56 protein-coding genes (2 of these 56 only partly in view) are annotated in these 57,671 nt (G+C 30.9%); 46 read left to right on the plus strand and 10 right to left on the minus strand.

Annotation, left to right across the window (positions count from 1 at the left end; genetic code table 11):
- Window positions 1-547 carry the 5' portion of an ABC transporter ATP-binding protein gene (locus tag AC2DGP_RS02925; protein ID WP_484491535.1) on the minus strand. The gene continues 158 nt to the left of window position 1, outside the view, so 547 of the gene's 705 nt are visible here — the first part of the coding sequence; the start codon lies at window positions 545-547; its stop codon lies beyond the left edge, outside the window.
- Window positions 548-733: 186 nt separating this feature from the next.
- Between AC2DGP_RS02925 and sucC (AC2DGP_RS02930) the strand changes: the two genes are divergently transcribed.
- The 4 genes from sucC (AC2DGP_RS02930) (at window position 734) to AC2DGP_RS02945 (ending at window position 5,111) form a co-directional block, all read left to right on the plus strand.
- Entirely contained in the window at window positions 734-1,927 is a 1,194-nt protein-coding gene (gene sucC, locus AC2DGP_RS02930; RefSeq protein ID WP_484491536.1) for an ADP-forming succinate--CoA ligase subunit beta, read from the plus strand.
- 210 nt (window positions 1,928-2,137) lie between these two features.
- Window positions 2,138-3,331 carry an ADP-forming succinate--CoA ligase subunit beta gene (sucC, locus tag AC2DGP_RS02935; protein ID WP_484491537.1) on the plus strand — a complete coding sequence of 398 codons (1,194 nt, stop codon included), beginning with the start codon at window positions 2,138-2,140 and terminating at the stop codon, window positions 3,329-3,331.
- 139 nt (window positions 3,332-3,470) lie between these two features.
- Window positions 3,471-4,433 carry a D-2-hydroxyacid dehydrogenase gene (locus AC2DGP_RS02940; protein ID WP_484491538.1) on the plus strand — a complete coding sequence of 321 codons (963 nt, stop codon included), beginning with the start codon at window positions 3,471-3,473 and terminating at the stop codon, window positions 4,431-4,433.
- A 66-nt stretch (window positions 4,434-4,499) separates the two neighbouring features.
- The gene (locus AC2DGP_RS02945) at window positions 4,500-5,111 is read left to right on the plus strand and encodes a thioredoxin family protein (protein ID WP_484491539.1); all 612 of its coding nucleotides are present in this window, start codon (window positions 4,500-4,502) and stop codon (window positions 5,109-5,111) included.
- A gap of 72 nt (window positions 5,112-5,183) precedes the next feature.
- Here the strand turns inward: AC2DGP_RS02945 and nudK are convergent, their stop codons facing one another.
- The 4 genes from nudK to AC2DGP_RS02965 form a co-directional block, all read right to left on the minus strand.
- The gene (gene nudK / locus AC2DGP_RS02950; protein WP_484491540.1) at window positions 5,184-5,768 is read right to left on the minus strand and encodes a GDP-mannose pyrophosphatase NudK; all 585 of its coding nucleotides are present in this window, start codon (window positions 5,766-5,768) and stop codon (window positions 5,184-5,186) included.
- Window positions 5,761-5,922: a hypothetical protein gene (locus AC2DGP_RS02955; RefSeq protein WP_484491541.1), complete on the minus strand. Its 162-nt coding sequence runs from the start codon at window positions 5,920-5,922 to the stop codon at window positions 5,761-5,763. Before AC2DGP_RS02955 ends, nudK begins: the two co-directional genes overlap by 8 nt.
- Window positions 5,923-6,103: 181 nt before the next feature.
- Window positions 6,104-7,276: a hypothetical protein gene (locus AC2DGP_RS02960; RefSeq protein WP_484491542.1), complete on the minus strand. Its 1,173-nt coding sequence runs from the start codon at window positions 7,274-7,276 to the stop codon at window positions 6,104-6,106.
- Window positions 7,277-7,342: 66 nt separating this feature from the next.
- Window positions 7,343-8,542 (minus strand): hypothetical protein, encoded by a 1,200-nt coding sequence (locus AC2DGP_RS02965; protein WP_484491543.1) that lies wholly within the window; start codon window positions 8,540-8,542, stop codon window positions 7,343-7,345.
- 382 nt (window positions 8,543-8,924) lie between these two features.
- Between AC2DGP_RS02965 and AC2DGP_RS02970 the strand changes: the two genes are divergently transcribed.
- From AC2DGP_RS02970 to AC2DGP_RS02980, 3 genes are all read left to right on the plus strand, one after another.
- Window positions 8,925-9,641: a metallophosphoesterase family protein gene (locus AC2DGP_RS02970; protein WP_484491544.1), complete on the plus strand. Its 717-nt coding sequence runs from the start codon at window positions 8,925-8,927 to the stop codon at window positions 9,639-9,641.
- A gap of 105 nt (window positions 9,642-9,746) precedes the next feature.
- Window positions 9,747-10,925 (plus strand): hypothetical protein, encoded by a 1,179-nt coding sequence (locus AC2DGP_RS02975; RefSeq protein ID WP_484491545.1) that lies wholly within the window; start codon window positions 9,747-9,749, stop codon window positions 10,923-10,925.
- A gap of 1 nt (window position 10,926) precedes the next feature.
- A complete protein-coding gene (locus AC2DGP_RS02980; protein ID WP_484491546.1) occupies window positions 10,927-11,937 on the plus strand; it encodes a metal-dependent hydrolase in 1,011 nt (336 codons plus the stop codon).
- A 64-nt stretch (window positions 11,938-12,001) separates the two neighbouring features.
- Here the strand turns inward: AC2DGP_RS02980 and AC2DGP_RS02985 are convergent, their stop codons facing one another.
- Together AC2DGP_RS02985 and AC2DGP_RS02990 are read right to left on the minus strand one after the other, a co-directional pair.
- Complete coding sequence (locus AC2DGP_RS02985; protein WP_484491547.1) at window positions 12,002-12,775, minus strand: zinc ribbon domain-containing protein; 774 nt, start codon at window positions 12,773-12,775, stop codon at window positions 12,002-12,004.
- A 2-nt stretch (window positions 12,776-12,777) separates the two neighbouring features.
- On the minus strand, window positions 12,778-13,875 hold the full coding sequence (locus tag AC2DGP_RS02990) for a Nif3-like dinuclear metal center hexameric protein (protein ID WP_484491548.1): 1,098 nt from the start codon (window positions 13,873-13,875) through the stop codon (window positions 12,778-12,780).
- 112 nt (window positions 13,876-13,987) lie between these two features.
- On the opposite strand from AC2DGP_RS02990, the gene lpxK reads away from it, so the two are divergent.
- A complete protein-coding gene (gene lpxK / locus AC2DGP_RS02995) occupies window positions 13,988-15,025 on the plus strand; it encodes a tetraacyldisaccharide 4'-kinase (RefSeq protein ID WP_484491549.1) in 1,038 nt (345 codons plus the stop codon).
- On the opposite strand, the gene xerD is transcribed toward lpxK, so the two are convergent.
- Window positions 15,017-15,922: a site-specific tyrosine recombinase XerD gene (xerD, locus tag AC2DGP_RS03000; protein WP_484491550.1), complete on the minus strand. Its 906-nt coding sequence runs from the start codon at window positions 15,920-15,922 to the stop codon at window positions 15,017-15,019. The two genes, lpxK and xerD, sit on opposite strands and share 9 nt — an antisense overlap.
- A gap of 336 nt (window positions 15,923-16,258) precedes the next feature.
- Here xerD and AC2DGP_RS03005 point away from each other — a divergent pair, with 336 nt between their 5' ends.
- From AC2DGP_RS03005 to AC2DGP_RS03160, 32 genes are all read left to right on the plus strand, one after another.
- Window positions 16,259-16,969 (plus strand): RraA family protein, encoded by a 711-nt coding sequence (locus tag AC2DGP_RS03005; RefSeq protein ID WP_484491551.1) that lies wholly within the window; start codon window positions 16,259-16,261, stop codon window positions 16,967-16,969.
- A gap of 4 nt (window positions 16,970-16,973) precedes the next feature.
- Window positions 16,974-18,188 (plus strand): ATP-grasp domain-containing protein, encoded by a 1,215-nt coding sequence (locus tag AC2DGP_RS03010; protein WP_484491552.1) that lies wholly within the window; start codon window positions 16,974-16,976, stop codon window positions 18,186-18,188.
- Window positions 18,178-19,296 carry a pyridoxal phosphate-dependent aminotransferase gene (locus AC2DGP_RS03015; protein WP_484491553.1) on the plus strand — a complete coding sequence of 373 codons (1,119 nt, stop codon included), beginning with the start codon at window positions 18,178-18,180 and terminating at the stop codon, window positions 19,294-19,296. The genes AC2DGP_RS03010 and AC2DGP_RS03015 overlap by 11 nt, the downstream gene beginning before the upstream one ends.
- Complete coding sequence (locus tag AC2DGP_RS03020) at window positions 19,293-20,003, plus strand: amidohydrolase family protein (protein ID WP_484491554.1); 711 nt, start codon at window positions 19,293-19,295, stop codon at window positions 20,001-20,003. Before AC2DGP_RS03015 ends, AC2DGP_RS03020 begins: the two co-directional genes overlap by 4 nt.
- An 83-nt stretch (window positions 20,004-20,086) precedes the next feature.
- Entirely contained in the window at window positions 20,087-21,022 is a 936-nt protein-coding gene (locus AC2DGP_RS03025; protein WP_484491555.1) for a glycosyltransferase family 2 protein, read from the plus strand.
- Entirely contained in the window at window positions 21,009-22,136 is a 1,128-nt protein-coding gene (rffA, locus tag AC2DGP_RS03030) for a dTDP-4-amino-4,6-dideoxygalactose transaminase (protein WP_484491556.1), read from the plus strand. Before AC2DGP_RS03025 ends, rffA begins: the two co-directional genes overlap by 14 nt.
- On the plus strand, window positions 22,117-23,745 hold the full coding sequence (locus AC2DGP_RS03035; RefSeq protein ID WP_484491557.1) for a DUF6044 family protein: 1,629 nt from the start codon (window positions 22,117-22,119) through the stop codon (window positions 23,743-23,745). The genes rffA and AC2DGP_RS03035 overlap by 20 nt, the downstream gene beginning before the upstream one ends.
- Before the next feature lie 159 nt (window positions 23,746-23,904).
- Entirely contained in the window at window positions 23,905-24,318 is a 414-nt protein-coding gene (aroQ, locus tag AC2DGP_RS03040; RefSeq protein ID WP_484491558.1) for a type II 3-dehydroquinate dehydratase, read from the plus strand.
- A gap of 314 nt (window positions 24,319-24,632) precedes the next feature.
- Window positions 24,633-25,919 carry a hypothetical protein gene (locus AC2DGP_RS03045; protein WP_484491559.1) on the plus strand — a complete coding sequence of 429 codons (1,287 nt, stop codon included), beginning with the start codon at window positions 24,633-24,635 and terminating at the stop codon, window positions 25,917-25,919.
- Window positions 25,920-26,777, plus strand: a complete 858-nt coding sequence (locus AC2DGP_RS03050; protein WP_484491560.1) for an ABC transporter permease — start codon at window positions 25,920-25,922, stop codon at window positions 26,775-26,777.
- A gap of 1 nt (window position 26,778) precedes the next feature.
- Entirely contained in the window at window positions 26,779-28,077 is a 1,299-nt protein-coding gene (locus AC2DGP_RS03055; RefSeq protein ID WP_484491561.1) for an ABC transporter ATP-binding protein, read from the plus strand.
- Between the two features lie 67 nt (window positions 28,078-28,144).
- The gene (locus AC2DGP_RS03060; protein WP_484491562.1) at window positions 28,145-28,291 is read left to right on the plus strand and encodes a glycosyltransferase family A protein; all 147 of its coding nucleotides are present in this window, start codon (window positions 28,145-28,147) and stop codon (window positions 28,289-28,291) included.
- Window positions 28,292-28,569: 278 nt separating this feature from the next.
- On the plus strand, window positions 28,570-29,388 hold the full coding sequence (locus AC2DGP_RS03065) for a hypothetical protein (RefSeq protein WP_484491563.1): 819 nt from the start codon (window positions 28,570-28,572) through the stop codon (window positions 29,386-29,388).
- 8 nt (window positions 29,389-29,396) lie between these two features.
- A complete protein-coding gene (locus AC2DGP_RS03070; protein ID WP_484491564.1) occupies window positions 29,397-30,296 on the plus strand; it encodes a glycosyltransferase in 900 nt (299 codons plus the stop codon).
- Window positions 30,297-30,499: 203 nt separating this feature from the next.
- Window positions 30,500-31,426, plus strand: coding sequence for an NAD-dependent epimerase/dehydratase family protein (locus tag AC2DGP_RS03075; protein ID WP_484491565.1), 927 nt, complete (start codon window positions 30,500-30,502; stop codon window positions 31,424-31,426).
- Window positions 31,413-32,444 (plus strand): glycosyltransferase family A protein, encoded by a 1,032-nt coding sequence (locus tag AC2DGP_RS03080; RefSeq protein ID WP_484491566.1) that lies wholly within the window; start codon window positions 31,413-31,415, stop codon window positions 32,442-32,444. Before AC2DGP_RS03075 ends, AC2DGP_RS03080 begins: the two co-directional genes overlap by 14 nt.
- A gap of 10 nt (window positions 32,445-32,454) precedes the next feature.
- Window positions 32,455-33,591, plus strand: coding sequence for a glycosyltransferase family 4 protein (locus AC2DGP_RS03085; protein WP_484491567.1), 1,137 nt, complete (start codon window positions 32,455-32,457; stop codon window positions 33,589-33,591).
- A complete protein-coding gene (locus AC2DGP_RS03090) occupies window positions 33,588-34,589 on the plus strand; it encodes an N-acetylneuraminate synthase family protein (RefSeq protein ID WP_484491568.1) in 1,002 nt (333 codons plus the stop codon). Before AC2DGP_RS03085 ends, AC2DGP_RS03090 begins: the two co-directional genes overlap by 4 nt.
- A gap of 1 nt (window position 34,590) precedes the next feature.
- On the plus strand, window positions 34,591-35,751 hold the full coding sequence (gene neuC, locus AC2DGP_RS03095) for a UDP-N-acetylglucosamine 2-epimerase (protein ID WP_484491569.1): 1,161 nt from the start codon (window positions 34,591-34,593) through the stop codon (window positions 35,749-35,751).
- Window positions 35,751-36,449, plus strand: a complete 699-nt coding sequence (locus AC2DGP_RS03100) for an acylneuraminate cytidylyltransferase family protein (protein ID WP_484491570.1) — start codon at window positions 35,751-35,753, stop codon at window positions 36,447-36,449. The genes neuC and AC2DGP_RS03100 overlap by 1 nt, the downstream gene beginning before the upstream one ends.
- 65 nt (window positions 36,450-36,514) lie before the next feature.
- Window positions 36,515-37,915 (plus strand): glycosyltransferase family protein, encoded by a 1,401-nt coding sequence (locus AC2DGP_RS03105; protein ID WP_484491571.1) that lies wholly within the window; start codon window positions 36,515-36,517, stop codon window positions 37,913-37,915.
- Window positions 37,916-37,917: 2 nt separating this feature from the next.
- Window positions 37,918-39,063: a glycosyltransferase family 4 protein gene (locus AC2DGP_RS03110; protein WP_484491572.1), complete on the plus strand. Its 1,146-nt coding sequence runs from the start codon at window positions 37,918-37,920 to the stop codon at window positions 39,061-39,063.
- Complete coding sequence (locus tag AC2DGP_RS03115) at window positions 39,053-40,054, plus strand: glycosyltransferase family 2 protein (protein ID WP_484491573.1); 1,002 nt, start codon at window positions 39,053-39,055, stop codon at window positions 40,052-40,054. Before AC2DGP_RS03110 ends, AC2DGP_RS03115 begins: the two co-directional genes overlap by 11 nt.
- Window positions 40,051-41,163, plus strand: a complete 1,113-nt coding sequence (locus tag AC2DGP_RS03120) for a glycosyltransferase (RefSeq protein WP_484491574.1) — start codon at window positions 40,051-40,053, stop codon at window positions 41,161-41,163. The genes AC2DGP_RS03115 and AC2DGP_RS03120 overlap by 4 nt, the downstream gene beginning before the upstream one ends.
- Window positions 41,164-42,246, plus strand: a complete 1,083-nt coding sequence (locus tag AC2DGP_RS03125; protein ID WP_484491575.1) for a glycosyltransferase — start codon at window positions 41,164-41,166, stop codon at window positions 42,244-42,246.
- A 52-nt stretch (window positions 42,247-42,298) separates the two neighbouring features.
- On the plus strand, window positions 42,299-43,627 hold the full coding sequence (locus AC2DGP_RS03130) for an O-antigen ligase family protein (RefSeq protein ID WP_484491576.1): 1,329 nt from the start codon (window positions 42,299-42,301) through the stop codon (window positions 43,625-43,627).
- The gene (locus tag AC2DGP_RS03135) at window positions 43,617-44,630 is read left to right on the plus strand and encodes a glycosyltransferase family 4 protein (RefSeq protein ID WP_484491577.1); all 1,014 of its coding nucleotides are present in this window, start codon (window positions 43,617-43,619) and stop codon (window positions 44,628-44,630) included. Before AC2DGP_RS03130 ends, AC2DGP_RS03135 begins: the two co-directional genes overlap by 11 nt.
- Window positions 44,631-45,953, plus strand: coding sequence for a phenylacetate--CoA ligase family protein (locus AC2DGP_RS03140; protein WP_484491578.1), 1,323 nt, complete (start codon window positions 44,631-44,633; stop codon window positions 45,951-45,953).
- Window positions 45,940-47,157 (plus strand): glycosyltransferase family 4 protein, encoded by a 1,218-nt coding sequence (locus AC2DGP_RS03145; protein WP_484491579.1) that lies wholly within the window; start codon window positions 45,940-45,942, stop codon window positions 47,155-47,157. The genes AC2DGP_RS03140 and AC2DGP_RS03145 overlap by 14 nt, the downstream gene beginning before the upstream one ends.
- A 61-nt stretch (window positions 47,158-47,218) precedes the next feature.
- Window positions 47,219-48,628 carry a sugar transferase gene (locus AC2DGP_RS03150; RefSeq protein ID WP_484491580.1) on the plus strand — a complete coding sequence of 470 codons (1,410 nt, stop codon included), beginning with the start codon at window positions 47,219-47,221 and terminating at the stop codon, window positions 48,626-48,628.
- 86 nt (window positions 48,629-48,714) lie between these two features.
- Window positions 48,715-49,254, plus strand: a complete 540-nt coding sequence (locus AC2DGP_RS03155) for a 1-acyl-sn-glycerol-3-phosphate acyltransferase (protein ID WP_484491581.1) — start codon at window positions 48,715-48,717, stop codon at window positions 49,252-49,254.
- An 81-nt stretch (window positions 49,255-49,335) separates the two neighbouring features.
- A complete protein-coding gene (locus tag AC2DGP_RS03160; protein WP_484491582.1) occupies window positions 49,336-50,658 on the plus strand; it encodes a dicarboxylate/amino acid:cation symporter in 1,323 nt (440 codons plus the stop codon).
- 4 nt (window positions 50,659-50,662) lie between these two features.
- Here AC2DGP_RS03160 and AC2DGP_RS03165 read toward each other — a convergent pair whose 3' ends face one another.
- Both AC2DGP_RS03165 and AC2DGP_RS03170 read right to left on the minus strand, forming a co-directional pair.
- Entirely contained in the window at window positions 50,663-51,094 is a 432-nt protein-coding gene (locus AC2DGP_RS03165) for a thiol-disulfide oxidoreductase DCC family protein (protein ID WP_484491583.1), read from the minus strand.
- Between the two features lie 9 nt (window positions 51,095-51,103).
- Entirely contained in the window at window positions 51,104-52,063 is a 960-nt protein-coding gene (locus tag AC2DGP_RS03170) for a Gfo/Idh/MocA family protein (protein ID WP_484491584.1), read from the minus strand.
- Between the two features lie 172 nt (window positions 52,064-52,235).
- Between AC2DGP_RS03170 and AC2DGP_RS03175 the strand changes: the two genes are divergently transcribed.
- The 6 genes from AC2DGP_RS03175 to AC2DGP_RS03200 form a co-directional block, all read left to right on the plus strand.
- Window positions 52,236-52,877 (plus strand): protein-L-isoaspartate(D-aspartate) O-methyltransferase, encoded by a 642-nt coding sequence (locus AC2DGP_RS03175; protein ID WP_484491585.1) that lies wholly within the window; start codon window positions 52,236-52,238, stop codon window positions 52,875-52,877.
- A gap of 57 nt (window positions 52,878-52,934) precedes the next feature.
- A complete protein-coding gene (locus tag AC2DGP_RS03180; protein ID WP_484491586.1) occupies window positions 52,935-54,227 on the plus strand; it encodes an MFS transporter in 1,293 nt (430 codons plus the stop codon).
- 157 nt (window positions 54,228-54,384) lie between these two features.
- A complete protein-coding gene (locus tag AC2DGP_RS03185; protein ID WP_484491587.1) occupies window positions 54,385-54,915 on the plus strand; it encodes an ion channel in 531 nt (176 codons plus the stop codon).
- A 142-nt stretch (window positions 54,916-55,057) separates the two neighbouring features.
- Entirely contained in the window at window positions 55,058-55,744 is a 687-nt protein-coding gene (locus AC2DGP_RS03190) for a hypothetical protein (RefSeq protein WP_484491588.1), read from the plus strand.
- A 166-nt stretch (window positions 55,745-55,910) separates the two neighbouring features.
- Window positions 55,911-56,927 carry a S1C family serine protease gene (locus AC2DGP_RS03195; RefSeq protein ID WP_484491589.1) on the plus strand — a complete coding sequence of 339 codons (1,017 nt, stop codon included), beginning with the start codon at window positions 55,911-55,913 and terminating at the stop codon, window positions 56,925-56,927.
- A gap of 332 nt (window positions 56,928-57,259) precedes the next feature.
- Window positions 57,260-57,671, plus strand: the start of a protein-coding gene (locus AC2DGP_RS03200; RefSeq protein ID WP_484491590.1) for a sensor histidine kinase. Its footprint extends 539 nt past the window's final position; 412 of the gene's 951 nt are visible here — the first part of the coding sequence; it begins with the start codon at window positions 57,260-57,262; its stop codon lies beyond the right edge, outside the window.

Below are 57,671 nucleotides of genomic sequence, written 5' to 3' on the forward strand. Positions count from 1 at the left end.
ATAAATGATGAAGGTTTTCTGCAGATTTAGAATCTAAATTACCACTAGGTTCGTCAGCAAAAATGACAGCGGGGTCATTTATTAAAGCTCTGGCAACGGCAACACGTTGTTGTTCTCCACCAGATAATTCATTGGGTTTGTGTGTAGTTCGGTCTGACAATCCAAGGTAATCTAATAGCTTGAGTGCTTTTGTCTCAGTCTCCTTTTTACTTTTATTAGCTATAAAGGCAGGGATACAAACATTTTCTAAAGCGGTAAATTCAGGTAAAAGTTGGTGAAACTGAAAAATGAATCCAATGTTTTCATTTCTAAATTTAGACAACATACTATCGGACATACTTTGAAGAGACTTTCCGTTGATTTCAAGTTTGTAATCTAGTTTTTTAGTTGGTCTGTCTAAAGTCCCTAAAATTTGGAGTAGTGTAGTTTTTCCTGTTCCAGAGGGACCAATAATAGCAATCACTTCTGCTTTTTTTATATGAATGTCCACTCCTTTAAGAACTTCTAAATCTCCATAATATTTATGTAAGTTACTTGCTTTTATCATTTTTGGCTTGCTTAAAAGCACGAAAATATTAAAAATGCAGCAAAATGAGGTTCCTTTTTTAGCTTTCTTGTTAATTTAGACTGTCAAAAATTTTGGAATGGATAATAACGTCCTAAAAACACTGAAAAACATGGGATTTGGTCAAAGGATTCCTACATTTGTGTACACACTTTTAAACTAAAATAGATGAATTTACACGAATATCAAGCGAAAGAAATTTTAAAAGGATTTGGAGTAAAGGTTCCTATGGAGATTGTTGCCAATACTCCAGACGAGGCTTTAGCTGCAGCCAAAGAAATTAATAAAGAAAAAGGATGTACTGTATTTGCAGTAAAAGCACAAATTCACGCTGGAGGACGTGGTAAAGGAGGTGGTGTAAAAATTGCTAAATCTATCGAAGAAGTAAAAACATATGCTGAACAGATTTTAGGGATGATGTTGGTAACTCCTCAGACTTCTGCAGAAGGAAAGGAAGTTCATAAAGTATTGATTTCTGAAAATGTATATTATGATGGGCCTTCTAAGCCAGAAGAATTTTATATGTCTGTTTTGTTGAATAGAGGAACAGGTAAAAATATGATTATGTATTCTACTGAGGGAGGTATGGATATTGAAACAGTTGCTGAAGAAACTCCACACTTAATTTTTACGGAGGAAATTGACCCAGCAACAGGTGTTTTACCATTTCAAGCTAGAAAAGTTGCTTTTAACTTAGGGTTGTCTGGAGCTGCTTTTAAAGATATGACAAAATTTGTAACAGCTTTATACAATGCCTATGTTGGTTCTGATTCTTCATTATTTGAAATCAATCCTGTTTTTAAAACAGCGGATGATCAAATCTTGGCTGTTGATTCAAAAGTTACTTTAGATGAGAATGCTTTGTATCGTCATAAAGATTATATTGAATTAAGAGATGTAAAAGAAGAAAACCCAATTGAAGTAGAAGCGAAAGCTGTAGGATTAAACTATGTAGATTTAGATGGGAATGTTGGATGTATGGTAAACGGAGCTGGATTGGCAATGGGAACAATGGATTTAATCAAGCAAGCTGGTGGAGATCCTGCTAACTTCTTAGATGTAGGAGGTACAGCGGATGCTGCACGTGTAGAGGCTGCTTTTGGGATTATCTTGAAAGATCCTAACGTAAAAGCTATTTTGGTTAATATTTTTGGTGGTATCGTGCGTTGTGATCGTGTAGCACAGGGAGTAGTAGATGCTTATAAAAATATGGGAGATAAGATTAACGTTCCTATTATTTGCCGTTTGCAAGGTACAAATGCTAAAGAAGCTAAGGAGTTGATTGATAATAGCGGAATGGAAATTATATCTGCTACGGAGTTTCAAGAAGCTGCTGATAAAGTACAAGAAGTTTTGGCTTAGACTATAAAATTAAATTTTCAAGAACCGTTTTCATTTTTATGGAAGCGGTTTTTTGCTTTAAATAGGCATGTTTTTTTATGAAATCATAATTACTAATACGTTTTCGTATCTATTTGATATTTTTAAAATTGATTGATGTTTTTTTTGTATTTGTTTTATATTAATTAGTATTTTCGCGACGGATTTTTTTTACAAAAAATATAAATTAAGATGAACTTACACGAATATCAAGGAAAAGAAATATTGAATAGTTTTGGAGTAAGAATTCAACGTGGTATCGTTGCAAGTACTCCTGAAGAAGCTGTAGAAGCTGCAAAAGAATTAACAAAACAAACTGAGACTAGCTGGTATGTGGTAAAAGCACAAGTTCATGCAGGTGGTCGTGGTAAAGGTGGTGGAGTTAAATTGGCCAAAAACCTTGATGAGGTAAAAAGTATCTCTAACGATATTTTAGGGATGATGCTAGTAACACCTCAAACTTCTGCTGAAGGTAAATTAGTAAATCAAGTATTGATTGCTGAGGATGTTTACTACCCTGGTGAAGCAGAAACGGAAGAGTTTTATGTGTCTGTTTTGTTAAATAGAGCAACTGGACGTAATATGGTAATGTATTCAACGGAAGGTGGTATGGATATTGAAACTGTTGCAGAAGAGACGCCACACTTAATTTTTACAGAAGAGATTGATCCTGCAACAGGAGTATTGCCTTTTCAAGCTAGAAAAATTGCTTTCAATTTAGGTTTGAGTGGTAATGCATTCAAAGAAATGACAAAATTTGTTACGGCTTTATACAATGCTTATGTGTCTTCTGACTCTGCAATGTTCGAAATCAATCCTGTTTTAAAAACTTCAGATAATAAGATTTTAGCAGTTGATGCTAAAGTAACTTTAGATGAGAATGCTTTGTATCGTCATAAGGATTATCTAGAAATGAGAGATATCCGTGAGGAGAATCCTATCGAAGTAGAAGCGAAAGCTGTAGGATTGAATTATGTAGATTTAGATGGTAATGTTGGATGTATGGTAAACGGAGCTGGATTGGCAATGGGAACGATGGATTTAATCAAGCAAGCTGGTGGAGATCCTGCTAACTTCTTAGACGTAGGAGGTACAGCAGATGCTGCCCGTGTTGAAGCTGCTTTTGGAATTATCTTGAAAGACCCTAATGTTAAAGCTATTTTAGTTAACATTTTTGGAGGTATCGTACGTTGTGATCGTGTAGCACAAGGAGTTGTAGATGCTTACAAAAGTATGGGAGATAAAATCAATGTGCCAATCATTTGCCGTTTGCAAGGAACAAATGCTAAAGAGGCTAAGGAGTTGATTGATAATAGCGGAATGGAAATTATTTCTGCTACAGAATTTCAAGAAGCTGCTGATAAAGTACAAGAAGTATTGGCTTAGGCTTATATCATAAAGTTTAAAACCGTTTTCAATTTTTTGGAAACGGTTTTTTTGTGCAATAAATTTCGCTTAGTTTTTTATTATCGAAGAAAATGCATAAAAAAAATAGCTTAGTTTAGAATATAATTAAAATATTGGAATGAAAATAGTTGTATTAGATGGATATACCCTGAATCCAGGGGATCTTAGTTGGAATGAATTAAATAAACTAGGTGATGTTACTGTATATGATAGATTGGTTAATGAAACCAATGAAATAGTAAAAGCTATAGCTGATGCAGAAGTGGTTTTTACAAATAAAACGATTCTCTCGAAAGAAGTATTAGACAAGGTTAAGAATCTTCAGTATATAGGTGTTTTAGCTACAGGGTTTAATGTTGTAGATGTGGCAACCGCAAGCTTAAGAAATATAGTGGTTACAAATATTCCATCCTATGGAACAAAAGCTGTTGCTCAATTTGTAATGGGGTTGTTATTGGAGATGTGTCATCGGGTAGGAGACCATAATAGTTCTGTTCAAAACGGGGACTGGGTAAAATCTGTTGATTTTTGTTATTGGAATTCGCCATTGATAGAGTTGGAAGGAAAAACTATGGGGCTCATTGGGTTTGGTAAAATTGGTCAAGCCACGGCTGTTTTGGCTGAAGCTTTTGGTATGAAAGTTTTGGTGTATAACAGAAGTTATAAGAAGGAGTTTGAGTCAGATTCTTTGCAATTTGTGTCTTTAGATGAGCTTGTTAGATCATCAGATGTGATAAGTTTACATTGTGCATTGACAGAAGCTAATAAAGAATTGATTGATAAAAAGTTAATCAATCAAATGAAAAAAGAGGTTATGATCATTAATACAGCTAGAGGTGGTTTGATAAATGAAATAGATTTAATGGAGGCATTGAACACAGAAAGGATAGCCGCGGCAGCTTTAGATGTGGTTTCTGTAGAGCCGATGGAAGCGAATAATCCTTTATTGAAAGCTAAAAATTGTATCATTACTCCTCATATAGCTTGGGCTACGAAAGCAGCAAGACAACGTCTGATTAATACGGCGGTAAATAATCTAAAAGAATATATTAAAGGCAACCCTATAAACAAAGTCAATTGATGTATTGAAAAAACTGATGTTAGGCTTTCGTTTATTTTCGTCCAAGTAAAAAAAAACAATTTTATCATGGATACAGTTATAAAAGATAGTTTACAAAAAGGAATCGGTTTTACAGAATATAGAGAAATGGTAAGTCGTTTGATAGAAGAAGGAAAATCTACAGGGAGCGATCAATCTGAGGCTTTGTTGAATTATTCCAAATTGAACGAGAGACGGATGTCTAGACTGCATAAAACCTTGAAAATTGATGCTGATTCTAAAAGTGTAATTGAAAATATAGAAACGAATCAAACATGGTTATTAATAACTGAAAGTTGGTGTGGAGATGCGGCACAAACAGCACCTATGATTGATAAAATTTCAGAATTGTCAGATCGAATTGATTTACAGGTTGTGCTTCGTGACGAAAACGAAGACTTGATGAATCAATTTTTAACCAATGGTAACAAAGCCATTCCAAAATTAATTGTAATTGATCAAAAAACTGAGGAAGTTGTTGGTGAATGGGGACCTCGTCCTAAAGTAGCCGCTAAAATGGTTGATGATTACAAAGAATTACATGGGGGCTTGGATCCTCAGTTTAAAGAAGATCTCCAAAGGTGGTATAATAAGGATAAAGGGAAAGATACGCTAGATGATATTTTGGCACTTATAAAAAAAGTCGATACAAATTCATGAAAAAAAGCAAGTTAAATTAAAACCCCATTCAAAATGAATGGGGTTTTAATTTGATAAAGTTTTTAGAATTACTTATTCAACAAGTTTATGTATTTGTGCGTATTGCAGTAATAACATGGTTTTTGCATCTTTAATTTTCCCTTCGTTTAAAAGGAGAATTGCTTCTGAGAAAGACATTTCTAGCACTTCAATATCTTCTTGTTCGGTATGCAATCCACCGCCTTTAGAGGTTTTCATGTCATCGGTATATTCCCCAATAAAATAATGTATTTGTTCGGTTACCGCTCCAGGTGTCATATAAGCTTCAAAAACCTTTTTAACTGATTTTATTTTGTAGCCCGTTTCTTCTAGGATTTCTTTTTTGATACATGTCTCGGGATCATCTTCATCCAGTAATCCAGCGCAAGCTTCAATTAAAAGTCCAGTTTTATTACCATTTTCATAACTGGGATAACGAAATTGCTTGATGAGAATTACGTTTTTTGTTATTTTATTATAGAGAAAAACAGCTGCCCCGTTGCCTCTGTCATAAGATTCTCTTATTTGTGTTTGCCAAGTACCATCATTTCTTAAATAATCAAAAGTAACTTTATTAAGGGTGTACCAATTGTCAGATAAAACTTCAACGTTTTTAACCTTTACGCGTTCACTATCCATTTTTCTTTTTGTTAAATTCAATCATTTTTTGTGTATAACTCAAATTAGTATCATGACAATCTTGGAAAATACCACAAGAAACTCCTGGCTTTGCCAACGATTTATTTGAAGTGCTTTTTGCAAGCTTTTCAATATCTGGTGTGAGGTACTTCATGGTAATATTCTTTTTAAGCTATTACAAATTTACTAAAAATTAAATATGCAATAACTGTGTTTTCTCATAGAAGAAACTTTGTTTAATGCAAGGTGTTATTTGTTCAGTATTGCTAAATAATAAAAAAGCATACAGGAATTAACCTGTACGCTTTATATACTAAACTAATTATTAGCGTGGTTTATTTTAGATAACCACAAAGAGATAATTCCACCATGGAAGCGCTATTCCACCATGAATATACTTGATAAGAAGCAACCTCTAGAGGATAATCAAAACCATCATTTAATACGATTGATAAGTTATCTACTGTTCCGTAATTATTAGGGATACCTGTAATGAATCCTACTTGAACATCATTTTCATCATAAAGGTAAATATAGGCATTAGATAGGGCGCTGGTATTTGCTCTTATCGCAGCAGTTCCTGAGTTTACGAGAAGAGTTTCATCTAAATACACTGTTTGTCCACCCGTACCCATGTACAACGGATTGACTCCTAGTGCAGTATCAGAAAACAAATAACAGGTTTCAGATTTTAGTAGCTCCACAATCAAAGGAGTATCATGATAAACGTTTACAATATCATCCCTATTCAAATTGATGCTGAACTCATCATAATCTTCAACAGAAATATGTAATTCATAAACGGCATCTGTAATATCTCTTACTGTTACTACATTTTCTTCAATAGCTGCAAAAGTTTTAGTGGTAGAAAAACCTTCGGTATGAATAAAATATTCTCCAGCTAATATGTCATTACTTCCTAACTGTGAAACAGCTAAAAGAAAATCTAATTTTTCAACTTCTGCAATAGGGAAGCTTACCAATCCAAAATCTTGTGGAGTGTATGTTTCCGTAGATACGACTTCAACATCTACAGGAGTTGCTGAACCATTCGCAACAGCGAAATTGATAGCCAACGGATTTGTTACAAGGTCTGCTAAATCTGAACCAGCTAATGGAGTTGTATAGATAATATCATTATTTACATCCATAAAACTAAATAGAGTTAGTTGATAATCTCCAATTGGCAAAGCAATTTTTTGAACTAATAATTCTCCATTCAATCTATTTACGTTTAGTTCTGTATTGTCATAATCTGTAGAGGAACCATCAGCAGCTAGAATTGTTATAATGGCTTTGGTAACATCTTCTAGTGAGTTTGTTTTAGCAGCTGTTCCTTTAGATTGTTTGCTTGAAGCATTTTTGATAACACTTTCCTGGATAGAGAATTCTATCGTTCCTGTGTTTTGTTCTTCAATAGAAACATTATCATTTTGCTCTGCACATGAAGTAACAAACAACATAAGTGATAGTGATGCAAGTACTAATTTTTGTATTGAATTTTTCATAATATAATAAGTTGATTTAGTGAAACAAAACACTAGAGTAAATCTGATGTTTTGTTAATTTTTTTATTAGTAAGTAAAAACGAAATTTGTGATGCTGCCGTAGTAGCTAGAAGATTGAGTAGTTCCCCATGTAGAGAATTCAAATACATCTCCGGCATTTACAGGAATCTCCACAACGCTTCCAGAAGCACTTCCACTTGTGGATAAATCTGTAGGAACACCATTGATGATATATTTGATTACATCTCCGTATTGACCAGCTGATCTAATTACAATATCCCAATCAAAACTAATGGTTCCGTTACTTGGGACTGTGATTTGTGCAACAACACCACCACCGCCACCTCCACAGTCAAAAGTGAAAGCGCTGTCAGAGAAAGAACGCACAATTACTCCAGAGGTAGACCAGTTTATTCCACTAAAATCATCAGAAAAACCTTGAATTGACTCGATTTTTATTAACTCAACTACTAAAGGAGCTGTATGATAGGTAGTTGCAATTTGATTCCTAGTAAGTTCAATAGTTTGAGATTCGTATCCGTCAACATTAACAATAAGTGTGTACGTTGCATTTTCTATGTCTCTTACGGTAATAACATTTTCTTCAATTGCAGTAAATGCTTTCGTAGTCGAAAAACCAGTTGCGGTTACAGAATATTCTCCTGCTAGAATTTCATTAGAACCTAATTCGGATACAGCTAAAAGAAAATCTAATTTTTCAACCTCTGTGATAGGGAAACTTACCAAACCAAAATCTTGTGGAGTGTATGTTTCCGTAGATACGACTTCAACATCTACAGGAGTTGCTGAACCATTCGCAACAGCGAAATTGATAGCCAACGGATTTGTTACAAGGTCTGCTAAATCAGAACCCGCTAACGGAGTTGTATAAATAATATCATTATTTACATCCATAAAACTAAACTGAGTCAGTTGATAATCTCCTAAAGGCAAAGCAATTTTTTGAACTAATAATTCTCCATTCAATTTATTTACGTTTAGTTCTGTATTGTCATAATCTGTAGAGGAACCATCATTATTTAGTATTGTTATAATGGCTTTGGTAGCATCTTCTAGTGAATTTGTTTTAGCAGCCGTTCCTTTAGATTGTTTACTCGAAGCATTTTTGATAACACTTTCTTGGATAGAGAATTCTACCGTTCCTGTGCTATGATTGTTTTCTGTTGTTTCTTGTTCTGAACAAGAAGTCATTGTAAAACCAATGGCAAACGCTATGACAGCTAATTTTGAAATAATTTTTTTCATAGTAGTTTATGAAATTTTAAGGGTTTAATTTTTCCTACTCTATTTGAAGGTTTTCGGATTCCACTTGTAAATCAATAAATTAGTGTAGCTACTTAACGAACTTATATCAGATTTTACTTTTAAAACATAATGATACTGGTGACAAACATGTCCTTCTGTTCATTATGTTTAGATGCTGCAAATTTGAAGTAATCGTTCTTTTTATTGAGAAAAAAGGCATAACTAGGTTGAAATAGAGTATAAAAGCGAGGAAATAGGTTATAAGTAGTTAGCTATAATAAGCTAGCTATTAATAGTAGGGAGTGGCTGATTAAATAACAATATTCATAAGCTTTACTATGGACTACTTTTTTATATTTGCGACTTATAAAATTATATTGAAATGAAAATTGCATTGTTCTCTGATATCCACGCCAATCTACCGGCTTTAGAATCATTTTTTGAAAATTTAAAAGAAGAAAAACCCGATCATATTTATTGTTTGGGGGATTTGGTAGGTTATAATATATGGCCAAATGAAGTAGTGAATGAGATTAGAAAACGCGGAATTTCAACCTTGTCTGGTAATCATGATGCTGTAGTTGGGATTCCAACAGATAAAGTTTCTGGGTCTTTTACCAATGCTATTCTGAATGAAGATGTTAAGGATTATCTTCTTTCTTTACCAGAGCACATTCGATTAGAGTTTAAGCTGCAAGGAAAGAAAGCCGACGTTTTATTCGTGCACGGGAGCACTTATCGAAACAATGAATATATTTTAGAAGAAACTGAAGATTCCTATTTGTTAGAAATGATGGATGCTGCAAGGGTGGATGTTTTATGTTGTGCCCATACGCACAAGCCTTTTCATAGAGCTATAAAAACGGAAACGGGTTTTAAGCATATTGTAAATATAGGTTCTCTAGGAAAACCAAAAGATGGTGACTCTAGGGGATGTTATGTGACTCTAGAAATAGATGAAAACAGTAGTTTAATCTCAGAACAAGGTGTTTCTGTGCGATTTAATAGGGTGAATTATGATGTTGAAAGGGCAGCCAAAGCTGTTGAAGAAAGTGAGTTGCCAAATTCTTTTGCAGAGGCCTTAAGAATAGCTAAGTGATAAAATTATCTTAAATTGTATCATTGTAAATAAGCCTTTAGGGATGCGTCTAAGAATTTAATTATTTTTAAATGAAAAAAAGAGGCAACCACACTACTTCAAACTATGCTTAATAGATTATTTAACTGCTCTCAAACAAAGGCCACTTTTAAGGTATACGATAGTATATTAAAGGTGAATCATCAAGAATGGGAAACAATAGATACTTTAGATAATATCTACTTGTCGATACCCTATTTGCTTGCATTGGAGCAGGGGATGAATGATACTATGAATTTTCGTTATATCGTTTTTTATAATCGTGAGAATTTAATTGTAGGAATTGCAGTATTTCAGTTGGTTGATTTCAGGGCAAAAGAATTACTGCAAGAAAGAATACCATGTACTATCGCGGATAAGGTTCAAGCATATTTTTTAAATGACAAAAAATTATCACTGTTGATATGTGGAAATTTATATGCTTGTGGAGAAAACGGATTTGCTTTTCAGGGAGTTGAGGAACATGTTTTTCTTACGATGTTGACAGGTGCTATTTCTCAAATACAGAACTCGAAGTATGAAGGTGAAAAAATTTCGTTTTCATTACTTAAAGAATTTTGGACAACAAAAGAAGAGCGTTATGATGAGTTGAATGATGCTGGTTTTATTGATTTTAAGATTGATGTAAATATGGTTTTAAAATTGCGTTCAGAATGGAGTGATTTCGAGTCTTATTTAAGTGCTATGAATACTAAGTATAGAACAAGAGCCAAGGCTGTGTTGAAAAAATCTAAGGAAATTTCGGTTGTTGAGCTCAAAGAGAATGATATATTAAAGCACTTAGAAAGGATAAAATATTTATATCATCAAGTTTTAGGAAAAGCAACATATAACTTGGGGGTGTTAGATGTGAATACTTTTTTAGAATTAAAAAAACAGTTAGGTAATTCCTTTATTTTTACAGGGTATTTCCTAGGTGATTTGTTGGTTGGCTTCTCAAGTTCTTTTTTATACAGAGATATTCTTGATGCAAATTTTGTAGGGATAGATTATAGTATAAATAACAAGTATAAGTTATACCAAAAAATGCTGTATGATTTTGTTTTGTTGGGAATTCATCATAAGAAGAATGAATTACGGCTAGGTAGAACTGCAGAAACAAGCAAGAGTGGGGTAGGTGCATTGCCAGTAGATATGAAACTTTTTGCAAAGCATAGAAATTTGTTACCATCAAAATTATTAAAACCATTGATGTCTTCAATTCAGCCAATAGATTTTGAATTGAGAACACCTTTTAAAGTATGATATGGATTCGTTAACACAAATTGTTTTAGGAGCCGCTGTCGGTGAGGCAGTACTAGGAAAAAAAGCAGGAAATAAAGCAATGTTATGGGGAGCCATTGCAGGTACAATTCCCGATTTAGATGTTGTAAATAAATTATTTTACGACTCTGTAACAGCGAATGAGTTGCATCGTGGTTTTTCACATTCAATTGTGTTTAGTCTTATTTTTGCACCTATTTTTGGATGGCTTATTTTTAAGCTTTATAAAGGAAAAAAAGCGACATGGCAAGGTTGGTCAAAATTAATGTTTTGGGGCTTGTTTACGCATCCTTTATTAGATATGCATACTAGTTGGGGGACTCAATTGCTTTGGCCCTTGGAATATAAGTTTTCATACAATAATATATTTGTTGTAGATCCATTGTATACTTTACCATTTTTATTCTTTTTGATTTTTGCAATGATTCAAAAGAGAGGAACGGTTAAAAGAGAACGACTTAACCGATTAGGGTTGATTGTAAGCTCTGGTTATATGGTTTTGACAATAGTATTTAAAGGAGTCACATATGTTGTTTTTAAAGAAAGTTTGAAAGAGCAAAATATTGAATATGTTGCTATGGAAACTAAACCAACCCCTTTGAATAGTATTTTGTGGACAGCAAATGTAGAGACCCAGTATGGTTTTTTAATTGGGTATTATTCATTGTTAGATGATGATAAAGAGATAACCTGGAGACGTTTTGAGAAAAATCATGATTTGTTAGGAGAGTTTATGTCAGATCCGTTAATCAAGCGATTGGCTAAATTATCTCACGATTGGTATACTATTGAAGAGAAACCGAACGGTATGCTTTATTTTAATGATTTACGTTTTGGTTTGATGGGGATTTCTCCAAAAGAAGAGAGGTTTGTCTTTTCATATCAGTTAACTGTAAAAAACGGTGTGTTGACTGCAGAGGAAACAGAGAAAAATACGGCTGATGCTGGTCCGTTGCTAGCGGATTTGTTTCATAGAGTTTTAGGGAATAAATAGTATAAATGAAGCAAAAAAAAAGCTACCCAATAGAGGTAGCTTTTTTTGTGTATGCTTTTTTTGATTATGCTAATACGTCAGACAATGCTTGTCTTTCTTCATCAGCCAATGTTGAGTCAACTAAGATTCTACCACTGTATTCATCAATAGTGATTTTCTTACGAGAAGCAATTTCGATTTGAACTTGTGGTGGGATTGTAAAGAAAGAACCTCCAGCAGCACCTCTTTCTATAGAAACAACAGCTAAACCATTCTTTACGTTAGAACGAATTCTTTTGTATGCTTTTAATAAATGAACATCAATCTTTTCAGATAACTCGCTGCTCAAGTTATTCATTAATTCTTCTTCTTTTTCAGTTTCTTTTGTAATCGCATCTAATTCAGTCTTCTTGTGGTTCAAGTGACCTTCTTGTCTTTCTAGTTTTTCAGTAGTACTAGCGATTACTTCTTTCTTCTGTTCAATTTTAACTTTGTATTCTTTGATACGTTTTTCAGCTAATTCAACTTCTAGTCCTTGAAATTCAATTTCTTTTGTTAAAGAATCAAATTCACGGTTGTTGCGAACACTTTCTTGTTGTTTTTCGTATTTTTTTGCAGCCGCCTTAGACTCTTCAATTGCTATTTTTTTAGCAGCAATATCTGCCTCAAAATTAGTAACATCTTCCGTTAATTTTGAAAGTCTTGTTTTAAGACCTGCTACCTCATCCTCTAAATCCTCAATTTCTAAAGGTAGTTCTCCACGTACACTTCTAATTGTATCAATTCTTGAGTCAATTAATTGTAATCTGTAAAGTGATCTTAGTTTTTCTTCAACGGTTAGTTCTTTGCTCTTAGCCATGTCTATATATAATAAATAGGATTCGTAATTTTATCTGATAAAATGATTGCAAAATTAGTGAATTTTTTTGTAAGATAATCCACTAATAAGTTTTTTGTGAACTGTTCAGATTCATAATGTCCAACATCTGTTATTAATATCTGATTTTCAGCCTTATAGAATTCGTGGTATTTGAAGTCTGCCGAAATAAAGGCATCTGCTCCGGCATTTTTAGCGTTTTCTATAGCGAAACTACCGGACCCTCCTAGTACAGCAACTTTTTTAATTTTTTTTCCTGTAAGTTTAGAATGACGTATACAATCCGTGTGTAGAGTGTTTTTTACAAAGTTCAAAAAATCCGTTTCTTCCATTTCTTGGTCAAATTCAGCGACCATACCCATTCCAATTTGTTGATGTTTGTTTTCTATAGTTGTAATTTCATAAGCAACTTCTTCATATGGGTGGTTGTCAAACATAGCCTTTAGAATTGCTCCTTCAAGATGTTTTTCAAAGATGACACCGATAATTATTTCTTTTTCAGTGTGTAAAACTCCTTTGGTACCAATGGTAGGATTAGAATCTTCGCCGCCTCGATAGGTTCCAAAGCCTTCTACATTGAAACTGCAATTATCGTATTTACCAATTTTACCAGCTCCTTTTGCAAACATTGCTTTTCTAAGTCGCTCAGCATTTTCAATAGGAACATAGGTTAATAATTTTTTGATGGTGTTTTTCTGAGGTATTAAGATATGTTTGTTTTTTAAACCTAACACATCACAAATTTTGGCATTTACCCCATTGATAGAATTATCGAGTGCTGTATGCATAGAATATATGGCAATATCATTTTTTATGGCTTTGATAATTACTCGTTCTACATACGAATTGCCGTTTATTTTTTTTAAACCGGAAAAAACGATCGGGTGAAAGCTAACAATTAAATTACATTTTTTTTCAATAGCCTCATCAATTACATTCTCTAAAGTATCTAAGGTTACAAGAACTCCAGAAACTTCAGTGCTATAATCTCCCACTAATAATCCAACATTATCAAAACCTTCGGCATAATTTAAAGGAGCCAGTTCTTCAATGCTATTTGTGATATCTTTTATCGTAGTCATAAATTTCTATTTGAAATCAAATGTAAAAAATATAGTTGAATTCTATTCTTTTCGATGTTACGAATTACTTACTTTTGTTGGTGTCTAAATTTTGATAGGAAAACATATGGTTGTGCAATCAATAATAAAATTACTGAGATATCTTTTGTGGCCCGTATCGCTCTTATATGCGTTGGTTTTAAGTATTCGTAATTTGTTTTTTGATAGAGGAATATTTGATTCATCGGAGTATGAAATTCCAGTGATTGCCGTTGGTAATTTAAGTGTTGGTGGGACAGGTAAAACACCTCAGATAGAATATCTGATTCGGTTATTACAAAAGGACTATACTATTGCTGTTTTAAGCAGGGGCTATAAACGTACGTCAAAGGGGTTTGTTTTAGCGGATGCGACTACCGCTGTTTTTGATATTGGTGATGAACCATTTCAGTTTTATAAAAAATTCAAGAAAATTATTGTTGCAGTAGATTCTGATAGAAGAAACGGGATTGAGAATATAATGAAGTTAGAGCCTGCTGTAAATTTAATATTGTTGGATGATGCTTTCCAGCATAGAAAGGTGAGAGCTAATTTTTATACTTTGTTAACTGCTTATGAAAATAGGTATACGAAAGATTTTGTATTGCCAACTGGTGACTTAAGGGAGGCACGTGTTGGAGCGAAAAGAGCAAATGCCATTATTGTAACCAAATGTCCTGATTCAATAACTGATGACGAAAAAAATAAAATTATTAAAGAGATAAAACCTAAGAACTATCAAAAGGTTTTCTTCAGCTCTATAAAATATGATACAATTGTTAGCTCTTCTAGTGAAGAAATAGCAGTAAATGATTTAAACGAGTATGTTGTTATTTTGGTGACAGGTATTGCGAATCCTAAGCCTTTGATGCATTATTTAAAATCGAAAGGTATTTTGTTTAAGCATATTGAGTTTGCGGACCATCATAGTTTTACTGAAGAAGATATACTCAGGATACATAGTCTTTTCTCTGAAATAAAGAGTTCGAGAAAGGTTATTTTGACAACGGAAAAGGATTATACTAGGTTGAGCGACTCCATTGAGAATTTATATTCTTTAGGGATTAGAACTGAGATACAAGAAAATAAATCTTTTGATCTGTATCTTAAACAATCATTAGGTTTAATTTGATTCGCTTCTTGGGTGAAATTTTTCGACTACTTGTTTTAGATGTGATTTATCTAAATGCATATAGATTTCAGTTGTTGTAATACTTTCATGACCCAACATTTGCTGAATAGCCCTTAGGTCAGCACCCCTTTCAAGCAAATGTGTTGCAAAGGAATGACGGAACGTATGAGGACTTATTTTTTTCTCAATGCCTGCTTCTAATGTGAGTGTTTTGATGATTGTAAAAATCATATTTCTGGTTAATTGTTTTCCTCTTCGGTTTAAAAACAGGGTGTCTTCAAACCCTAAGTGGGGAATGGTGTGACAGCGGATATATTTGATATACGTGTTTATGAAAGTTTGGGTCTCGTAACTTATGGGTATAAATCTTTGTTTGTCACCTTTTCCGATCACACGAATAAAACCTTCATCAAAAAATAAATCTGAGATTTTAAGACTTATTAATTCTGTAACCCTAAGTCCGCAGCTATAGAGTGTTTCTAGTATAGTTCTGTTTCTTTCTCCTTGCGGATGACTTAGGTTAATAGTATTAATAATTTCATCAATTTCTTTTATAGACAGTGTGTCGGGTAGTTTTCTACCTGTTTTTGGAGTTTCAATCAATTCAGTTGGATTATCCTCTCTATATTTTTCAAAAATTAAAAAATCAAAAAAACTTCTAAGTCCGGATATTAATCTTGCTTGTGATTTTGGATTGCTCGTTTTGGCATTTTGGTATATGAATTCTAGGAGGTGTTGTTGGTCGATCTTTTCAGGAGAAAGTTCTATTTTGTTAGTTTCTAGATGTAAAATTAATTTGTTAAGGTCTCCTAAATAACTTTCTATGGTGTTTTCGGACATTCCTCTTTCAATCTGAAGAAAATTTTTATAATCGTTCGCAGCTTGCATCCATTTCATATGGGTAAATATATTAAAAAGTATAAAGATATTTTGCCAAACAAAAAGAGGGGGTAATTAAAGGAGGAAATAGCTTTCTATGTTGAAGAACATTGTTATTTTTGTTGTTTACATGAGAGTTTTGAAATAATGATTTTAATTGCGATAATAAATAGAAAAATGGCTGAAAAACACACTAACTTTATGAAAAACTAAAATTTACTGTTTTTTTCTAAGGTAATATGAAATTTTTATTAAAGAGGTGTGCGAGTTCTAGTTATAAATTTGTAAAATTAGATTTTATATTATAGAAACATTTCATTAAAGAGTATTAACCCAATTAATAAATGAAAATTAATGGCAAATAAAATAGTTGAAGAAATAATTGAGTTGATATCTACTAATAGGATATCAAGTACTGAAGTTGCTGATGCACTTGGAAAAAAAGGTGTTTTAACGGGACTCAGTCCTATAAATTCAGGTCTACACAAAGTAGGAAGAGTTCATTATATATATGCTTTTGACGAATCAAATTGGCCTATTCATGAACAGATTCAAGAAGTTCCGGAAAATTGTTTTTTATATGTTGATGCCTTTAATTGTAAAGATAAAGCAATTTTTGGTGATTTGGTTAGTAAGTACTTAATACTTTATCAGAAGGTTGAGGGGATTGTTGTTGAAGGAAAAATGAGGGATATTCCAGATATAAAAAAATATTCTTTTCCTATTTGGTGTAGGGGATATAGCCCTTTAGGATGTTATAATAAAAAAGTGGAGGAGTCGGAAGAAATAACCTATAAAGTGGAGTTGAATAAAATAAAATATAATGGAGGAATTATGGTTTGTGATGACTCAGGTTGTACTTTTATTGAGAAATCTTTACTTAACGAACAAACGTATTCTAAACTAGAATTGATAGAGCTCCAGGAAGACATATGGGGATTTTGTATAAATACATTAAAATGGAGTACTTATGATACCATTTGTTTAAAAAAATATTTAGATACACCTGAAGTTTTACCGAAAATACTTAGAGATAAGGTCAAATCTATTTCTTTTAATAGTTAATAAAATGAAGTATATATTGTTTCTTTGTGGTGGTAAATGGCAGTTACCTTGGTTAAAAAAAATAAAATCAAAAGGGCATTCTGTGATACTAGTTGACCCTAATGATAATCCAATTTGTAAAGAGTATGCAGATTTGTATTTTCAATGTGATGTATTAGATGTTGATAAAATATTGAAATTTATTTACGAAAATAATTATGAAATAGAGAGTGTTACATCGGAACAAACGGATGTTGCTACAATTCCAGCAAGTATTTTAGCAGAAAAGTTAAATGTAAAGTATCACTCTTTGGATACTGTGAATAAATTTACAAATAAGTATATTTCAAGAAAATACATTGAAAAATTAGATAATTCACATATTCCAAAATATCAGAAATGTAATTCAGTAAAACAATTACAACATTTTTTAGAAGATAATTTTTTTAGAGTTATTATTAAACCTGCGAACTCTCAATCTAGTAGAGGTATACATTTAATTGATAAAAGCATATCTAAGATCAATTTGGAAAAATGCTTTAACGATGCAATTTCATTTGGAAGCGTAGATTATATTGTAGCAGAGGAATTCGTGAAAGGAGAAGAGTATACTGTTGAAGGAATAATTCATGAAAATAATCATGAGATACTTACTTTGAGTAGAAAAAAACATTTTAGAGAAGGAATTGCATCAGAGTTAAACTTCGGAGTTGAGTTAGATTATCTATTGATGGAGGAATTGTTGGTTTACCATAACAAATTAATAACTGAAACTGGAATAAAATTTGGGATTACTCATTCTGAGTATATAATTAATTTAGAGGAAAAGAAGTTTTGGTTGGTTGAAATGGCATGTCGTGGAGGAGGAACATTAATACCATCACATATTGTGCCATGGGTTACTGGGGTTGATGTTTATGAACATTTTTATAATCAATTTTTTTTAAATAGGAGTATTGAGTTGAACAGGATGAGTGTAAATAGAAATTCGATTTTACACTTTTTTGAATTTCCTGAAGGAGAGGTATTAAGTATTGAAGGATTAGAGTTTTGTAAATCTATTAAAGGAGTTTTGACTTTGGATCTGGAATTTCGTGTTGGGGATTTTTTGAAAAATGCTTCTGACGACAGGGGAAGACAAGGTTTTGTTATTGTGCTATCTAACAGTGAATTAGAGTCCAGAGATGTTATTTCAAAGATTTATGAAAACTTAAAAATTACATACCAGAATGCAGTTTAATAATTACTTAAAAAAAATTGTTGAATCTGCTTCAATGGCAAGAGGGATTACTGAGGTTTCAGTGAGGGCAAATTTAGCTGTTGGGAGTCCTGATATTGAACCTTCAAAAGAGATTTTCAATTTACTAAGCTCCATAAAAGATTTTAGAAAAATCAATTACATACCTTCTAAAGGATCGAACAAGGCGTTAGAAAACTTGCATAATGTTATACTGGATAAGTTTGATAAAATTGATTTCAAAAAAAATATTTCTTTATGTAATGGGGCAAAGTTTGGAGTTTATTTGGCGTTGAAAACTATTGCAAACCCGGGAGATAACGTAATCTTACTTCAGCCTTATTGGTTAAGTTACCCTGATATTTGTACTAGTTTAGGGTTGTATGTGAATAGTATGAAGTTGGAGATTTCAAAATTGAATTATAATAGTATCGAATTAAAGGAAAAGTTATTACTAACAAAATCAAAAGTCTTAATTTTAAATAACCCGAACAATCCTGGTGGTTTTGTGTTAGACGATAATTTTCTTAATGATATTATTAGTTTCTGTAAGTCAAATAATATTTGGATTTTAATAGATGAAGTATATAAAGATATGTACTTCGAAAAATCTGTAAAGTTACATCGATCAATATTCGATGAAAATGTTATTCGAATAGGTTCGGTTTCAAAGAGTCTTTCTATTCCAGGAATGAGGTTAGGTTATGTTGTCGGAAGTTCAGATTTTATTTCTAAGTTTAATTTGTTTAATCAGCATATATCTACTTGTGTAAATTATATTTCAAATTATCTAATAGAGAATCTTACCAAAAGTACTTTTGATAATTATATCGATAAAACCGTGATGGTTTATAAAAACAGAGCAAATCTTATTAAACAATTGTTAAGAGAAAAAGGATATTTTTTTATAGATAGTTGTTCTAGTTTTTATCTATTGGTTGATGTTTCAAATAAATACAGAACGAGTCAAGAATGTGTTTCTATTTTGGAGGAAAAAGGAATAATTGTTACAAATGGAAAAAGTTATGGAACGCAATTTGAGAATTATATAAGGATTTGCTTAACACTTGACGAGAATTTATTAATCAATGTAATTAAGGAATTTAGATGATGAGAATTTTTGACTGTCACACTCATATCTCAAATGGTTTTGAACAATATGACCTAGAGGTAGACTCTAAGAATATAATTTTTAACGATATAGAAGAATATAAACTGTTTGATTTCTCTGTATTAAAAGGCAACCATGTAAAGTCTTTGATTTTTGATACTGATAATCTTGAGTTTATGAAACAAGAAATAACTAATAAAAATGTTCAAGCTCTAAAAATTCATAGTCGTATTCAAAAACTATCTAAGGACAAGTATGAAGACTTTTTTGAAGTTTTAGATAAATTCCAACCGAATATTCCAATAATTTATGATGCCTTTTACTATGGGCATGAGTATGAATATAGACCAAGTTTAGAGAAATGTATCGAATTAGCAAAAAGGTTTCCTGAACTTCCCATTGTAGTGGCTCATAGTGGTGGCTATGAAATGCTCAAATATTTTATGCATTTAAGACAGCTAGAAAACGTTTATTACGATTTATCGTTAAGCTTGCAGTTTTTCCATGATTCGTCTGTATTTAGTGATATCCAAAAACTAATAAAATATACAGATTCGAAGAAGATAATGTTTGGATCTGATTATCATTTTGGTTCTCCTAAAAAACAATTGGAAATATTAAATTTAATAATAAGTACTAAAACGAATGAAGAGAGAGATGATATTTTGTTTAATACTGCGAATAAAGTATTCTCACTTAATAAATAGTTTGTTGTTTTGACAATGGAAAAGGTGAAATGTTGATCTTGGTGTAATTGTTTAAATTTTTAAGTAAAAATAATTTTTCTAAGATGAAAGGAAATAAGATTTCAGTAGTTACCACGTTATATCAGTCTGCACCATATGTGTTAGAGTTTTATAATAGAATTTTAAATCAAATTGTGAGTTATACTTCTGATTATGAGGTTGTTTTTGTGGATGATGGCTCTCCAGATGAATCGGTCCAGGTAGTACTTGAAATCATGGAATCCGATAAAAATGTGAAATTGGTTGAATTGGCAAGAAATTTTGGTCATCATAAAGCTATAATGACAGGTCTTGGTGTGACCCAAGGAGATATGGTTTTTTTAATTGATGTGGATTTGGAGGAATCTCCTGAGTCGTTTAGTCAATTTTATAAAGAATATTCTTTAAATGAACACGATGTTATTCTTGGTGTTCAAGATAATAGAAAAGGAAATTTCTTTGAAAGAATGTCTGGAGATTTGTTTTACACATTTTTTAATTATATGTCTGGTGTTGCGATGCCTAGGAATGCAATTACAAGTAGATTAATGTCTAAAAAATATGTCGAGGAATTAGTGAAATTTAGAGAAATAGATTTTTTTTTAGGAGGTATATCGGTTTTAGTTGGGTTTAGTCAAAAGACAATTGTTGTAAAGAAAGGAAGTAAAAAATCAACTACTTATACCTTTAGGAAAAAAATGAATCAAGCTTTAGATTCTATTGTTTCTTTCTCTTCAAAACCTTTGAGTCTTATTTTTAAAGCTGGAGTAATTCAGTTTTTCGCTTCTCTAGTTGCTATTGCTTATCTAATTATTAAAAAACTATTTTTTCATATCTCCATTGAAGGATGGACAAGTTTGGTTGTTTTACTGTTGTTTATTGGAAGTATTATTGTGATGAGTTTAGGGGTGATAGGGATATACCTATCCAAATTGTACATACAGAATAAGAACAGGCCATTTACCATAATTAAGAAAATACACAATAATGATTCCATTTAATCGACCATACCTAACAGGTAAAGAAACTAAATATATTGAAGAAGCTGTAGAAAAAGGTAAAATCTCGGGTAATGGATTTTTTACAAAAAAGTGTCAGCAATTTTTTGAAGAAAGTGTAGGTTGTAAAAAAGCATTGTTAACTACTTCTTGCACTGATGCTTTAGAAATGTGTGCAATTTTATTGAATATCCAAGAAGGGGATGAAGTAATTATGCCTTCGTTTACGTTTGTTTCTACGGCCAATGCCTTTGTGCTTAGAGGGGCTAAAATTATATTTGCTGATTCTAGAAATGACAATCCAAATATTGATGAAACTAAAATAGAGTCTTTAATTACAAAAAGAACAAAAGCTATCGTAGTTGTTCATTATGCTGGGGTAGCATGTGAAATGGATACTATCATGAATATAGCAGAGAGGAATGGTTTGTATGTAGTTGAAGATGCTGCTCAGGCTATAGATTCTTTTTACAAAGGCAAACCTTTGGGGAGTATTGGACATTTAGGAACATTTTCTTTTCATGAAACAAAAAACATACAATGTGGTGAGGGAGGTGTTTTGTTAATCAATGATGCTCGTTTTAGTGAACGTGCGGAAATAATTTGGGAGAAAGGGACAAATCGTTCCGCTTTTTTTAGAGGTGATGTTGCTAAGTATGGCTGGGTAGATATTGGTTCTTCGTTTTTGCCATCGGAATTAAATGCTGCTTTCCTTTGGGCTCAAATAGAAAATATTGACAATATTCAAAATAAGAGAAAAGAGACGTGGTCGAATTATTATGAGAGTTTTAAAGATTTGGCAAAAAGCAATAAGATTTCACTACCCGCTTTACCAAAAGAAACAACTAACAATGCTCATATGTTTTATTTAATTTGTAATTCATTAATTGAAAGAGATGCATTATTGGCTTATTTAAAAAAGAATAAAATTTCTGCCGTTTTTCATTATCAAAGTTTACATAAAAGTTCTTACTACAAAAGTAAACATAGACAACGAGAACTTACCTTTTCTGATAATTATACGGATACATTGGTGAGACTTCCATTGTTTGTTGACTTGGACGATAAGGATAAAAATTTAATAATAAATCATATTCATGAATTTTATAAAAACTAAGAGTAAACATTTATTAGGTTTTTGTGCAATTACAATTCTACTATATTATGTTCCCTATTTTTATTTAGGTGAGAGCTCTACTATTGGGATTCATGATAATTTAGACTCTAATATACCTTGGGCTAAAGTTTTTCTTGAGAATACAAGTTTTTTGAATAGTCCGAATATGAGAATTGAGCAAATTATGGGGGGGGTGCCTCAAGCAAATATCCAATCATCGTATCAAATTAGTTTTATCTGGTTTCATCTGTTTGGAATGTTTTGGGGGTATGTGATCAACAAAATAATTATGACATGTGTTGCATTTGTTGGAATGAGATTGCTTTTGGAAAAATTAAAAATTGATGATTTTATTTCTATTCTTGTTGCTCTGGTATTTGGTTTTTTGCCGTTTTGGAATTTTACACTTTCTGTCGCCGGACTTCCGCTTCTTTTATATGTTTTTCTGAAAATAAAAGATGCTGAAGATAAATTCTATCATTGGGTAATTCTATTGGTTTCCCCTTTTTATTTAAGTTTGGTGTTTTCAGGCTTGTTCTTTATTTCTATGATGTTGCCAGTAGTAGTTCTTGATTTTTTCAGAAAAATAAAAATAATAAATTATAAATTTTTAGGGGCCATAACATTGTTTTCATTAATGTTTTTAGTAAGTGAGTTCCCCTTGTTTTATAGTTTTTTAACCTCTAGCGAAACAACTCATCGTGTTGAGTTTAAGAAAGAATACCTTGATTTCAATGGGATGATCGATAAAATTTGGTGGCTGTTTTACAATGGACAATTTCATTCTAGAAGTATTCATAAATACTTCCTGTTTATACTTGGGGGCTTTATAGCGATTAAGCTTTACAAAAAAGAGAAAGCTAATAATTTCTTAAATATTCTTTCTTTTATTATTTGTTGCTGTATTTTTTACGGTTTGTATAGAGTAGAAGTTGTTTTTAATATATTCAAAAGCATTCCAATACAATTGGATAGATTTTACGTTATGTTTCCGATGCTTTGGTTTATGTTATTGGCGATTGCCTTGGATAGGATTTATAAATTTGTTGGCTACAGGCAAATTTTTATCATTTTGTTAGTTTTTTATCCTCTGAAGCGAATTCTGATGACGCATGAACTTTTAGAGAATAAAGGTAAACCTACTTTCAAACAATTTTATGCAGAAAACTTATTTGATGATTTAAAACAACATATTGGAAAACCACTTAAGGAATTCAAAGTAGTATCTATAGGACTTCATCCCACGATCGCTTTATACAATGGGTTTTACACTATGGATAGTTACGTGCCAAATTATCCTTTGATGTATAAGCATGAATTTAGAAAAATAATTGCTAAAGAGTTAGATAAGGATGTGGCTCTAAAAAAATATTTCGATACTTGGGGTAGCAGGTGTTATGCTTTCACTGCTGAACTTGGTGGTAATACACTTGCTAACGAGCCAAATCCGATTAATAATTTGGAATTTGATTTCAAGCAAATGAAAAAAATGGGAATCAATTACATTATTTCTTCTACGAAGATAAATAATTGTAAGAATTTAGAATTGTCTAAAAAAGTTAGCTCGGAGGAATCATATTGGACAATTTATCTATATAATGTTTTATAAATATGACCAAAATATTATTGATAAGTTCTAAATAATAAGCCAATTTCATGCAGTCAGATAGATGATTTTATTATTGTCTTATGAATTAAGAAAATTATACCAAAAACCATTGTTAATTCATGAACATTGTTATTTTTGTGTTTTATAAGAACTTGTGATATGAAAATTTTAATTTTAAATGGACCCAATTTAAATTTGTTAGGGAAGCGTGAGCCAGAAATTTACGGTTCGTATTCTTTTGAAGAGTATTTGATTGGATTAAAAGAAAAGTTTTCACCGGTTGAATTGGAATATTTACAATCAAACCATGAAGGAGCATTAATTGATAAATTGCATGAAGTTGGATTTTCATATGATGGTGTTGTTTTCAATGCAGGTGCTTATACACATACTTCGGTAGGTTTGGCAGATGCTATTAGTGGAATTACAACACCTGTTGTTGAAGTTCATATTTCAAATGTACACCAAAGGGAAGAGTTTCGACATAAATCCTTTTTATCACCTGTTTGTAAAGGTGTAGTTTTAGGTTTTGGTTTGAAGAGTTATGACTTGGCAATAGAGAGTTTTTTATAGTTCGTTTTAAAATTAATGAGAACAATTTTTTAACATATTTGTGAGAAACTTAAGTGCTCCATGGATAAAAGGATAGACTAATGTTTTTGTGGTTATAGAGTCGTGGATGTTTTACTTATTGGGGTGAAAAAATAGTTGTTAATTTGTTTTTATTACTAATTTTAAAGTAATCCTATGCGTTGTATAGAATATATAATGTTGTTGGTAGTCGATAATTTTGATTATTATTCTGAAAAAATTATATGGTCATTTTCTTTAAGAAAATTGCATATGAACAAGTTAAAAGTTAATAATATGATTAAGTGTTTTTAAGAATGATAAATAAAATTTCTTCTAAAAAGAATGTTTTTGAATTTTTTTTAGTAATATCTTTCTTGTGCTACATTGCAGTAACAACAATACTGTTGTTTGAATGGACGTTACAGTCTTCTTTTGTAGTTCAAGATAATGATGGCTATATAACTAATTTTTTAAGATATTTAGAAACAGGTTTTTATCAATCTAATGTAAATGGAACTACAGTTGTTTATTATTTTGTACTTAGTTTGTTTTACAGAGTTTTTGAAGATGTACAGCTTTGTTTCTTTTTAGTGAATGTTATTTCACAGTTTTTCATGCTTGCTTTTGGTGTTTTTATGATATTGAAATTAAAGCCAAAGCTTAAAGAAAATAGATTTATATTTTATATTGTGATTTGTTTTTTTTGTTTTAGAACATTGATATTGACATCGTATAATAAAGCTTCAAATGACACCTTTTTTGGAGTGTTTATTATGATGGTTTTATATTTGTTATTATTTAGAATTTATCCCAAAAAAAAATTAGAGAATTGTGATATGTTTTCTTTAGGTTTTTTATTAGCTGTTTGTTTGGGGATAAGATTAAATACTATATTGCTGCTCCCAGTTATTTCAGCTGTTATGATTGTGGGGGTGAAAAATATAAGCTACAAAGAGTTAATTAATAAAATTATACTTTTGGTTTGTACTTTTATTGCTTTTACTTCGTTCATAAATTTTCCTTCCATGAAAGAGAAAGGAAAGTTGAGTTTTTATAATAAGAATCACGTTGACTACAATTGGACACAACGTAATTTTTTAGCAATAAAAAAAATTGAAGAAAATAATGAATCTTTTAATAGTGGTAATGTATGGAAAACAAAGTTTGAAGATGTTAAAGTATATTTAGAAACAAATGGAGCCGGCTCTTTACCTGAAAGCTTGTCCGAAGTAATATTTAAGTACCCTAAAATGTATTTAAAAGTTGTTGTTTTAAATAGTTTGGCAGTTGTAGGATATTTTATAAGGTTTACAGGGGTGTTTTTATTGTTACCTCTACTTTATAGTTGGGGATGTCGAAATAATATTATCAGTAATATACCTTTTTTGAGTTTAATTATCTATAGTTTTTGTTTATTGTCTGTGGTGTTTACTAAAGTTGAATTTAGATGGTTTTCTGGATATGAAATCTTGATATATTTGTCAATTGTTTATTTCATGAAAAATTATCAACCTAAAAATATTAATTTAGCCTATTCCATTACAACTCTATCTTTGATATTGGTTTGTTTGTTTAATTTAAGAAGTATAATATATATTTAAATGAAAAAGAATGATATTTGGTTTAATGAAATAACTCCTAAAAACAATCTTCTGGATATAAAATTCAAGGAAGTTTGGGCTTATAGAGACTTATTGATTCTGTTTGTTAAAAGAGATGTAATTACTTTATACAAACAAACTATTTTAGGACCGCTATGGTATTTAATCCAACCTCTATTTACTTCTATAATTTTTACGATTGTTTTTAATAAAATCGCGAATATTCCAACCAATGGAGTGCCACCATTTTTATTCAATTTAGCTGGGATTACGGCTTGGAATTATTTTAAAGATTGTTTGATAGCGACTTCTGACACTTTTAAAAAAAATGAAGGCATTTTCGGGAAAGTATATTTTCCAAGGGTTATTATGCCAATGTCAATCATTGTCTCTAATTTATTGAAATTTGGAATACAGTTATTTATTTTTATATTGTTTTCTGTATATTATGTTTTTCAAGGAATGCCGTTAGATATATCTTTAAATATATTGTATTTACCTATTTTAATTGTTTCAATGGGAATGTTAGGTTTGGGATTAGGTATGGCTATTTCCTCAATGGTTACTAAATATAGAGATCTTACTTTCTTGGTGTCATTCGGAGTTCAGTTACTGATGTATTTGTCAGCCGTTGTATATCCAATTGAACTAATGAGAGAGGCTATGAAAGATTATGCCTGGATTGTTGAATACAACCCAATGACTACTGTTATTGTAACCTTCAGAAATTTGATGCTAAATACTGATGTAGTTTATATAGGAGATATACTATATATGTTAGGCGTTTCATTTACAATATTTATATTTGGAATGTTAGTCTTTAATAAAACGGAGAAAAGTTTTATAGATACGATATAATATGGAGAAAGAAATAATTTTAAAAGTAGAAAATCTTTCTAAACAATATCGACTTGGGACAATTGGGACGGGGACTATAAGTCATGATCTTAATAGATGGTGGGCCAACATAAGAGGAAAAGAAGATCCCTATCTTAAAATAGGAGAGTCAAATGATCGAAGTACTAAGGGAAATTCAGAATATGTTTGGTCCTTAAAGGATATTAATTTTGAAGTAAAGAAAGGAGAGGTACTAGGAATTATAGGAAAGAACGGTGCGGGAAAATCTACACTATTAAAAATATTGTCTAAAGTAACAGGACCTACAACGGGATCCATCAAATACAATGGAAGGATTGCGTCATTATTAGAAGTAGGTACAGGTTTTCATCCTGAAATGACAGGAAAGGAAAATGTTTTTCTAAATGGTGCTATTCTGGGGATGACTAAAAAGGAAATAGCGTCTAAATTAGCTGAAATTGTGGCTTTTTCTGGTTGTGAACGATATATTGACACACCGGTTAAGAGGTATTCATCTGGAATGAAGGTGCGATTGGCGTTTGCCGTAGCAGCTTTTTTAGAACCTGATATTTTGGTAGTAGATGAGGTTTTAGCGGTTGGTGATGCTGAATTTCAGAAAAAAGCCATCGGAAAAATGCAGGATATTTCTAAAGGTGACGGAAGAACGGTTTTGTTTGTGAGTCACGATATGGCAGCAATACAAGGCTTGTGCTCTCGATTATTTGTTTTAGATAATGGAAAAGTAGGCTATGAGGGGGGGGTTATAAAAGGAATTGATTTTTATCTATCAGAATATAAATTACAATCTAATAATGATTTAAAAAGTATTATTCACAGAAAAGGACATGGAAAAATGAAATTTTCAAGAATTGATTTCTCTTACGAATTGAATAATAATTTGATAGAGAACACCACTGAAATACCAAGTGGAGTAAAATTGTTTATCGATTTAACTGTTGAAAATTATCAAACAGAAATAAGCACTATATTTATTTCAATTCGAATTGCTAATTTAAGAGGTTTTCCTATTACCAATATGAGTAATGAGTTTACAAATGATGTTATAAAGGTAAAACCTGGGAAAAACATTATTCGTTTTGAAATGCCATCTTTTGATTTACGTGAAGGTGAATTTCTACTTACGCTTTGGGGAAAAGACGATTTTGGTGTTTTTGATAAATTAGAAGAGTGTAAAGCTTTTAAAGTCATTCCTTCTAATTTTTTTGGGACAGGAAAATATCCTAACCAAAAAATTCATGGGGTGTTTTTAATGAATAATAAAAGTTATTGTTATGAATAACACATTAGTTTCAATAATAATCCCAACATTTAACAGATCTCATTTAATAGGAGATACATGAGATTCAATGCAGGCTCAAACATATGATAATTGGGAGTGTATCATTATTGATGAAGGTAGGACTGATAAGACTCAAAATTTGGTGGAGAGCTCTGTAAAAAAGGATTATCGTTTTACCTTGGATATAAGACTAAAGGCCACAACCACTTTATGAGGTTGAGAAATATTTACTTGTAACTTAAAATCTTTGTAAAAGCCATTTTATGTTCATTAGAATGTAAAGCAGTTGATTATAAGAAAAGTGAAGATTTTATTAATGTTTTACCAAAATCTGTTTCAAAAGAAACATTTTTATTTTTTAATGAAGTTAAACAGTATAATTTACTGACATTAGTATTAAAATAAAAATAGACATGGAATAAGATTATTAAGAGTAATTAGTTTTTATAAAAAATATTATTAGAAAGAAGTGTCAATTAGTGATCAAAAAATATGAATCCACAAAAAATATTAGTAGTACTGGTTAATTTTGGAAACGAGCAGATTAATTATTTAGAAGAGGTTATTCGAAATCTTAGAAAAATTAGAAAATATGAGGTGAGAATAATTGTAAACTCTAATATAAAACTAAATATAGAAGGTGTTGATGAGCTAAACATATTTAAATTAGACGACTATCAATTATTACCATTGACATGTAGAAAAGTGATTTGGGATAATAGAAGTAAATATGATATTTTTATATATGGGGAAAATGATCATTTGTTTACTGAAGATCATATAGATAATCATATTTATTATTCTAAAATATTACCAAAAAATAGAATAGCTGGGTTGATTCAATTTGAGGAGGATTTAACAGGGAAATACTTCCCTGCATACCATGGGGATTTTGATTGGGATCTTAGTTCTGTTGAAATATATGAAGGAAAAAAGTTTGCTCATTTTTCAAATGTGCATCAAGCAACATTTATATTAACAAAAGAGCAATTGGAAAGAGTAGGAAGAAAATTTGATTTTACACAATTAAAAAAAGAAATAAATTTCTTCATTAGGCTAAAGAATAAAATCAAAGGTTTTTTAGGTTTAAAAAAAGAAAGATTGAATAAATATAGTGTAAAATGTAAAGTAAATACAGATGTATATAATTTTGGTGGGATGAAAAAAATGATATGTATTTCGGAGTTTGAGAAAAACTTAATACATCATCTACCTAATTTGTATATTGATGGGGAAAAAGGACGTAATAAATATAGATCAGACTCATTAAGAATGGAGATGAGTATTAACGCTTTACTAAAAGAAAGATAGTTGTTTTTATGAAATTGTCGATTGTTGTTCCGTATTTTAAAACCACATTTTTTGAAAAGACTATTCAGTCTCTAGCGAATCAGACAAATAAAGAATTTACTGTTTACATTGGTGATGACTTTAGTCCAAATAAACCTTTAAACATTCTTGAAAAATATAGTAATCAATTAAGTTTTGAATACAAAAGGTTTGATAGAAATGTAGGGAGTGTTTCTTTAGTAAAGCAGTGGGAACGTTGTTTAGAAATGGTTAAGGATGAAGCACAGTGGGTTATGATATTAGGAGATGATGATGTGATTGGTTCAAATGTGGTTGAAGAGTTTTATAAAAACATTGAAGAAATAGAGATGTTAGATATAAAAGTTATAAGATATGCAACTACTTTGATAGATCAAAATGATAAATCGATTTCTAATAAATTTGAGCATCCTAAGATTGAAAAATCTACGGATTTTATTTTTAGAAAATCTCGAAGTTCGTTGAGTGAATATATATTCAATAAAGCTCAACTAAATAAAGTGAAATTTAAAGATTTTCCTTTGGGTTGGTGTGCAGATCATTTAGGAGTATTGGAGTTTTCTAATTTTAAAGGTGTTTTCTCAATTAATACGGCAAATGTTTTTGTAAGAAAATCGGATGTAAGTATAAGTGGAAATAAAAATAATAATATTAAAGAAAAAACAGTAGCACAAGTTAGTTATTATTATTATTTATTGAAGTTCAAGAATTTATTCTTCACATTAAGTCAAAGAAAAGTATTACTAGATATGATTGATAAAATTTATATCAATGATAAAAAGAATATATTAATTTTAAAAAAAGTATTGTATCTTCATATAGTTATATTTAGGTTTAAATATTTTATCTCTTTTCTTCAGAATGTGTTAAAGTCCATAAAATTTGTTTGAATACATACTAATTCAATTAGATTATAGGTGTCGGCTTGAATGAAAGGTCAAATTTAATGTAAAATATAAAGAAAATAGTTTGTGTTTAATTTATAATGAATAATTAAACTGACTACAATAGATAAAATAAATAGTTGTTATATTTAAATTATTAATAACTATCATAAGTAAAAGATTTAATAATTGATAATTAAAAAGAAAAAATGCCCACAATATTAATAACAGGAGGTGCAGGAAATGTAGGTAGCGCGCTAGCAAAGAGGTTGTCCGAGAATACAAATAATCATATTGTGATTGTAGATAATTTTTCAACAGGGAGTTTATCTAAAGTACCTGATAAAAAAAATATAGATTTTATTAAAACCGATGTAAATGTTTACAATGATATAGTACCTGTATTTGGAAAATATATTTTCGATTATGTTTTTCATTATGCCGCCTTGGTTGGGGTTAAAAGAACTCTTGAAAACCCTATGAATGTACTTTATGATATTGAAGGAATAAAGAATGTTTTATCCTTATCAAAAAACTCTGGTGTAAAAAGAGTTTTTTACTCTAGTTCTTCAGAGGTATATGGTGAACCATTTGAAATTCCTCAGAATGAAAATACAACACCATTAAATTCAAGGTTGCCTTATGCAATTGTTAAAAATGTAGGAGAAGCATTTTTTAGATCATACCAACAAGAATACAATCTTGAATACACAATATTTAGATTTTTTAATACTTACGGACCCAACCAAAGTGAAGATTTTGTCGTTCCAAGGTTTTTAAAATTAGCGTTGAGAGATCAACCGATTACAATTTATGGTGATGGATTACAAACTAGGTCTTTTTGTTTTGTTGAAGACAATGCCGATACTTGTGTTAAAGCAATGATGAGTGAAAAATGTAAAAACGAGGTTATTAATGTTGGGAGTGATGTAGAAATGACTATTTTGGATCTCGCGAAAAAAATTATTGAAATCACAAAGTCAAAATCGGAAATAATCCATTTACCTGCTTTAGAGGAAGGAGATATGAAACGTAGATGTCCTGATACTACCAAAATGAGAGCAGTATTAGGAAGAGATTTAATAACCTTAGAAACAGGGATTTCAAAATTAATTGAATTTTATGAGGCTAGGTAGAAATCCAGAAAAAGATAATTTTAAATTAGATACCGAAAATTATCATAGAATTATTATACCAGTATATATTCCAAATTTTGAAGGTTATTTTTCTGATTCTTTTGACATTCTAAAGTTATGTATAGAATCTTTATTGCTTACGATACATGATAAAACAAAGATAACCATATATAATAATGATTCTCATGTAAAAGTTCGTGAATACATAGAAGAGTTATATCATAAAGAGTCTTTTATTGATCAGGTGTTTCACTCGAAAGAAAATGTAGGGAAAATAAATGCAATTTTGGCCGCTTCATCAGGAAATTTGGAACCTTTAGTTACTATTACAGATGCAGATGTCCTTTTTAAATCAGGTTGGCAAGGTGCCGTTGAAGATGTTTTTTTGAATTTTGAGTCAGCAGGAATGGTAAGCCCTGTACCTTCAAGTAAAGCTTTTAAAAACTTTGTAAATTCAACATGGTATTATGGGTTATTTAAAGGAAAATTGAAATTTAAAGATGTTTTAGATCCTGATGGATTGAAGAAATTTGATGCCAGCTTAGGTAACGATACCCCTTTGTATGATAAAGTTCACTTAGAGAAATATCTTACAGTTTCTAATAAAAAAATGGATGCGGTTGTGGGGTGTGGGCATTTTGTCGCTACTTTAAGACGTGAAGTTTTTGATCGTGGTACTTCTGAACCAGCTTTTGTGAAAATTGTAGGTGGAGTTGAGAATAAATTTATTGATGTTCCGAATGATAATTTAGGTTTTTTGAGACTCGCTACTAAGAATAATTATGCTTTTCATATGGGAAACGTTGTTGAAAATTGGATGTATGATGAATTTGATTTAATTCAAATAAAAATAAAGCAAGCTAGTATTGATGCCTCTCTTTTAAAAAGTTTTAATAATTTGTCTAAAACACAAATATTAATTGGCAAAATTTGTCGTAAGCTAGTTTTATCAAAAACGATGAAAAGAAAATTTTTCAAAAAAATAGGTTTGTCAAAATCAGCTTCTGAGATTTATTAATAGAACTTACATGAACGATATAAAAGTTATCTTACTATCAAAATTTCCACTTCCATATGCTGGGATTGGGAGTTGGACAACTATGATGAATTATCATCTTAAAAACAATAACTATATAGATGTGGTTATTTGTCCTGAGTCTGAAATTAAATTAATAGATACTGAACAAGTATTTGTTGCTAATCGAAAATTTACTGAAAAAATATCCAATAAACTTGGTTTCGGAACTAAACATTCACAGTATGTAAAGGCTTTTTCAAAGCAAATAAAAGGTTATGAAAAAATTATTGTACAAGTTATAGATGATATAGGTTTGTTATCACAAATAACAAATTATATTGAAAAAAATAATTTAAGAAGACGAGTTTACGTTCAATATTTTTATCATGGTTTTTCAGTTTTTTCAAATTCTACTCAATTATTATCAAAAATAGATGAATTGATCCTATTATCTAATTCTTCTTATGTTTTTTTTAAAAATAATTGTACTACATTACCAGTTAAAATTTCTGTTAATAATAATGGTGTGAGTAAAAAAATATTTTTTTCTGTCTCAAAAAAAAACAAATCAGAATTACGTACTAGTTATCAAATAAACCAAGAAAAAATTGTGTTTGTATGGTGTTCCCAAGATAGAAAAAAAAAAGGATTGGATATTATACTTCAAGCATGGTTGCACCTAGTCAAGTCATATAAAGACCGAATTGAATTATTAGTTATTGGAGTTGAAAAAGAAGTTCCTATAAAAAATGTTCGAGTTATCGGACGTGTACCAAATCATGAATTAGCCGCATATTACCAGCTTTCCGATTTCTATTTATTCCCAACATTATGGCATGAAGGTTTTGGGTTATCGCTTGCTGAAGCTTTAAAATGTGGTTCTTATTGTATCGCATCAGATAATGGAGCTGTTTCAGAAGTTTTGGGTTATGGTAAATATGGTATTTTAGTTGCCAATGCTAATATGGTACAGAGTTGGGTTGAAGTTATTGAAAATGAAATTGAGAGATATGATGAGTCTGGTCGAGTAAATCCGTTTATTGAAAATATTCCATCAAATTTATATGATATGGATGTTTGGCATAATAACTCAAATAACATAGTACAATCTGCCAAAGAGAATTTTTTAAATAGATACTACTTATGATATTTACAATTGCTGAAATAGGACAAGCACATGACGGTAGTTTAGGATTAGCTCATTCCTATATTGATGCGGTCTCTAAAACTGGATGTAACGCTATTAAATTTCAAACACATATAGCTGAAGCTGAAAGTAGTATTCATGAGCCTTTTAGGGTTAAGTTTTCCAAACAAGATGCAACAAGAATGGAGTATTGGAAACGTATGGAGTTTTCATTGGAGGAATGGAAAGGAATTAAGCAACACTGTGATGATGTTGGATTGGAATTTATGAGTTCTCCATTTAGCAATGCAGCGGTAGATTTATTGGAGAAAGTAGGAGTGAAAAGATATAAAATAGGTTCGGGTGAAGTGAATAATTTTGTACTCCTAGAAAAAATAACACAAACACAAAAACCTGTAATTATTTCATCAGGAATGAGTTCTTATGCAGAGTTAGATAAAACAGTATCTTTTTTAAAATCAAGAAATATAGACTATTCTATTTTACAATGTACTACATCATATCCGACTAAGCCTACTCAATATGGGTTAAATGTTATTCAAGAAATAAAAAATAAATATAAGGTTCCCGTTGGGTTTTCAGATCACTCGTCTACTATAGAAGCGTGTATTGCAGCAACAGCATTGGGTGCTGAAATATTAGAATTTCATGTCGTGTTTGATAAAGAAATGTTCGGTCCAGATGCGAAATCATCATTGACAATGAAAGAAACTTCTCAGTTAGTTTCTGCTGTAAATAATATCACAGATGCATTGCAAAACCCTGTAAATAAATCAGATAATTCTGAATTTAGTACCTTAAAATCAATTTTTGAAAAATCATTAGCAGTCAATAAAGATTTAAAAAAAGGAAATGTGATTAGATTTTCTGATTTAGAAACCAAAAAACCTAAAGGATTTGGTATCTTGGCTAGTGAATATAAAAAAGTCATTGGAAGAAAAGTCAATAAAGATTTAAAAAAATGGGATTTTTTAAATGATGATGATATAACAGAGTAATATGTTAGTAAAAAAAATATGTGTGGTAGTAACTGCACGTCCTTCTTATAGTAGAATTAAAACTGTATTAACTGCTATTAAAAATCATTCAAAGTTAGAGTTGCAATTAGTGATTGCAGGTCCAGCGTTATTAGGTCGTTATGGAAATGCGGTTGAATTTATTGAAAAGGATGGTTTTAATATAGCAGAGAAAGTATTTATGGTACTAGAAGGTGAAAATCCTACTTCTATGGCTAAAACTACTGGATTAGGGGTTATGGAGTTAGCCAATGTATTTTATCGTTTACAACCAGATGCAGTTGTGACAATAGCAGATAGATTTGAAACTATTTCAACAAGTATAGCTGCTTCTTACCAAAATATTCCACTGGTGCATATTCAGGGTGGAGAAGTAACGGGTAATATTGATGAAAAAGTACGTCATGCAAATACTAAATTAGCAGACGTTCATTTTGTAGCATCTGAAGATGCAAAGCAAAGAGTATTAAAAATGGGTGAAAATCCAGATATGGTATTTAATACTGGTTGTCCATCAATAGATATTGCAAAAGAAATAAAAAACAATGCTACTTTAGATTTTGATCCTATAGAAAAATACGGAGGAGTTGGGGTAGACATCAATTGGGAAAAAGAAGGCTATCTTGTAGTGATGCAACACCCTGTTACAACTGAGTATAAAACTGCTAGAAAGGATGTTGAAGAGACATTACATGCCATACATGAATTAAATATTCCTACATTTTGGTTTTGGCCAAATGTTGATGCAGGTTCAGATGGTACTTCTAGTGGAATTAGATCATTTAGAGAAATAAATCAACCAAAAAATATTCATTTTTTTAAAAATATGGAACCCAATGATTTTTTGAAATTATTGGTGAACAGTAAGTGTTTGGTAGGGAATTCAAGTGTTGGAATTAGAGAATGTTCTTATTTAGCAGTGCCTGTAGTAAACATTGGAACACGACAAAATAGAAGAGAAAGAGGTAGCAATGTTTTAGATACTATTTATGACAAAAATGAAATCATAAAAAGCGTCAATGATAGGATTTCAACATGTGCTATTGTTTCTGAAAATATATATGGTGATGGTATGTCAGGTCAAAAAATTGCTGACATTCTTGCGAATACGGAATTTACATTTCATAAAACAATTGTGTATTAATGAAAATATTAGTCATTATACCTGCTCGGGGTGGATCTAAAGGGGTTCCTAAAAAGAACATAAAATTATTAGATGGAAAACCACTTATACAATATACTACTGATATAGCTTTGAAATCGAAATTAATTTCAAAAATAGTAGTATCTTCTGATGACGATGAAATAATTGAAATTGCAAATGAACTAGGAGTTGATGTACCGTTTAAAAGACCAAATAGTTTAGCTGAGGATGAATCTCCCACACTTCCTGTTATTAAACATGCAATAGATTTTTTTGAGGAACAGGACATTTTTTTTGATGCCGTTTGTTTATTACAAATTACGAGTCCATTTAGAACTCTATCGTTTTTAAATGAGGCCATTCAGAAATTTTGTGAAGAACAAAATGATTCTTTAATATCTGTTCGAGAAGTACCACATGAATATAATCCGCATTGGGTTTTTGAACCTAATACAAACGGACAATTAGTAATTGCTACAGGTGAAAAAGAAATAATTACTAGAAGGCAGAATCTTCCAAAATCATATCATAGGGATGGTAGCATCTATATTACAAAAACTTCTGTTATTAAAAAGCAAAATTCTTTGTACGGGAACTCAATAGGATATATTGTATCGTCAGAAGAAAACTACGTGAATATTGATACAATGGAGGATTGGATTAAGGCAGAGGAATTTATTAAAATGAATAGTTTGTAAAAAATAGTTGAACAATTTTATGATGATATTCAAAAAAAACTGTTTTGTAAGCTGAGAACGATAAAATGAAAATAAAAAATAAAAATATTTGGATTTTTTTACCAGATGGTGTAGGTTTAAGGAACTTCGTTTATGGAAATATTTGTAAGTTTTCAATTGAAAAAGGACTTTCTTTAACCTATTGGAATAATACAACTTACTCTTTAAATGAAAACCTTGGACTCAAAGAAGTGAAGATAGAAAATGCGAAAAACCATTTTTTGTCTGATCTTTATAAAAGAGCAAAGAAAGAAATTGAGTTAAATTTATCTTTTAAAAAGACAAAGAATCCAGCGTATCTATCTTATAGTTTTCCTTCGACAAATAAAAACTTAAAAAGTTTTGTGAAAAATGTAATTGTTTACTTTTTTATTTTAAAATATAATTCTCAAAAAGGTTTACGTAAAATTAGTCAGAATATTACACGCTTAGAACGTAAAACAACCTATTATAAGAATTCATTAGCGCAACTAAAGAAAGAAATGCCAGCAATGGTTTTTTGTACGAATCAGCGGCCAATGTTAGGTGTTGCTCCTATACTAGCTGCCAAGGATCTAAATATACCTACAGTCACTTTTATTTTTTCATGGGATAATTTACCCAAAGGGATGTTGTTGATAGAAGCTGATTATTATTTGGTGTGGAGCGTACATATGAAAGAAGAATTGATGTATTATTATCCTCATATAAAAAAAGAACAAGTATACGTAACTGGATCTCCTCAGTTTGAAATGCATAAAGATTCTGCATTACATATGGATAAAGAGGATTTTTTTCAAGTTAATAATCTAGAAATAAACAAAAAATACATTTGTTTTTCAGGCGATGATGTTACAACTTCTCCTTTTGATCAATATTATTTAGAAGATGTTGCTCAAACAGTTAAAGAATTAAACAATGAAGGATATAATATAGGTATACTTTATAGAAAGTGTCCTGTTGACTTCACAGATCGACATATAGAAATTGTAGCTAGGTATGAAGAAATTATAACTTGTATTGATCCTAAATGGGCAAACCTAGGGAATGGATGGGATACAGTAATGCCTCTAAAAGAAGATATGAGGCTGTTATTTAATACCATTAAACATTCTGAGATGGTTATTAATGTGGGGTCATCAATGGCATTTGATGCAGTAAGTCATGACAAGCCTTGTGCGTATATAAATTACAATACTAAAAAGGGAGATATTACTAAATGGAATATCGATAAAATTTACAAATACATTCACTTTCAGTCAATGCCTTCGAAACAAGCTGTTTTATGGATTGATACGAAAGGTGGTTTAAAAAAAGTTATTTTGGATGCTATAAATGATAATTACTCTTTGTGTGAAATGAAAGAATGGTTTGATAAAATTTGTGTGGCACCTCAGAAAGATGCTTCTGCGAATATTATAAAAACTTTTAACGATATACTAAGTTAAAAATGCATATAGCATATATTACACCAGAATACCCTATAGAAGATTTCAAAGGAAATGTTGGAGGCATAGGTACATTTACAAGAAACATAGCTGAAAACCTTGTGAAGCAAGGTTTAAATATCACCATTTTTATTTACAGTCAACAAGAGAATTTTATTCGACATCAAAATGGAGTTGAGATTCATTTTGTGAAAAAGAAAGAATTAAAAGGGGGCACATGGTTGACAAATAGACGTTATTTCTATAAATATGTGAATGCTATTGTATTAATTAATAATATTGATATAGTTGAATCTCCTGAATGGACTGGATTTACGGCATTTATGAGATTTAGGTGTCCATTGGTTATTAGGTTACATGGTTCGGATACTTATTTTTGTGATTTAGAGAATAGATCGGTAAAATGGAAAAACAAGTTTTTTGAAAAAAAAGCATTACGCGCAGCAAATAGTATTATTGGGGTAAGTGATTTTGTTTCTAAAAAGACAAAAGAATTATTTAGATTAAAGAATGAAATAAAAACAATACATAACACGATTGATGTTACTCGATTTTCACCTGATCATGAAAATATTTTACATAAAACACTATTGTATTTTGGAACTTTGGTACGAAAAAAAGGGGTATTAGAAATTGCAAAAATGTTCAATTTATTGATAGAGAAAGATAATGAAGTTTCATTAACCCTATTGGGTAAAGATAATATTGACATACTCACTGGTGAATCTACTTTAACTTTGATGAAAAGATATTTATCGGAAAAAGCAAAATCTAAACTAAACTACGTAAACTACGTTCCTTACGATAAAGTAATTACATATATAAAACAAGCAGAAATAATATTGTTACCAAGTTTAGCAGAAGCTTTTCCTATGACTTGGCTTGAAGCAATGGCGATGGAAAAAAAAATGGTTACTTCAAACATAGGATGGGCAAATGAATTAATGATTGATGGCAAAACAGGTTTTATGGTGACTCCTACCGATAGTATTAATTTTGCTTCGAAAGTTTATGAATTAATTGAAAATCATAGTTATTCAATGGATATGGCAAAAAATGCTAGACAAAGAATTGTAGAAAAATTTAACGATGCAAAATCTATAAACGTAAATATTGAATTCTATAAAAAGATGTTGAATGAAGTTTAGTTTAATCATTTGTACATATATGCGTCCAAAGGCGCTACATACTTTACTCAAATCTATTGATGAGCAAAGCATCTACCCAGATGAAGTTTTAGTGGTAGACGGCTCGTTAAATGAAAACACAAAAGAAGTTTTACAAAATAATTGTTTTAAAAACGTAAAGTATTATTTAATTTCTGAGGAAGATAGAGGATTAACCAAACAAAGAAATTTTGGAATATCTAAAGTCTCAAATGATATAGATGTTGTTTGTTTTTTAGATGATGATATAATTTTGAAGCCTTCTTATTTTGAAAATATAATGGAAACTTATAAATTGTTTCCGAACGCGGGAGGAGTTGGTGGTTATATAATGAATGAAGTAAAATGGAGAGAAATAAATAATGAAAAAAAAATAAATTTTGAAGAATATGAAATAGACGGTTATATCCGTAATTTGGGTAGTCGAAATGTTTTGAGAAAAAAAATTGGACTCTTATCGGATAAACCTCCGTGTATCATGCCAGAATTTGCAAACGGATTTTCAGTAAGTTTTTTACCACCAAGTAATAAAGTTTACGAAGTAGAGTACTTTATGGGTGGAGTTTCATCGTTTAAAAAAGAGGTTGTCGATAACATAAAATTTTCGACATATTTCGAAGGATATGGCTTGTATGAAGATGCTGATTATTGTTTAAGGGTGTCTAAAAAATATAATTTGTATGTAAATACGAGTGCACAACTCTATCATTACCATGAAAGTTCAGGTAGACCGAATCAATATACTTACGGAAAAATGGTAGTTAGGAATGGTTGGTATGTATGGAGGGTAAAGTATGAAAAACCATCACTAAATGCTAAAATTAAGTGGAGCTGTATCACAATTTTGTTGCTAATGGTTAGATTTTCGAATGTCGTGTCAGGTGATTCAAAGCTGAAGGCCTTGACCGAATCATCGGGTCGATTAGTTGCATTGTTTCAATTATTAGTAAATAAACCTAAAATTCATCAATGAAGTTCGGAATCATAACGCATTGTGCCCATAAAATACATGAAGAACAATTTTTTGCTTACGAACCATATGTTCGTGAAATGGATTTATGGGGAAAATATGTCGATGAAATAATTATAATTGCCCCAGTATCAAATCAAGTGTTGAATGAGATAGAAATACCTTATAAACATCAAAATATTAAGATTGTTCAGATACCTGATTTCGATGTTACAACTTTCAAAAATTGTATTAAAGCTATATTTTTAATTCCTATCATATGTGTTAGAATTACCAATGTAATGAGAGAAGTAGATCATATTCATTTGAGATCTCCTGGAAATGTTGGTTTATTAGGATGTGTTTTGCAAATATTTTTTCCAAAAAAGAAAAAAACTGCAAAATATGCAGGTAACTGGGATTTCAAGAGTAAACAGCCATTTACTTACAGTTTACAGAAAAGGATATTGAAAAATACCTGGTTGACTAAAAATATTAAAGTATTAGTGTACGGGAATTGGCCTAAACAAAGTGAAAATATTGTTCCCTTTTTTACAGCTAGTTATAGACAAAGTGAGATAATAGAAGTTCCATCAAAAGATTTTAAGGAATGTATAAAACTCATATACGTCGGGGCATTAACCAAAAGTAAGCAGCCGATTTTGTCGGTAAAAACTACTCAGGCATTATTGAAACGAGGTTATGATGTAGTTTTGGATATTTATGGTGATGGATTAGAAAGAAAAGGATTAGAAAATTATGTTTCTCTAAATAAATTAGAAAACAAAATTCTATTTCATGGAAATGTAAGTAAAGATGTGGTTAAAAAAGCTTTTAAAAGTAGTCATTTTTTAATTTTCATATCAAAATCCGAGGGGTGGCCGAAAGTTGTAGCTGAAGCGATGTTTTGGTCCTGTCTGCCTATAGCCTCCAGTGTGTCTTGTGTCCCCTTTATGCTTGATTATGGCAATAGAGGAGCATTGGTATCAAATAATTTAAATGAAATCGTTCAGAAGATAGAAAGTTACTTACAAAACGAGGACAAATTTAGAAATCAAGTGGAAGAAGGAAAAAAATGGTCGCAATTCTATACACTGGAAAAATTCGAGAAAGAAATTTCAAAATTTATATAATTGAAAGAATTAAAAGTCATACAAATAATTGATTCACTTAATGAAGGTGGAGCGGAAGTGTTGGCCGTTAATATTGCAAATTCTTTAGCTGAAAGAAATATCCCTTCATATCTTTGTGCAACAAGGGTTGAAGGTGGTTTGAGGAAAAAAATAAGCGATAACGTCGGGTATTTGTTTTTGAAGAGACGTAAATCTTTTGATTTAAAAGCTCTAATAAAACTTATAAAATTTATTAAAAAAGAAAAAATATCAATTGTTCATGCTCATTCTACATCTTCGTTTATAGCCTTTTGTTTAAAAGTTTGTCACCCACAAGTAAAGATAGTTTGGCACGATCACTATGGAGATAGTGAGTTTTTAGAGCAACGCCCGATAAAATTGCTGTATGCTTTTTCTTATTTTTATGAAGCAATTTTTGTTGTAAATTCTAATTTGAAAAGTTGGGCAGAATTGAAACTTAATTGTAGAAATGTGTATTTTCTGAATAATTTTGCACATTTCAGTGAAAATATCTCAAAAACTAAATTACAAGGTGTAAATGGGTTTAGAATTGTTCATGTAGCAGGGTTTAGGAAGCAAAAAGATCATTTAAACCTTTTGAAAGCTTTTAAACTAATTATAGAGAAGAATAGTCGTTTTACACTACATTTGATTGGTAGAGATTACAAAGATAATTACTCGAGAGAAATAAAAAATTTTATAGAAAAGAATAATTTAACAAAAGCGGTTTTTTTATATGGGGCTTGTAGCGATATGCAACATATTCTTTCTCAAGCAAACATGGGGGTTCTCTCATCTTTGTCTGAGGGATTGCCAATCTCACTTTTAGAATATGGTTTGGCAAAATTACCGGTGGTGGTAACTAATGTTGGAGAATGTGGTAATTTGATAGATGAAAATGAATATTTGGTTCCTCCGAATGATTATAGAAGATTGGCAGAAGCAATATGTTTATTATTTGAAGATGTGACAATTTGTGAAAAAATTCGAAAAAAATTATATGAAAAAGTTGATAAAGTATATTCAAAAAATACAGTAATGTCTGAAATGATTTTATTGTATGAAAAGATCCTGTTAGCGTAACCGTTGTTTTTTTGAAAAAATGTTATTAATTAACCTTTAAGAAATAAAAGAATTGTATAAGAAATTAAAATACAAACCTCTTGTGTTTATAATACTCCATATAGCTTTGGGCTATTTTGGAAGCTTTGGATTGTTGTTGAAAGTTTTATATTTAGGTATCTTTTTTTATAGTATTATTGATATTTATAAACATAAAAATTTTAATGAAGAGGCTTTTTTATGGGCCTGTTATTTTGTTGGTTCAGAAGTGTTTTTCAGAATGACGAAAAGTGCTATCTCATATGAATTTGGAAAATACTCAGTCATAGGAACTCTTGCAGTTGGGATGTTGGTGAGAAGTGATCAACAAAAATTTTCGATTAGTTATTTTATTTATTTGTTCTTATTGTTGTTGGGGATAGTTTTTACTGATGTTCCAGCAGGGGAATCAATTAGAAAAGCAATAGCCTTTAATTTAACTGGACCAGTTGTTCTTTTTATAAGTGCAGTATATTTTCATGGGAGGAAACTTTCGAGAAACACCTTACTCGAAGGTTTGATGTTTATGATTTTACCGATTTTTTCTATGATAAGCTATATGTATTTTAGAACCCCAGATATTAGAGAAATTGCATTTAGTGGTAGCGCTAATTTCGCAACTTCTGGAGGGTTTGGGCCAAACCAAGTTGCCACTATAATCGGATTGGGTATTTTTATTTTAGCAGTGATGGTCTTTTTAAATAAAAAATTATCAGGGTATGTTTTTTTAGATATTATATTTTTAATTTATTTTACTTATAGGGGGTTATTAACATTTTCAAGAGGAGGTATATTGACAGGAGCAATAGCATTTTTTGTTTTCGTTCTGTTTATGTTTTTTTATAAAATAGACTTGATTAAAATAATTTTTAAATATGTACTTATAGGCTTCGTTGCTTTGGCAGCTATTTGGTTGTATACCTCTGATGTTACCGGAGGTATGCTGAGCAATAGATATACCGGAAAAAATGCGAAAGGAGAACAAAAAGAAGATATTACCTCGGGAAGACTAGATATTATTAATACCCAATTTGAGAATTTTTATGAGTCTCCTTGGTTTGGTATTGGTGTTGGAAATGGTAAATATTTAAGGATTGAGAGCGATGAACATGTTACGGCAGCATCACATAACGAAGTAACACGTTTGATTGAGGAACATGGGTTTCTAGGTGTAATAATTTTATTTATTCTAATTTTTGTGCCGTTTTTACACTTTATTATATCTTCGAATTATCAACGAGCATTTTTAATTTCTTTTTATGCGCTTTGGTTTTTAACCATCAATCACTCAGCCATGCGAATCGCTTTTCCTGGATTTATCTATGGATTGAGTTTGATAAAAATTACACGTGATGAAGACTAAGAATATCCTTTACATTGGTAATGATTTATCAAAACATACTTTATATGTTACTGCAATGGATATATTAAGTGAAGAGTTGATTAAACAAGGCTATCAGGTTGAAAAATCGAGTGATGAATTGATGAAACTTAAAAGGTTTTATTGCATGTGTAGAAGTATATTTAAATATCGTAATGAAGTGGAATATGTACTCATTGATGTTTTTAGTACAAACTATTTTTATATAGTTTATATCTCATCTGTTCTTTGTCAAATTTTCGGATTAAAATACATCACAATTTTACATGGGGGAGATTTGCCTGCTAGAATAAAAAATTCTAGAAAACTAGCGAAGTTTATTTTTTCTAATGCATACACAAACGTAGCTCCATCCAATTACTTAAAAGAAGCGTTTGAAAGACAGGGATATACAACTGATTTTATTCCAAATATTTTAAATATCGAGAATTACCAATTTAAAGAAAGAAAAAATCCAGAACCAAAAATTTTATGGGTTCGTGCTTTTAGAGAGTTGTACAATCCTTCGATGGCGATTGAGGTATTAAATTTGATAAGGATGAAATATCCGAAGGCGACCTTGTGTATGGTTGGTCCAGAGAAAGACATTTCTAAAGTTGAAGTCAAAGAATTAGTTGGTAAGTACAACCTAGAAAAATCAGTAGAGTTTACAGGGGGCTTACAAAAGAAAGATTGGATAAAAAAAGCTGAAGATTTCGATATTTTCATCAATACTACCAATTTTGATAATACCCCCGTGAGTGTAATGGAAGCTATGGCTTTAGGCCTTTATGTGGTTAGTACAAATGCTGGGGGAATGCCCTATTTGATTGAGCATAATAAAGAAGGCTTATTGGTTGAAAAAAATAATGTAGAAGCAATGGCTAATTCTATAAAGGAAATTATAGAAAAATCTCCTGTTTCAATTACAAATTCTGCTCGACAAAAAGCGGAGTCATTTTCATCAGAAAATGTGATGAATAAATGGATTCAAACTTTGAAATAAATGATGTATTCAAACTTTTTAGAGAAAATAGTTTTACCATTGGGTGATTTACTTACCGGAAGTTCTTTTCTAGCCGAACTTAAAAAGTGGCGAGATATAGATCAGTTAAATGAATCAGAATTACTTGAACTTCAGACTGTAAATTTGAAAAAAATATTGCTTCATGCTCTTGAATATTCTGAATATTATAAAGATATAAAACTAACAGGTAATTCTTCAACAGAATGGTTAAAAAACTTTCCAGTTTTAACTAAAGATATATTAAGGAATCATTCTAAAAAACTTTTAACGTGCTCTAGAAAAAAGTTGAATAAAATATCTAGTAGTGGTTCTTCCGGAATTAGTTCGTCAGTTTATATGGATCAACAAGATTTATCGTCTTTAAGAGCTGGATTGATACACTGGTGGGAGTGGTCGGGGTATAGAATGGGCTATAAGTTGGTGCAAACTGGAATTTCCCCAAACCGAGGAATTTTAAAATCTATAAAAGATGTGTTGTTTCGTACCATTTATGTGAATGCTTTTGCACATGATGAAATTCAGGTAATTAAGGTTTTAAATAGAATAAGGAATAAAGACTATATGCTCATTGGATATGCCTCTTCATTAAATGTATTTGCTGATATTGCTAATGAAAATAATATCGATATAAGGTTAAAGGGCTGTATCAGTTTAGGAGACAAGTTGTTTGACCATTACCGAAAAAACATAACCAAAACTTTCAAATGCAATATTCAAGATACTTATGGCTCTGCTGAAGGATTTTTGATAAGTAGTCAATTAGATTTAGATTATTCATATATTTTGAGTCCTCAAGTTTATGTTGAAATTCTAGATGATGACGATCAACCTGTTCCTGATGGTCAATTAGGTCATGTAGTAGTAACTCGTCTCGATGGATTTTCGATGCCTTTAATTCGTTATAAAATAGGAGATCTAGCTATAAAATTACCCAAGGAGAAATATCCCAAAAACAGAAAATTTGCATACCCATTATTAGAGAAAATTATAGGAAGAGATACGGATGTTGTTAAAACAAACAAAGGAAAGGTCATGATTGTACATTCGTTTACAGGCATATTTGAGTACATTTTAGAAATTAAGCAATTCAAAATAATTCAGAATAGTTTAAATGGAATTCACATTCTTATTGTTAAAGGTGCTGGGTTTAAAAGTTCAATTTTGGAAGTAGTGAAAGAGAAGATATTAGAAATATTAGAATTTGAAGAATTTTCTATTACTTTTGAAATAGTTGATCGAATTTCACCAAGTAAATCAGGGAAACCACAAATCATAGAATCCAATTTGAATGAAGAAAAATAAAAATATTTGGATACTTAATCAAACTGCAGGAAAAAGTGACTCAGGTTGGGGAGAGAGGCATTTTTTTCTAAGTAAACACTGGGTTAAAAAGGGATATGAAGTTAAAATTATATCAGGAACTTACAACCATCTTTTTACTAATCAACCAAAAGTAGAAAATAAAATTTTTACAGTTGAAAATATTGAAAAAGGAATAGATTTTTGCTGGGTTAAAACACCTAATTATTCTGGTACGGGTTTTTCAAAGTTTTACAGCAATATTGTCTTTACTTTGAAAACTTTCTTTTTACGGTCTAAAGTTTTAGGTGTTCCTGATATTATTATTGTTTCTTCGATGCCAATTTTTCCAATAATTACAGGATTGTTTTTAAAGAAAAAATTCAAATCAGAAAAATTAATTACAGAAATACGAGATTTATGGCCTTTAACTCCTATTCACTTAAAGGGTTATAGTCCAAAACATCCTTTGGTAAAAGTATTGGGGTGGTTTGAGAAATTAGCCTATACTAAATCAAATTTTATTGTTTCATTATTACCTAATGCATATGATTATATAAACTCTATCTCAAAAGATCCGAAAAAATTTATTTATGTTCCCAATGGAATCGATGAGAGTCTCTTAGAAATAGAGGATCTGGCGGATTATGTTTTTAATGCAATTCCTAAGGATAAATTTATAGTTGGGTATGCGGGGACCATTGGAATGGCTAACGCAATGCATGTGTTAATTGATACTGCAATTTTATTAAAAAATGATGAGACAATTCATTTTGTTATTGTTGGTGATGGCTTAGAAAAGGCAAACTTACAAGCTAAGGTGATGGGACAGAAAAATATTACGTTTATCGATAAAATAAAAAAAAGCCAAGTACAAAATGTGGTTGCTTTATTTGATCTTTGTTATATCAGTAGGTTTGGTTCTCCATTATATAATCACGGTGTCTCGTATAATAAATATTTTGATTACATGTTGGCGAAAAAGCCTATCGTTGAATCATCAAATTTTATAAAAGATCAAGTTGAGCTTTCAGGCTGTGGTGTTATTGTCCCACCAGAGGATCCTGAGAAGTTGTGTATTGCACTAGTTGACTTAAAGAATAAACCTTTATCTGAGTTAAAGAAAATGGGAACAAAGGGATATGAATATGTGTTAAAATATCATAGTTATAAGTATTTGAGCGATTTATATGTAAATTTGTTTTAATTATTGTTTTTTCGCATTGACCACAGATACTGATAAAAGTTTTACATAACTTTGTTGCATTATGTTAAATTCCCCTCCCAAACAAACGAAAACTAAATATCTAAACATTTCAGAAAGAAAAGTCTTGTTGAGATTTTTTGATATGCTAAGTGTGCTTGTCGGTATGTACGCTATTTCGTCTTTTCTAAATGTAAATTATATTACATTTGATAGTGAGATGTCTTTAAAATGGGTACTGACTTTTATTTTATATTTCATTCTGTTCGGGAATATTTTTGAACTATATAATTTAAAAGTTTCCGCAAGTAGGTATTTAGTTTTTCAAAGTATTTTGATTACCTGTTTTGCGACTATCATATTTTACGTTTTTACACCAATTTTAACACCATCGCTACCAAAAAACAGGATTGAAATTCTATACCTTTTTTTAGGAATTGTCATCCCGTTAACTTATTGGAGGCTCATCTATAGTACTTTTATATACAGTCCAAAGTTTTTAAAGAATATTTTGATTATTGGTAGTTCTGAAAAAGTTGAGAACATTCTGAATATTGTTAAAAAGAAGAATTTTCAAATTAATGTCGTTAATTATATTTCAGATGCTCCTGTTGCCTTATTGGATAATAGTAAATATCATCAATTAGAAAATGCAAATCTATTAGAAATAATGAAGGTGAATTCTGTTGATGAAATTGTTGTTTCCACATCATCTTTGGGTATTAAACCGAATTCTAAATTAAATCAAGAATTAGTTTATTTATTTGAACATGGTGTAAATATTAAAAGTATAGGGAATCTATATGAAGAAATCACAGAAAGTGTAGCTAAAGAAAACTTGAATAAGGAGTTTTATAAATACATCTCGTTTAGTAAAAATCATGAAAACACGTTTTACCTGTTGTTTATGCGAGTTTTTGATATTATGGTTTCATTAGTGGGATTGACAAGTTTGATGTTTTATATCCCGTTTGTGTTTATTGGTAATTTATTCGGGAGCAGAGGACCTTTGTTTTATAAACAAGTTAGAGTAGGTTTGAATGGAGAACATTTTAATATTTACAAGTTTCGATCTATGATTGTTAATGCCGAAACAAACAAAGCAATTTGGGCAGAGAAAAATGATAAGAGAATTACTTCTTTTGGTAAATTTATCAGGAAAACTAGAATCGATGAAATTCCTCAGTTTTGGAATATTCTTATTGGAGAGATGAGTTTAATAGGACCAAGACCAGAAAGACCTGAGTTTGTGAAAAGTTTGAAAGAGGAACTACCTTTCTATGCAATCAGACACGTTATTCGACCAGGTTTAACAGGTTGGGCACAAGTAATGTATCCATATGCAAACACAACTAAAGAACAGGAAATTAAATTAAGATATGATTTATATTACATTAAATCGAGAGGGTTGTTTATGGATTTTAAAATTCTTATAAAAACCGTTAGTACAGTTGTTAAACTGAAAGGGCAGTAGGTTAGTGATAATAAACTTTTTGTATACAATTGTTTACAATTTGTTAACTTTTGCTCTATTGAATTTGTGTTTTGTACCTTTATAAAATGCACAAAATATCTAAGTTCATTTTATTCACTGTTTTGAGATGGAAAATTGTTGGAGATTTTCCTAAACAGGTCAAACAATATGTTGTTATCGCTGCTCCGCATACTAGTTGGATGGACGTACCTCTTGGGATATTGATTCGATCAATCAAGAAAACTAAAATTAACTTCATAGGTAAAAAAATACTTTTTAAAAATCCACAGGGCTTTTTTTTTAGATGGCTGGGTGGTTTTCCAATTGATAGGTCAAAAAGTAACAATACAGTTGATTTGTTAGTGGAATTGTTTAAAACGAATGAATTTTTTAAACTCGGTATTTCTCCTGAAGGGACAAGAAAAAAAGTAGAGGATTGGAAAACTGGTTATTATTATGTAGCAAAAGGAGCTGACGTGCCTGTGGTAAAAGTTGCTTTAGATTTTAAAAATAAACAGGTTTTGATCGACGAGCCGTATTATTTAACAGGAGATGCTGAGCATGATATGGAAACAATGAGACGTTTCTTTCATGGAGTAAAAGGGCGATTTGCTAACCTAAGTTAAGAGTTCTAATTTTCCCGAAATTTATCTTCGTTTGGTTTGATTTTAGTAGTATCTTTCCCAAGTTCTTAAGAGTTTATGATTATGAAGAAAATAGCATTGCATTGGAAAATCGTTATTGGAATGGTTTTAGGAATTATTCTAGGTTTTTTTTTATTACAATTTGATGCAGGGCCACAGTTTGCTAAAGATTGGATAGATCCCGTAGGGCGAGTATTTGTCCGAATGTTGAAATTAATTGCCGTACCACTAATCGTAGCATCTTTGATTAAAGGAATATCTGATCTAAAAGATATTTCTAAATTTAAATCAATGGGGGTAAAAACCATCATAGTGTATATTGTAACTACAGTATTTGCTATTAGCATAGGTTTGTCTTCTGTCAATATTTTCAAGCCGGGTGAAGGTATTTCTCAAAATACCATTGTTCATTTGAAAAATACGTACGCTTCTAGTTCAAAAATCCAAGAACGTATTTCGGAAGCTGAGAATCAACAGAATCAAGGACCGCTTCAATTTTTAGTAGATATGGTTCCAGATAATGCAATTAAGGCGATGAGTAACAATAAAATGATGCTTCAAGTCATTTTTTTTACAATTTGTATAGGGATAAGTATGTTGCTTATTCCGGAAAAGGAAGCTGCAGCGTTAAAGAAGTTTTTTGATTCTTTAAACTCTGTAGTGCTTAAAATGGTCGATCTGATTATGTTGTTGGCACCCATTGCTGTATTGTCTTTGTTAACTACAGTGATTGTTAGCACTAATGATGTAAATATTTTAATAGCTCTAATGAAATATGCTGGAGTTGTGGTATTTGGTTTAGTATTAATGATTTGTCTATATCTTGTTTTTATTTCAGTTTACACAAAAAAATCGCCTATTTGGTTTTTAAAACAAATCTCTCCTGCGCAACTTTTAGCTTTTTCTACAAGCTCTAGTGCGGCAACATTACCTGTTACTATGGAAAGGGTAGAGGAGCATATTGGAGTTGATAAAGAAGTTTCAAGTTTTGTATTGCCAGTTGGAGCCACCATAAATATGGATGGAACAAGTTTATATCAAGCAGTTGCTGCGGTGTTTATAATGCAAGTCTTATGGCCAGAAGGTTTGGGCTTTACAAATCAATTGATAATAATAATAACTGCATTGTTAGCTTCCATTGGTTCTGCTGCTGTACCTGGTGCAGGTATGGTAATGTTGGTAATTGTGTTAGATGCTATTGGATTCCCTAAAGATATGCTTCCCATCGGATTGGCACTTATTTTTGCGGTAGATAGACCTCTAGATATGCTTAGAACAACAGTTAATGTAACGGGGGATGCTTGTGTTGCTATGTTGATCGCAAAGTCGGAAGGAAAATTAGGCAAACCAAAAGTGAAAAATTGGGATGATAACTATCCTTACTAACAAATCAAGATAAAAACTTTGCTCTTTGTTCTTCGGAAGGAATTTTACAAGTATCGTATTTTCCAAACCATTTGTATCGGCGTTTTGCAATAAAATCATATACTGAATCTCTTATTACTTTTGGGATAATAAAAAAGATACTTGACAAATACCACAGACCACTTAATTTTGTAGCAATTTTTAAAGCAGCAGAAGATTTAGTGTAGACCTTGTCGCTTGTAACTAATAGAATGCTATCGATTTTCTGAGTTTTAAGATCTTGTTCTTTTATAAATTCTTGACCAGATTCAGATTGTAGAGAGGCATACAGAAACTCATTACTAGGGTCCCGTTTTATTACAAATTGAACCGAATGATCACAAAAATTGCAAAGTCCATCAAACAAAATGATGGACTTTGTATTTCTTATGGATTCTATGGATTCTTTTGTTTTCAAATATTTATTTTAAAAACAATCAATTATTTGCAAAGCAACTTGCAATGCCTCGGCTCCTTGTCCTAATGAAACTACTGGAGTAGTGTTTGTTGCAATCGCCTTGGCGAATGATTCTAATTCATCCAAAATAGCATTGTTTGGTTCTACAGTCGGGTTTTCAAAGTAAATTTGTTTTTTAACCCCTTCTGCGTTTTGTAATATCATTGCAAATTCATCTGGGTTTTCAGGAGCGTCATTCATTTTAACCAACTCACTTTTCTTATCTAAAAAATCAACTGATATGTACGCGTCTTTTTGAAAAAACCTAGATTTTCTCATGTTTTTTAAAGAAATTCTACTAGCAGTAAGGTTAGCAACACATCCGTTTTCAAATTCGATTCTTGCATTTGCAATATCTGGTGTTTGCGAGATTACAGAAATTCCACTTGCATTGATATTTTTGACTTTGGAGTTGACAACACTTAGTATGATGTCAATGTCATGAATCATTAAATCTAAAACCACAGGAACGTCTGTACCACGCGGATTGAATTCAGCCAAACGATGTGTTTCAATAAACATAGGATTTTGAATAGAGTCTTTTACAGCAGTAAATGCTGGATTAAAACGTTCTACATGTCCCACCTGACCACGAACATTATTCTCTTTAGCAAGAGATCTTAATTCTTCTGCCTCTTCATAAGTTTTTGTTATTGGTTTTTCAATAAATATATGTTTGCCACTTTTTAGGGCTTGTTTGGCGCATTCAAAATGAGATAATGTTGGAGTTACAATATCAACAACATCAACTTCTTTTAATAAAGCTTCAATGGTATCAAAAGCTTTGTATCCAAATTCTTGTGCAACCGCTTCAGCATTTTCTTTAATAGGATCATAAAAACCAACTAATTCATATTTGTCAGATTGTTGTAATAATCTCAAATGAATTTTTCCAAGATGGCCAGCACCTAATACTCCTGCTTTTAACATATTTTTCGTGTCTTTTATTAAATGTGAACGTTTTTAACTTGTATATTGATAGTTCACAATGACTTATTTAAAATTCTATAAATAACCGATGATTTCTCTGGCTAATTTTAAACAAAAATAAAAATCTTTAGGGATTAATTACTAATTTTATCCTCTTAAATAAAAACATTTCGTGAAGGATACGCTCAAACATCAAGGACTTAGAAATCAACTAGCTAAAGTAGTACAATCAAAAGGGATACATGCCAAAAATGTATTGGATGCCATGGCCAAAATACCTAGACATTTATTTTTAGACTCTAGCTTTGAAAGTTTTGCGTACCAAGATAAAGCATTTCCAATTTTAGCTGATCAAACTATATCTCAGCCTTATACAGTGGCATTCCAAACACAATTATTAGAAATTGAACCAGGGCAAAAAGTTTTAGAGATAGGTACAGGTTCGGGTTATCAAACAGCAATGTTACTTGAGTTAAAGGCGGAAGTTTATACAATTGAACGTCAAAATGAGCTTTTTAAGAAGACAAAAATGTTTTTACCCAAATTGGGATATCGACCTAAATACATGTCATTTGGAGATGGGTATAAAGGTTTACCCGAATATGCTCCGTTTGATAAAATCATTGTTACAGCAGGTGCACCATTTGTGCCGAAAGCATTATTAGCACAATTAAAAATAGGAGGAATATTAGTAATTCCAGTGGGAGATACCACTCAAATAATGCATTTATATAGAAGAACAGGAGTGAAATCTTTTGAAAAAGAAGAATTGGGAGAGTGTAAGTTTGTTCCTATGCTTGAAAAAAAGAATTAAAATGAAATGGAACAAAGTCGCTAGTCTTGTTTATATTTAAAAAAAATTAGAAAAAAGATGCTTGGAAAAAACAATAAGAGATTAATAAATGCTTGGGCATCTTTTGATTGGGCGAATTCAGTGTACAATTTAATTATTACCACTGCAATTTTTCCTGTTTATTTCTTAGGAACTACGGAGAACTTTTTTAAAGGAGATGAAATTCTGTTTTTTGGTTTGAAAATATCCAATTCAGTATTATATTCTTATGCTATTTCATTTTCGTTTTTAATAATTGTATTTATTTCACCTATTCTTTCAGGTATTGCTGACTATTCTGGTAGAAAAAAACGATTCATGAAGTTTTTTACTTATTTGGGTTCGTTTGCTTGTATTGGATTGTATTTTTTTACAGGAGAAAATGTAGAGTATGGAATTCTTTGTGCCATATTAGGAAGTATTGGATTTGCTGGTTCATTGGTGTTTTACAATAGCTTTTTACCAGAAGTAGCCACAGTAGATAAAATGGATGCTGTTAGTGCAAAAGGTTTTTCGATGGGATACATTGGATCTGTAATATTGTTAGTAGTAAACTTGGTTTTGTTCCAGTCATATGAATCTTTTGGTTTTGAATCTGGTTTATTGGCAACTCGATTTGGATTTGTCTTGGTAGGGGTTTGGTGGCTTGGATTTTCTCAGATAGCCTTTTATTATTTAATGGACAAGGAAAATAAAAATCCTATAAATAGAAAAATTCTTGGTAAAGGAAAGGATCAGATTTTAGATGTGTTGCATAAAGTAAAAGTCATGCCTAACATGAACTTTTATTTACTGTCATTTTTTATATTTAGCATGGGAGTTCAAACCGTAATGTTGTTAGCTCCGTTATTTGCAAATAAGGAAATTGGTATGGAATCGGATGAAATGATTCTTGTGGTTTTAATCATTCAAATTGTTGCTATTGGAGGTAGTTACTTTTTTGCATGGTTATCTCGTAAAAAAGGCAATGGATTTTCTATCAGCACGGCCTTGATTATTTGGGGAGCGATTTGTATTGCAGGTTATTTCCTAAACTCAAAAATTCCTTTTTATGCTATGGCTATGTTTTTAGGCTTTGTGATGGGAGGAATTCAGTCTATTTCTAGGTCAACATATTCAAAATTAATCCCAGAAAACACTAGAAATCATGCGTCTTTTTTTAGTTTTTATGATATTACAGAAAAGTTAGGAATTGTAATCGGTACTTTTTCCTATGGTTTAATAGATCAATTGACAGGGAGCATGCGGGTTAGTATGCTTTGTATGACCTTGTTTTTTGTGATAGGATTTGTAATTTTACAAAAAGCAAAGTTGAATACTTTAAAGAATTAATTATATGTATTTATCAAAACTGCACCCTTATAGGTTTGAAATTTTTTTTCTGAGTCAGTTTTTTATTTTGTTCGGATCAATTTTTGTTTCGAATTCGTTTTATGATTTGTGGTTATTACCTGCCATGTTTTTTATAAACATTTTTGCAGGTTTAATTATGATGTCAAAGAAGCATTTAAAATTTATTGTTTTTCTTGTCTTAATTGGAATCAGCGGGTTTTTGTTGGTGTATCGACTTTTAACAAATAAATATGAAGATGAGATTGTTTTTCTTAGAATGGCAATAAATTTTGTGTTTTATCTTTTTGTTACTTATGAGATTGTTCAGCAGGTTTGGGATTCTAAAAAAATATCTTCTAATGTTATTTTTGGTTTAATCAGCGGCTATATTTCTATAGGTTTGATAGGTTATTTTTTATGCATGACAATAGAATTAGCGGCTCCTGGTTCGTTTAACGCTTCTTTTGAAGGTGCGTTTTCTAGAGATACCTTTAATGATGAGTTTATGTATTTCAGTTATATAACTTTATTGTCTATTGGGTATGGGGATATAACACCTGCTTCGGCACTTGCGCAAAAAGTTAGTGTTCTTATTGGTTTGATTGGGCAAATGTATAATGTTATAATCACGGCAATTGTTGTTGGAAAATATATAAATCAACTAAACCACTCAAAAAAGAAAAATTAATTAGTTACTTCATAATTTATTGGCTAGATTTATGATACTAAAAAACCTAAGATGAGCTTGTTTTATCTCGATCAAATTGCATATATTGTGCACTACAAATAAGGTATTAACTTATTTTATAAACCGTATAAAAATAAAATTTATGAAAACAATAGTGAAAATTTCAAGTATTCTTTTGATTCTTGTCTCTATGGTAAGTTGTTCAACTGTAAAAGTATCAGATGCTTGGAAAGATTCTAGGATTCAAAATATTGATGGAGGAAAGGTGTTAATCGTGTTCAAATCAAAGGATAATGTTGCTAGACAGCGTTTTGAGAAAGATATGGCAGCACAATTTAAGGCTAGAGGGCCAGAGTTTGAAGTGTTACCGAGTTATGTGAATTTCCCAGATGCTGATCCAGATGAAAAACACACTCCTGAAGAGGTAAACCAAATACGTGAAAAATTAAGTAGTATGGGAGTTAATATTGCAATCATTACTACTGTTAAATCGGTAAAAGAATCTGTGGTTACTAATGTTACAGAAGATCCAACAGCTTATCCGTATTATGGTTATGGAGGATATGGAGGTTATGGTTATTATTCAGGTCGATATAGAACAGGGTACTATCATAATATGAATATGGGATATGTTGGAGGAGGAAGTTCAACAGCAATTACTTCTACTGAGAAAGAATTTGTGGTAGAAACGTTATTGTATGATTTATCATTACCAGAATCAGAACAATTATTAGCGGTTGTGACTTCATTAGTTGATAACCCTAAAAGTTTAGTAACTACTTCTGATGATTTTGCAAAGGCAGTTGTGAAGCAGTTGTTTAAGAAATAATATTTCTGAAAAGAATAGAAAGCCATTAATCTTAGGATTTAATGGCTTTTTTTATGCGTTTTTCTGACTAGAATAACGTTATGATTTTTTAAAATTTAATTACTTTAGCAGTTGAGGAGAATATAATTCTATCATTTAAACTTAACCCTCAAATTATAATATTACTATGAAAAAAATTGTTTTTTTACTTGCGTTTATTTCTCTTAAAATTTCAGCACAAGATTTATCCAAATTGTATGAAAAGGTAAGTAGTTCTGTGGTTTATATCAATATAGAGAGTTTTGATTATTCTGATGTTCTTTTTAGTCAACAAGTAAGAAAAGAGGAGTCTTTAGGCTCTGGAGTTTTAATAGGAGAAGAAGGTTTGATATGGACCGCAGCTCATGTAATTCAGGCTTCAGAAAAAATTACGGTCGAATTTACTGATGGTGATGTTTATGAGGCAGAAGTGATTTCCTCTGACACCAATGCGGATGTTGCGTTAATTAAAGTAAAAGATTCTTTTCAGTTAAAAGAAAAAGATATCGCAAAAATAGGTGATTCTGATAAAGTTAAAATAGGTGACAATGTATTTATTATAGGGGCACCACATGGTTTTAAACAATCTTTATCTAAAGGGATTATTAGTGGAAAGTATTCTCCAGAAAATTTAAGTAATAGATTTGAAAAAGTTGATTTCTTTCAAACCGATGCATCCATTAATCCAGGAAACTCTGGTGGTCCAATGTTTAATATGAAAGGAGAAATTGTAGGTATCGCAAGTCGCATATACACCGTTTCTGGCGGGTTCGATGGAATTGGGTTTGCTGTGACTTCAAACGTTGCTAAAAAGGTATTAGCAAATAGAGAAAATTGGTCTGGTATTGAATCTATGGTGCTTTCCCCTGAACTTTCGGCATTGCTAAATGTACCACAACAAGGAGGGATTTTAATAACAAAAGTTTCGACCCAAGGTAAAGCCGGTAAACTTGGCTTAATAGGAGGCTTTGTACCTGTTACCATTGCCGGACAAGATATTTTACTAGGTGGAGATATTATTTTAGAAATTGCAGGTGTGAAAATTTTAGATCCATCTTCGCTTGAATTAGTGCAAGAGAGATTAATGAATACCAATGCAGGTGATAAGGTGAGTATTGTTATTTTGAGGCAAGGACAAGTGGTATCAACTACATATGACAAATAGCTCAGTACCCATATTTGACCATTCGCATTTGGTTTTAACCACTTGATAGTGAAATTACATTTTTTGGATGATTTTTGAAATACTTTTAGCTTGTTAAACTAAAAGAAATTATCATGAGAATTGCCAACGATGTGACTAAAAAGGAATTGATTAAAACTGTTTTTATTATAAACTTTGTTTTTGTAATATTGGCTGTACTTGAAAGGGTGTTGTCATAACAAATTTGTATAATTAATTGTAATTCAAAATAGGAATTGGAAACAAAAATTGTAAAACAATCAGAAATACTGTTGATATCATTTTTGGTGAGTTTATTACAAAACTCTCCGAGATTGTTAGAATTAATTGGCTTTTTAAAGTATACAAAAGATTCATACATAACACCACCAACTACTATTGATGTGTTGTTTAGAATGTCATTTTTATTTGTGTTTTCCTATGTTGTATTGCAATACAACACAAACTTAGATACTTATTTTAAAAAGTATGGGAAATATATTTTTATTGCTTCTTCTATAGTTGTCAACGGAATAATTTTATATATATTTTCTGAATTTTACTTTGACCTTTATGATGATGTTACGGGACATGATCTCTATGTTAGAGATGAAAAATTATTACTTTTTATCCTTGTAATATTAATGTTGGGGCTAATCGCTTTGGCAAAAAATTTAATTTACAAAGCCAGGAGACAAGCTGATATACAGGAAAAAGAAAGACTTGCCAAGCAGAATTTGCAAAACG

The organism is Flavicella sp. IMCC45537 (genome assembly GCF_057197705.1).

Coding starts and splice junctions, on each gene's coding strand:
- sucC (WP_484491536.1), top strand. CDS start 734: ATGAATTTACACGAATATCAAGCGAAAGAAATTTTAAAAGGATTTGGA.
- sucC (WP_484491537.1), top strand. CDS start 2,138: ATGAACTTACACGAATATCAAGGAAAAGAAATATTGAATAGTTTTGGA.
- AC2DGP_RS02940 (WP_484491538.1), top strand. CDS start 3,471: ATGAAAATAGTTGTATTAGATGGATATACCCTGAATCCAGGGGATCTT.
- AC2DGP_RS02945 (WP_484491539.1), top strand. CDS start 4,500: ATGGATACAGTTATAAAAGATAGTTTACAAAAAGGAATCGGTTTTACA.
- nudK (WP_484491540.1), bottom strand. CDS start 5,768: ATGGATAGTGAACGCGTAAAGGTTAAAAACGTTGAAGTTTTATCTGAC.
- AC2DGP_RS02955 (WP_484491541.1), bottom strand. CDS start 5,922: ATGAAGTACCTCACACCAGATATTGAAAAGCTTGCAAAAAGCACTTCA.
- AC2DGP_RS02960 (WP_484491542.1), bottom strand. CDS start 7,276: ATGAAAAATTCAATACAAAAATTAGTACTTGCATCACTATCACTTATG.
- AC2DGP_RS02965 (WP_484491543.1), bottom strand. CDS start 8,542: ATGAAAAAAATTATTTCAAAATTAGCTGTCATAGCGTTTGCCATTGGT.
- AC2DGP_RS02970 (WP_484491544.1), top strand. CDS start 8,925: ATGAAAATTGCATTGTTCTCTGATATCCACGCCAATCTACCGGCTTTA.
- AC2DGP_RS02975 (WP_484491545.1), top strand. CDS start 9,747: ATGCTTAATAGATTATTTAACTGCTCTCAAACAAAGGCCACTTTTAAG.
- AC2DGP_RS02980 (WP_484491546.1), top strand. CDS start 10,927: ATGGATTCGTTAACACAAATTGTTTTAGGAGCCGCTGTCGGTGAGGCA.
- AC2DGP_RS02985 (WP_484491547.1), bottom strand. CDS start 12,775: ATGGCTAAGAGCAAAGAACTAACCGTTGAAGAAAAACTAAGATCACTT.
- AC2DGP_RS02990 (WP_484491548.1), bottom strand. CDS start 13,875: ATGACTACGATAAAAGATATCACAAATAGCATTGAAGAACTGGCTCCT.
- xerD (WP_484491550.1), bottom strand. CDS start 15,922: ATGAAATGGATGCAAGCTGCGAACGATTATAAAAATTTTCTTCAGATT.
- AC2DGP_RS03005 (WP_484491551.1), top strand. CDS start 16,259: ATGGCAAATAAAATAGTTGAAGAAATAATTGAGTTGATATCTACTAAT.
- AC2DGP_RS03010 (WP_484491552.1), top strand. CDS start 16,974: ATGAAGTATATATTGTTTCTTTGTGGTGGTAAATGGCAGTTACCTTGG.
- AC2DGP_RS03015 (WP_484491553.1), top strand. CDS start 18,178: ATGCAGTTTAATAATTACTTAAAAAAAATTGTTGAATCTGCTTCAATG.
- AC2DGP_RS03020 (WP_484491554.1), top strand. CDS start 19,293: ATGATGAGAATTTTTGACTGTCACACTCATATCTCAAATGGTTTTGAA.
- AC2DGP_RS03025 (WP_484491555.1), top strand. CDS start 20,087: ATGAAAGGAAATAAGATTTCAGTAGTTACCACGTTATATCAGTCTGCA.
- rffA (WP_484491556.1), top strand. CDS start 21,009: ATGATTCCATTTAATCGACCATACCTAACAGGTAAAGAAACTAAATAT.
- AC2DGP_RS03035 (WP_484491557.1), top strand. CDS start 22,117: ATGAATTTTATAAAAACTAAGAGTAAACATTTATTAGGTTTTTGTGCA.
- aroQ (WP_484491558.1), top strand. CDS start 23,905: ATGAAAATTTTAATTTTAAATGGACCCAATTTAAATTTGTTAGGGAAG.
- AC2DGP_RS03045 (WP_484491559.1), top strand. CDS start 24,633: ATGATAAATAAAATTTCTTCTAAAAAGAATGTTTTTGAATTTTTTTTA.
- AC2DGP_RS03050 (WP_484491560.1), top strand. CDS start 25,920: ATGAAAAAGAATGATATTTGGTTTAATGAAATAACTCCTAAAAACAAT.
- AC2DGP_RS03055 (WP_484491561.1), top strand. CDS start 26,779: ATGGAGAAAGAAATAATTTTAAAAGTAGAAAATCTTTCTAAACAATAT.
- AC2DGP_RS03060 (WP_484491562.1), top strand. CDS start 28,145: ATGCAGGCTCAAACATATGATAATTGGGAGTGTATCATTATTGATGAA.
- AC2DGP_RS03065 (WP_484491563.1), top strand. CDS start 28,570: ATGAATCCACAAAAAATATTAGTAGTACTGGTTAATTTTGGAAACGAG.
- AC2DGP_RS03070 (WP_484491564.1), top strand. CDS start 29,397: ATGAAATTGTCGATTGTTGTTCCGTATTTTAAAACCACATTTTTTGAA.
- AC2DGP_RS03075 (WP_484491565.1), top strand. CDS start 30,500: ATGCCCACAATATTAATAACAGGAGGTGCAGGAAATGTAGGTAGCGCG.
- AC2DGP_RS03080 (WP_484491566.1), top strand. CDS start 31,413: ATGAGGCTAGGTAGAAATCCAGAAAAAGATAATTTTAAATTAGATACC.
- AC2DGP_RS03085 (WP_484491567.1), top strand. CDS start 32,455: ATGAACGATATAAAAGTTATCTTACTATCAAAATTTCCACTTCCATAT.
- AC2DGP_RS03090 (WP_484491568.1), top strand. CDS start 33,588: ATGATATTTACAATTGCTGAAATAGGACAAGCACATGACGGTAGTTTA.
- neuC (WP_484491569.1), top strand. CDS start 34,591: ATGTTAGTAAAAAAAATATGTGTGGTAGTAACTGCACGTCCTTCTTAT.
- AC2DGP_RS03100 (WP_484491570.1), top strand. CDS start 35,751: ATGAAAATATTAGTCATTATACCTGCTCGGGGTGGATCTAAAGGGGTT.
- AC2DGP_RS03105 (WP_484491571.1), top strand. CDS start 36,515: ATGAAAATAAAAAATAAAAATATTTGGATTTTTTTACCAGATGGTGTA.
- AC2DGP_RS03110 (WP_484491572.1), top strand. CDS start 37,918: ATGCATATAGCATATATTACACCAGAATACCCTATAGAAGATTTCAAA.
- AC2DGP_RS03115 (WP_484491573.1), top strand. CDS start 39,053: ATGAAGTTTAGTTTAATCATTTGTACATATATGCGTCCAAAGGCGCTA.
- AC2DGP_RS03120 (WP_484491574.1), top strand. CDS start 40,051: ATGAAGTTCGGAATCATAACGCATTGTGCCCATAAAATACATGAAGAA.
- AC2DGP_RS03135 (WP_484491577.1), top strand. CDS start 43,617: ATGAAGACTAAGAATATCCTTTACATTGGTAATGATTTATCAAAACAT.
- AC2DGP_RS03140 (WP_484491578.1), top strand. CDS start 44,631: ATGATGTATTCAAACTTTTTAGAGAAAATAGTTTTACCATTGGGTGAT.
- AC2DGP_RS03145 (WP_484491579.1), top strand. CDS start 45,940: ATGAAGAAAAATAAAAATATTTGGATACTTAATCAAACTGCAGGAAAA.
- AC2DGP_RS03150 (WP_484491580.1), top strand. CDS start 47,219: ATGTTAAATTCCCCTCCCAAACAAACGAAAACTAAATATCTAAACATT.
- AC2DGP_RS03155 (WP_484491581.1), top strand. CDS start 48,715: ATGCACAAAATATCTAAGTTCATTTTATTCACTGTTTTGAGATGGAAA.
- AC2DGP_RS03160 (WP_484491582.1), top strand. CDS start 49,336: ATGAAGAAAATAGCATTGCATTGGAAAATCGTTATTGGAATGGTTTTA.
- AC2DGP_RS03170 (WP_484491584.1), bottom strand. CDS start 52,063: ATGTTAAAAGCAGGAGTATTAGGTGCTGGCCATCTTGGAAAAATTCAT.
- AC2DGP_RS03180 (WP_484491586.1), top strand. CDS start 52,935: ATGCTTGGAAAAAACAATAAGAGATTAATAAATGCTTGGGCATCTTTT.
- AC2DGP_RS03185 (WP_484491587.1), top strand. CDS start 54,385: ATGATGTCAAAGAAGCATTTAAAATTTATTGTTTTTCTTGTCTTAATT.
- AC2DGP_RS03190 (WP_484491588.1), top strand. CDS start 55,058: ATGAAAACAATAGTGAAAATTTCAAGTATTCTTTTGATTCTTGTCTCT.
- AC2DGP_RS03195 (WP_484491589.1), top strand. CDS start 55,911: ATGAAAAAAATTGTTTTTTTACTTGCGTTTATTTCTCTTAAAATTTCA.